This is a genomic window from Photobacterium frigidiphilum, assembly GCF_003025615.1.
Classification (GTDB): domain Bacteria; phylum Pseudomonadota; class Gammaproteobacteria; order Enterobacterales; family Vibrionaceae; genus Photobacterium; species Photobacterium frigidiphilum.
In genome coordinates, this window is record NZ_PYMJ01000014.1 from 57,672 (window position 1) to 115,342 (window position 57,671).

The following is a 57,671-nucleotide window of genomic DNA, read 5'->3' on the forward strand; positions in this document are numbered from 1 at the left end:
ACGAAGATTCCAATATGCTGACTAATAATGTTATCGCTATCGACTTAGCTAAAAATATTCTTCAAGCCTGTCATATCAGCCAATGGCAATGGGTGCTATCCGGGCGTTACACGATGCAGGATTACAGGTACCTCAAGATATTTCAGTATTAGGCTTTGATAATGATCCTGCGGGTGAGTTCACTATTCCGAGTTTAACCACAATCATGCTTCCGGTGGAAGAAATGGCATATACCGCAATCAAGCAGGCATTACAGTTAATCGATAAGCAAGAGATCAGCACTATTGCTCTATTTTCAGGCAACTTGATCGTTCGTGAATCAGTTGATCATTTGTGAAAAGGATTGTGATCAGCGATCTGGTGCCAAAAGAACATTTATGAACACGCATCCCGAAAGCATAAGTTACATATGCTGTATATGGATTTTACACAGGATAAAAAACCACATTAGAGTTATTTAAGTGAAAGATCCAGATATAGCTATATATTGAATCAATTCTCATCTATCGATAATAGTCCACTCTATTTACGAACGTTTTTGCGTTCAATAACAAGATATTAACCAATATTTGGGGTAGCGTACTTCATATTCAAAAATGAAAAAATCGCCCACTGGCGATTTTTAATTAGTATTAAATTCCATTAAAAAAAACTATGGTTTTGTATGGGTAATCATAACCAATTCCTGATCGCTAATATGTTCGAACTGAACATATAGCGCACTGTATTCAGCAAGAGATTGTATATGAGAGCCACCACATGGAATTTCAATCATTTCCTTCTCCCCTAAATCACATTGCCAGTAACGTGAATCGGTTAACTGCATGCCTTCACGACGCATCACTACCGCTGCGCCACTCTGGCGCCAAGTTTCTAGCTGCTGGTTAATCAGCTCAGTTAACGCAACTAAATTAGCTAGCATATCAGCCGTATTTAGCCCGCGTTTACGTAATGTTTTACCTAACCGATAGGTATCTGTACTTTTATCTTCACTTACAATGCTCTGCTGCTGAGCGTAACTGTGAAAATCATAATGACCTAATTCATCTTTACGTGAAGCATCCTTACGCCAATAATCACTATGTAGCACTTTATTGAGCGCTAAAGAAGAAAGGTGTCCTGCGCTATGACCACGGCTTAATGCCTGTTGATAAGCCTTATCAACCGACAAGGTGACTGTATCTCCCTTGCTCCATTGAACGTCTTCAGCAATATAATGCACCACAACAAACGTCCAACCCGATGCATCACGTTTAACGGGAATATCTGTACCGACATAAAGCGTATTCGTCGCTAAATCAACGGCACCAGTAAAACAACCGGCCACATCAAAGCAACTACCTCTCAAGGCAATAGTACCTTTATCTGCAGGGTGATCTGGCCAAATATGACTAACAGGATGAAAACAGGTGCGATCTGTTACCACATATACGCCACGTGAAGTGGCTGGTTTACATAGCTGAATTTCAGCTTCTGTTTGCCATTGTGGCACCGTAAATAATACGTGGGTTGGTGTAACATCAGACATATTTTGAGCCTTTCTTTATTATGGTATTGATCGAGATAATACCAAAATGAACAGATACTGATTTAGGTTGGTATAAGTACCAGATAAAAAAATACCCAACACAAGGCTGGGTATTTCAATCGATTCGCGATTAATAAAACAAGTTACTTACGGCGACCGTGAAGCATACCCGTTAAACGCTTACGCTGACGTTCTTGAGAAACAGTTAATTTCTGCTTCGTTGTTTCAAATGGGTTTTCACTATTCTGGAATTGAATACGAATTGGCGTACCCATCATTTCTAATGAACGACGGTAGTAATTCATTAAGTAGCGCTTGTATGATGATGGCAGATCATTAACCTGATTACCGTGAATAACGATAATTGGTGGGTTGTAGCCACCTGCGTGTGCATACTTTAACTTCACACGACGTCCACGAACCATTGGTGGTTGGTGATCATCTTGAGCCATTTGCATAATACGTGTTAGAAGCGATGTACTAATACGCTTAGTTGCTGACTTATATGCTTCAATAACTGAATCATATAAGTGACCAACACCTGTACCATGCAATGCTGAAATAAAGTGAATACGAGCAAAATCAATGAAACCTAAACGGCGATCTAATTCTGATTTAACGCGCTCTTTCACTTCATTATCAAGCCCATCCCACTTGTTAACAGCAAGTACAAGTGAACGACCTGAATTAAGAACAAAACCTAATAGACTTAAATCTTGGTCCGAAATGTTTTCACGAGCATCAATGATAAGCAAAACAACGTTCGCATCTTCAACTGCTTTTAGGGTCTGAATAACAGAGAACTTTTCAACTACTTGGTTCATGTTCTTACGACGACGAACACCTGCAGTATCAATCAGTACGTATTCTTGCCCATCACGTTCCATTGGAATGTAGATAGAATCTCGCGTCGTACCTGGCATGTCATACACAACAACACGTTCTTCACCAAGAATACGGTTAGTTAGTGTTGATTTACCTACGTTAGGACGACCAATGATCGCTAGCTTAATAGGCTGCTCTTGCAAACGTTTGTAAGCGGCTTCTGCATCTTCTTCCGTCAGATCTGCTTTTTCGATGTCTTCTACTGAAGATAAATCAATCAGACCTTCTTCATCGTCACCTTTCAATGAATCTGCAAATGGGGCTAATGCACGCTCCATCAACGCTGTTACACCACGGTTATGTGCTGCAGCAACTTGATACATCGCATCAACGCCTAGTTTCCAGAATTCAGCACAAGCACTATCAGCATCAATACCATCAATCTTGTTTACAACAAGAAAGGTGGGTTTGTCACGGCTACGAAGGTGCTTTGCAATCGCTTCATCAGACACAGTCAGACCAGCACGACCATCAACAAGAAACAGTACAACATCTGCTTCTTCAATCGCGGCTAATGACTGTTCAGCCATTTTTGTTTCAACACCTTCTTCAGTGCCATCAATACCGCCGGTATCAATAACAATAAATTCGTGCTCTTCTAGCTCTGCTCTGCCGTATTTACGATCCCTTGTTAGGCCAGGAAAATCAGCAACCAGCGCATCCCTTGTGCGGGTAAGACGGTTGAATAACGTCGATTTACCTACGTTAGGGCGCCCAACTAGGGCAACAACAGGAATCATAAGTACCTCTTACTTTTTAGTGTCTTACAGACAATTGTCCCATTCATTCTTGCCTCCAGCTGACATTATAGCGCAGCCTTCATCCGACAATAATATGCGAATAGGTATAACAACAACGGCTCCTGACTGTTCGAAACAGCAGGAGCCGACAAAATTTTCACTGCATTATACCGATTAATTACGGCATTTGCATTTTGTTGATTTTACCATCACGAGTCACAACTAGATAGCCATCATCTAAAGCAATTGGCGGTATAGCAAAACCACTACCATCTGTTGCTTGTTGAGCAACAAACTCACCAGTATATGGGTCTAACCAATGAAGATAACCTTCACTGTCACCTAATACTAAGTAACCAGAAATCAGAGCAGGTGCACTTAGTAAGCGATATTCCAGATCTTTATTTTGCCAAAGTTCTGTGCCACTACGTGTATCTACTGCAACAATGTGATCTTTGTCTGTTACTAAGTATAACTGGCTACCATCAATAGCGAAATCTGTCGCTGATGAGTAAGCTCGCTTCCAAGCAACTTGACCACTACGCAGTTCAATTGAAACTAACGCACCGTTGTAACCTAAAGCATATAAACGCTCACCGGCAATAACGGGGGTTGCATCAACATCAACTAAACGATCTATCTCTGTAGCACCTTTTGGTGAACCAATAGGTTGCTGCCATAGCATTTGACCAGTATTCATCAATGCACCAGCAAGACGACCATTGGCCTGTCCCCAGAAAATACCGCCTGAAATCGCTACTGGTGAACTATCACCACGCAATGTCAGTGTTGGTACTTCACTGCTTAGCTGCCATTTTGCTTCACCAGTTTCAGCATCAAGCGCTTGTAACACACCACGGCTGGTATTAACTACCACCATGCCATTATCAACAAGCGGTTTTGCTAGTACTTCGCCTTCAACTTTTGTGCGCCAAATTTCTTCACCAGTTTCTTCATCCAATGCAATGACATCCGCATTTTCTGTACCAATGAATAATTTACCGTAAGAAAGCGTAATACCACCAGCAAGCTTAGCCGTTACGTCGCCTTGTAAGTCTTGTTGCCAAATCACTTTACCGTTTTCAGGATCAAGTGCTTTAACAAGACCATTTCGATCAGCCGCAAAGATTTTGCCATAACCGATAGCTGGAGATAATCGAGAGAAGTAACCTTCTACGCCATCACCAATAGTCTGACTCCAAACTTGTGTTGATGCGATTGTATTCTCAACAACAGGCAATGGTGCCATCTGATTCGTATCTTCTTCACTAGCACAGCCAGCAAGAATACCAAGCGTTAGCGCAACAATTAAAGCTCGCTTAAACACTTTTTGCATAGTCATCCGCCTTACTGAGCTAGATCATCAAGCTTCATCTGCAATGCAGGCGAGGCACCAAGTTGCTGTGCACTTATGTAAGCTTTACGAGCAGCAATAACATCGCCTTTAAGCAATAAGATATCACCGCGTAGCTCAGCAATTTTTGATTGCCAGCTTGTCGCTGTTACTTTATCAAGCTCAGCAAGCGCTTCATCGAATTTCTGTTGCTCTGCATAAATACGTGCAAGACGCGTCTGTGCAAGAGGCAAGATTGCTTGATCTTTAGTTTGGCTAATAGCCCAAGTTAGCTGCTTAATAGCACCGTCTAAATCACTAAGCTCGACTTGTGTTTTCGCCAGTTGAAGCGCAGCAAGTACTGAGTACTGGCTGCTTTCATTTGCCGAAATAAACGCTTGTACATCAGCAACAGCATTTTCGCTGCCACTATCGAGAGTCGTCATTACCTGTGAATAAGCATCAGATGTAAGTTCTTTTGTTGTTTGAACTTCACCTTGGTAATAACGCCAGCCATAAAGACCACCCAAACCAATCACAGCACCAAGAACAACGGCTTTACCGTTCTCTTTCCACCATGATTTAAGTGCTTCAACCTGTTGTTCTTCGGTCTCGTAGACTTCCACTTCCTGTCCTCTCTTAAATCAATTCAGCCAACTTTGCAGCTACTTCATCCTGTGCCATGGTTGTTTGCTCACCACCACGGAGATCTTTTACTACCACAGTATTATCAGCGATTTCATTCTCACCAAGAACCAGTGCAATAGCTGCGCCTACGTTATCAGCACGTTTAAATTGCTTTTTAAAATTACCACCACCGAAGTGGTTCATAACACGTAAGCCGGGAATATTTTCACGTAGCTTTTCAGCCAGTTTCATTCCAGCCATCATCGTGCCCTCACCAACAGTAACGACATAAGCATCAACTGAGCGACGAACGTCTGCCAGTTCAAGCGTTTCCATCAGTAAAACTAAACGCTCAACACCCATAGCAAAACCAACTGCAGGTGTTGCTTTGCCGCCAAGTTGTTCAACTAAGCCATCATAACGACCACCGCCACAAACAGTACCTTGGGCACCTAGGCTTTCAGTAATCCATTCGAATACGGTACGGTTATAGTAATCTAAACCACGTACAAGGCGTTCATTTACTTGATATTCGATACCAGCAGCGTCTAATAGTTCACATAAACCAGCAAAATGTGCTTTAGAATCGTCATCTAAGTACTCAGAAAGCTTCGGTGCATCAACCAAAATTTCTTGTACAGCTGGATTTTTAGTATCAAGCACGCGTAATGGATTCGTGTGCATACGACGCTTACAATCTTCGTCAAGCACATCTAAATGCTGTTCTAAGAATGCAATCAATGCTTCGCGGTATGTCGCACGAGCTTCTAAAGAACCAATTGAATTCAGCTCTAGGCGAACATGTTGATTGATGCCTAACTCACGCCATAGGCGAGCTGTCATCATGATCAATTCAGCATCAACATCTGGGCCATTCAGACCAAAGACTTCAACACCAACCTGATGAAATTGGCGGTAACGACCTTTCTGAGGACGTTCATAACGGAACATCGGACCGATGTACCATAAACGTTGCTCTTGGTTATACAGCAAACCGTTTTGAATACCCGCACGAACACAACCAGCAGTACCTTCAGGACGAAGGGTTAGGCTGTCACCGTTACGGTCTTCAAAGGTGTACATTTCTTTTTCAACAACATCGGTGACTTCACCGATAGCACGCTTAAACAAATGCGTTGATTCAACGATAGGCATACGAATTTCGTTATAACCATATGCGCTTACTACTTGCTTAATTGTACCTTCCACTTTTTGCCATAGGGCAGATTGTGTAGGTAGGCAGTCGTTCATGCCTCGAATTGCTTGAATTTGTTTCGCCACGTTTTTTCTCGTTTACCGACGGGGAATTGAGTCGAATATAAAGGTTATAAAGGAAATAGTGAACCGCTCCCTGACAATCAGAGGGCGGTTTCGGTTTATTTCTCTACTTCTTGTACGTTAATGCGGTTATTAACGTCCAACATCGCTGCTTTTGCGCGGATTTTTGTTTCTAGCTGATCAATGACATTATCGTTATCAAATCGTTCTTTTTGACGAATGCCATCTTCATAAAATGCGCTTTTACGGCTACTGCCTGCAACACCCAAATGGGAAACTTCCGCTTCACCAGGGCCATTGACGACACAACCGATAATGGAGACATCCATTGGAGTCGTAATGTCTTCTAAGCGTTGTTCTAGCTCGTTAACTGTACCAATAACATCAAACTCTTGACGAGAACATGTTGGGCAAGCAATAAAGTTAATACCACGAGAACGAATACGTAGTGATTTAAGAATATCAAAACCAACTTTGATTTCTTCAACCGGATCGGCGGCTAGTGAAATACGTAACGTATCACCAATACCTTCAGCTAGAAGCATGCCTAAACCAACGGCTGATTTAACGGATCCTGCACGCGCACCACCCGCTTCGGTAATTCCTAAGTGCAAGGGTTGTTTAATCTGCTTTGCTAATCGACGGTATGATTCAACGGCTAAGAAAACATCAGACGCTTTCACGCTCACTTTGAATTGGTCAAAGTTCAAGCGATCTAGAATGTCGACATGACGCATTGCTGATTCAACAAGTGCATCAGGCGTAGGTTCACCGTATTTCAGTTGGATTTCTTTTTCTAACGAACCACCATTAATGCCGATTCGGATAGGAATATCATAATCGCGGGCACATTCAACAACAGAACGTATACGCTCTTCGTTACCAATATTACCTGGGTTAATACGTAAACAATCAACACCGTATTCAGCCACTTTTAGTGCAATGCGGTAATCAAAATGAATATCAGCAACCAGCGGTATATTGACCTGCTGCTTGATAAGCTTAAACGCTTCTGCTGCATCCATTGTGGGAACAGACACGCGCACAATATCTGCACCGACTTTTTCTAATGCTCTTATCTGCGCAACTGTTGCTGCAACATCTGTGGTGAGCGTATTCGTCATCGATTGAACTGCAATCGGTGCACCATCACCAATCGGCACATCGCCGACATAAATGCGAGTGGATTGTCGACGTATAATTGGAGATTCACTATGCATTACATATTCTCTTTACAGCGGAAGCTTAAATCTTGCGACTTTACCAGTAGGATACACGCTAAGATCAACAGGTTCGCCTTTGTAAGTCATTTCGACAACACCCGGCGCACCAAGTACAACTTTAAACGGTGCTGCGCCATTTAAATTCAGCACATCACCCGTTTTCTTAATACCGGTATCAAGACGCTTACCATTCGCGTCACGAACATCAATCCAGCAGTCTCCGGCAAAGCTCAACTTTAAATCCGAAACAATGGCACCATCATCTGTGCTCTCTGCACTTTCTGATATGACATCTGATGCTTGCTCTGCCACAAAACTGTCGTTATCGCTACCCGCATTAATGACTGTTGATGGGTTTGAAATTGAAACTTCATCATCAACAGCAGAAATCAAATCACTATCATTGGTGGCTGATAACACAGTTTCAGGTTCGCTTGCGGTAACAACGGTACCTTCAGCTGCAGCATTAATGTCAGAAGCAGATATACCCGTTATCGTCGGATCAGATAAGTCAGAATTGGCTATAGATTCATCTAACGGTTGAGACAGCTCACTAGAAACCGTTGATAAGTCAGTACCCGACTCTAACTGCTCACTTTGCCACCACCATGCAGCGGTTAGACCGATGATAATCGCCGCAACACCCCAAGTAATACCCATAATTCGACTATCATGTGCTTCACGCTTTGTTCGACGAGAAAAGCTTTGCATTTCTTGTTCTTTAGGCTGCGCATGGCCAAGCAGATCCAACTTAGCCAGTATTTCTTTTTCATTTAAGCCAACATATTTAGCATATGAACACACATAACCACGCGTAAACGTGGCTACTTGAGATTCTTCAAAAATGTTGTCTTCAATATTATTAATAACAGAAAGTTTAAGGCGTAAACGGCTGGCAATATCTTTTTGAGAGTAGCCTAGCTTTTCACGCGCTTGTCGCAGCATATCCCCTGGACGAATCATTTCTTCTGTTGAATTCTCTTCGTTCTCTTTAATATTCATTGGCTAGATATTTCTGATATTGCTGAGAGTCTGGGAACTGCTCTTTAAGCAAAACGGCATACTTATCCACTTCTGTTAATCGTCCAGCCTGATTTTCTAACTGAATGAGTAGCCACAAGCTATCCGCTTTATACCCATATCTCTTGTTAAATTTAAAAAGCATGACGCGTGCATCTTTAAAATTATCAGATTCAATTTCAAGTTGCGCCAGCTGCAAAATAGATTTTGGTCTGTACGGGTCATGAGAGAGCGATTTTTTAAAATAAAATTGTGCTTGTGAACTATCACCTTTTTTAAGGCTACACAAACCTGCATTCTCATAACTGGCAGATATCAAATAATAATACGGTTGTTTAATTGCCTTTTCAAAGGCTTTGATGGCATCGTCGTAACGTTGCTCACTACACAAGAATACACCATAGTTATTTAAAACATCGCCATTTTTTGGTGAATCTCGTAATGCTTTTCTATACATACTTTCAGCAGCGTCATTCTCATCCACAGTCTGAAAGTAATATGCCATTGCATTTTGAGCACGATAATACCTAGGAGCATACTTTAATGCTGTTTCAAGGTTTTCTCTTGCTCGTTGCCATTGACCATCATTTAAATAGCTAAGACCAAGAGCGATCCTGGCCTCAGATGCATCGATACGATTAAATTCTTTCTTATTGCCCGTTTCTTGGACTGTTATACAGCCTACCAATAAACTACACAATAATGGGTACAACGTCCATTTAACCATTTTTATCTCACATCGACATCCTTGTCTATAGGTCTGTTTTTAGACCGTTTTAACCGGGATTTGTTCACCATCATGTTGCTTAACTTGTGTGCGTTTCGTGCGGTCAATCACATCACCAACTAATTGCCCACAAGCTGCATCAATATCATCACCACGCGTTTTACGTACTGTAACTGTAAAGTCATATTCCATAAGCGTTTTCATGAAACGGTCAATACGTGAATTACTCGGTTTACGGTATGGTGACCCAGGGTACGGGTTAAATGGAATAAGATTAATCTTTGCGGGCGTATCTTTTAGCAATACTGCTAACTGACGCGCATGTTCCATGTCATCATTAACATGATCTAACAAAATATATTCAACCGTTACACGACCGCGGTTCGCATTTGATTGCTCAATGTATCGGCCAACAGACTCTAGGAAGGTCGCGATATTGAATCGATCGTTAATTGGCATGATCTGAGAACGCAATTCATCGGTTGGGGCGTGCAAAGAAATAGCCAAAGCAACATCAATCTTACCCGTCATCTGATCAAGACCTGAAACAACACCTGATGTAGAAACAGTGACACGACGTTTAGACAAACCAAAGCCGATATCATCCAGCATAATTTCTAATGCTGGGATCAGGTTTTTCATATTAAGAAGTGGCTCACCCATTCCCATCATTACAACGTTGGTGATAGGACGACGACCCGTATCTTTTTCGATACCAATTTCTTTTGCTGCACGCCATACCTGACCAATAATTTCAGATACACGTAAATTACGGTTGAAGCCCTGTTGACCAGTTGAACAAAAAGTACATGCAAGCGCACAACCTACTTGCGAAGAAACACACAAGGTTGCACGATCACCATCAGGAATATAGACAGTTTCAACATCTTGATCGCCAACACGCATAGCCCATTTAATGGTGCCATCAACTGAGTGTTGTGCTTCCGAAACATGCGGTGCACGGATTTCAGCAACGCGCTTAAGTTTTTCACGAAGCTTCTTATTGATATTCGTCATTTGATCGAAATCATCACAACCGAATTGGTAGATCCACTTCATGATTTGATCAGCACGGAAGGCTTTTTCATTCAGCTCTTCTGCAAAGTATGTACGCAACCCTTTGCGATCTAAATCCAGTAGATTAGTTTTGACTGTTGTCATCGGTTGTTGCCTCATTAAAAAATGACGGATTCTATGCCTTGGCAATCTTAAAAGTATGATTGCGTGTAATAGGACAATTCAAGGCGCGAAATTGTACAGCCTTTGCCTGCCTGTTTCCACTTGTAAGCACTAAGGTTATTTTAGCAATGGCACGTAACTTCAGCGAAAAAACACCTTATGCAAAGCAAAAATGACAACGGGAAGCCGAAGCTTCCCGTTAATAATCTGTTTTGTATGAAATTTAATCAATTGTTAGTCACGAGGACAAATTTCATCTTCTGTAAAGAAATAGGCTATTTCACGTGCCGCTGATTCTGGGCTATCAGAACCATGTACTGAGTTATAACGCATACTTAATGCAAAATCTGAACGAATCGTGCCACACGCCGCATCTTCTGGGTTAGTTTTGCCCATTAATTCACGGTAACTATAAATCGCATTTTCACCTTCGAGTACCTGTACCATCACAGGGCCCGATGTCATGAATTCCACGAGCTCATTAAAAAATGGCTTCTCTTCATGCTCAGCATAAAATCCCTGTGCTTTTGTCGCATCGAGATGAACCATTTTTGATGCCACTATTTTTAAGCCTGCGTTTTCAAAACGCTGATAAATAGCGCCAATCAAATTACGCTTAACAGCATCGGGTTTTACAATTGAAAACGTTTTTTCAATAGTCATTATAATCCTTCCTTTTGAGTCAATTCGTTCTTGGCTAAGCCTATATATCAAACAGTACGTAGTGTTAAATGATACAAAATTCTACAGTGCTGTTTTTTTGGGTTAGACAAGCTATAGCGTTAATAACTTGCCTTCTTTGTGATTACTACAACAATAATGCTGCAATATTAGCAACCCCTAATCCCGTTGCGCCAGCAGCCCAACGACCATCAGCATTGTCACGGAAGCAAGCCGCTAAATCAAAGTGAATCCAACTGCTTGTTTCGTTATCAACAAAACGTGATAAGAAAGCAGCTGCGTTAGATGCACCACCCATTCCACCACCTTTTTGCGTTCGGCTATTCGCTGTATCCGCATAATGAGAAGGGCAATTGCTTTGATGCCATTTTTCAAGCGGTAATGGCCATGCAGGCTCATTCACCAACTCTGACAACTCTTGTGCCTTCATTAGCAGCGGCTTATCTAAACCAAATATGGCATTGTAATCGGTGCCTAACGCCATCAAAGCAGCACCAGTTAAGGTCGCAGCATCGATGATCAGCGGTGTTTTGGTTTCACTTGCAGCAATTAAACCGTCAGCCAGCACCAAGCGCCCCTCAGCATCAGTATTAACAACTTCTACGGTTAACCCGTTTTTATACGTTAACACATCACCCAGTTTATAAGCATTACCTGCAACCATGTTTTCAGCACAGCATAAGATCAGCTTCACACGTTGATTCAAACCTTGCTCAATGGCATAACCTAGTGCCGCTGTTACTGTTGCCGCACCGCCCATGTCACATTTCATTGTTACCATGCCAGCACTTGACTTCAAGCTGTAGCCACCGGAATCAAAGGTAATCCCTTTGCCGACTAAACATGCTGACACAGGTGCATTGTCATCACCCGTAGGATTGTAATCGAGGGTTAGCATGACTGGTGGTCGACTACTTGCACGACCAACACTGTGCGTGCCTATCCAGCCGTTTTCCAATAGTTGATCACCCACTAGCATTTCATAGCGTATTTTATCGCCCGCAACAAATGATAAAAACTCTATCGCATCATTTGCTAGCTTTTCAGGGTACATATCTTCTGGTGTAGCATTGACTACTTGGCGTACCCAATCAGTACTGCGACGACGCGCATTAAGCAGTTCTAGTTCATCTTCATCAATAGATGCCCACTTAATTGCAACAGGAGTCATGGTTGCAGCAAAACCACAATAGAATGCCCACTGACGCTCATAGTTCCAACCTTCGCCATCAAGGCTAACGCTTGTTGCACCTTGCGATTGCAGTTGACGCGCAGCCTGCTGGATACGACGTAATGGGAAATCACCACTAAAGTGAATATCTGCGCCGTCTTCTTTATAACTGAGTAATGCCTGTTCTCCCCAAGCCCCTGAACTGGCTTGCGCTGATAATGTAATCCTTAACATGAAAAGCCTTTAAATTTTAATTATACGTTTTTGGTAATATGAGAGTTTTAATACTCAGCATTGCTGACCACCATGGAGCATCATGATGGTCGATAGATTGCTACACTCGATGTATTTAGCTTTCTGAATTTAAAATGTTTGCCAATGTACGCACACCCATACCCGTTGCGCCAGCACACCACTTGTCGTTGCCACTCTTACGGTAAGTGCCGCTTGCATCAATGTGCATCCAACCTTTCTTATAGTCTGTTACAAAGTACGATAAGAACGCTGCAGCAGTACTTGCACCCGGCAAGAAGTCACCACTTGAAATGTTCGATAAGTCGGCAAAGTTTGATGACAGCATTCCGCGGTGATTTTCCGCTAATGGTAACGGCCATAAACCTTCATGCTCTTCAGCCGCTGATGCTAATGCTTTTTGTGATAATACCTGATCGAAACTGAGTAATGCATGGTAGTCATTACCCAGTGCATTTTTCGCCGAACCCGTTAATGTTGCACAGTCAATAATCACTTCCGGGTTTTGGTTACTTGCGTAAATAAGACCATCAGCAAGCACTAAACGGCCTTCAGCATCGGTATTTAACACCTCAACTGTTTTACCATTTTTATAAGTAATGATGTCGCCGAGTTTAACCGCACGACCCGACACCATGTTCTCTGCACAACATAGGATCAATTTAATGCGCTTGTTATTACCACGGGCAATCGCAAGTGCTAAACCACCCGTCGCCATTGCAGCGCCACCCATATCGGCTTTCATTGCCGTCATGCCTGCTGAAGGCTTCATGCTGTAGCCGCCCGAATCGAAAGTAATACCTTTACCCACGATGCAGGTGTGTACAGGCGCATCAGTATCGCCTGTTGGGTTGTAATCTAGACGTAGCATTGCCGCTGAACGCTCTGAACCGCGACCAACAGTGTGCGTGCCCATCCAACCCTCATCAATCAAGTCATTGCCTTTAATGATTTTGTACGTTACGTGCTCTGGTGCAAGTGACTTAACAAATTCACCCGCACGTGCCGCAAGCTGTGAAGGGCGCACAACGTCTGCCGATTGGTTAATAACTTCACGTACCCAGTTTGTTGTTTTTATGCGCGCCTGCAGTTCAGCTTCATCTTCAGCATTTAAGCCTTCCCAAGTAACCTGGTTACCTGGCTTTGAATTACGGTGTCCTTGAATGAAAGACCAAATTGCTTCTAAGTCCCACTCACTACCCGCGAGTGAAACTTGCTTAATACCTTGTGTATCCAATTTACGGCCAGCACGCTGTAATGTGCTCTGCTGATCACCACAGAGGTGAACCGTTGTACCGTCGGCAGAAAAAGAAAGTAGCGCGTTTGTTCCCCATTGCTCTGCAGCAGCATCATGGGATAAGAAAACAGACATAATAGAAGACATTAGAAATTCCTTGGATTCTTGATGAGGATATCAGCACAATCGAGACAAGATAGAAAAGACCTAATCATTGTCTTTTAATCATCCCCACGCGATAAACAATATGCTTTTTGATAACAAGTAAATGACATTCGCCAAATCACTTTAAGCAGGCTTACAGCAAGTTATGGGGGTAATTGTGCGGTTTTACAAGATATTGACAGGTTTAAATACAACAAAGCGGACCATAAGGTCCGCTTTTATATTTCTTTGACTAACTCTGCTCTGTTATCTAACCATAAACAAGTTGTTTACATCAGGATGTAGAGCGAGATCATATTGTTTTTACTGCCCAATCAAAAGTGGGGCAATTGTTCAGTAACCACAATAAGTAAACGATTAATCTTCTTCTTCCATCCAGCACATTTGCACGGCTTCTAACACCCTTTCACTACAGTGCTTGGGGTCATCATCAAATTCTTCTAGATCCAGAATCCATTGACGAAGATCGGTAAAAAGAATCAGCTTAGGATCCGTATCTGGATACAACTCAGACAGTTCAATCGCTATTTCTCTAGAGTCTATCCATTTTAAACTCATGATATTACCTTCTTAATCGTTTTAACGTCATTGTCACCAACATCGTCGCGCTTACTTACCTTAAGACTAGGGTATCTCGATAAGTAAAAGAACAAAAATTAGTGCTGCTCAGAAGCAAGGTTGATCGTATATTTTGGAATCTCAACAACAAGATCCACATCCGCAACCGTCGCCTGACAACCTAAACGGGATTCAGGTTCAAGACCCCATGCTTTATCTAGCATGTCATCTTCTAACTCATCACTTTCATGGAGTGAATCAAAACCTTCACGAATAACAATGTGACAAGTTGTACATGCACATGATTTTTCACAAGCATGCTCAATACCAATACCATTACGCAGTGCTACATCAAGTACTGTTTCACCCGTTTTAGCTTCTAAAATTGCGCCTTCAGGGCAAAGTTCTTCATGTGGTAATACAACGATTTTAGGCATGCCTAAACCTCATCTATCGATTGACCAGCCAATGCCTGTCGAATAGATTTATCCATTCGACGTGAAGCAAATTCTTGGCTCGCTTTATCAGTTTTCTTAATACCCTGTTCAATTACTCGGTAGTCTGTACCTTTTCGCAATTGAACAAGTTCCATCATTACGCCTTCCAGCGTTTCACGCTCTTCTTTTGATAGTAAAGTATCACCATCGATTGCGAGAGCTGTAATTAGGCCTTCCAATACACGATCAGCTTCAACTTGTTGTTCAGCTAATGTACGTGCATCTTTGTCATCTTGTGCGTGTGTCATTGATTCACGAATCATGGTTGCGACTTCATTATCACTTAAACCATAAGAGGGTTTAACTTGAATCGATGATTGAACGTTACTGCTCTTTTCCATTGCAGTAACAGACAATAGGCCATCGGCATCAACTTGATACGTAACACGAATGTGTGCAGCACCGGCCGTCATAGCTGGGATTCCACGTAGTGTAAATCGCGCTAATGAACGACAATCGCTTACCATTTCACGTTCACCCTGCACCACATGTACCGACATTGCTGTTTGGCCATCTTTGAACGTGGTGAATTCTTGGGCACGTGCAACAGGAATTGTCGTGTTACGAGGAATGATTTTTTCAATCATGCCACCCATTGTCTCTATACCTAAAGACAGAGGAATAACATCAAGTAATAGCATATCTGAATCAGGCTTATTACCGACTAAGATATCAGCTTGAATTGATGCACCAATCGCAACAACTTTGTCAGGATCAATAGATGTTAGTGGCTCTTTACCGAAGTAATTACCCACCATTTCACGTACCAATGGTACACGTGTTGAACCACCAACCATCACGGTTTCAATGATGTCACTAATTTCAATGCCTGAATCTTTGATCGCCCGGCGACAAGACATCAGTGTTTTCTTTACTAACGGCTGAATTAGCGCATTAAACTGTTCACGAGTAACAATACCTTGCCAATTCAGCACATCAATCTGGGCTGTATCTGCATCTGTTAACGCAATTTTAGCGTCAGTGGCCGCATCTTGTACCATACGCATTTGTTGCGCAGTTAAATCACCAATATAGCCCGCTTGCTCTTTAATCCAATCGGCAAGTAAGTGATCGAAATCATCACCACCCAATGCTGAATCACCGCCAGTGGCTAATACTTCAAATACGCCTTTCGATAAACGTAAAACAGAAATATCGAATGTACCGCCACCTAAGTCATAAACAGCAATAACGCCCTCTTGACCAGAATCTAAACCATAAGCAATCGCAGCTGCTGTTGGCTCATTAAGTAAACGTAATACATTTAGGTTCGCTAGCTTTGCAGCATCTTTAGTGCCTGCTCGTTGCGCATCATCAAAATAAGCCGGAACCGTTATAACGACACCTTCAAGATCACCACCTAATGTCGCCACAGCGCGTGCATTAAGCGTTTTAAGGATCTCGGCAGAGACTTGTACTGGGTTAACTTTACCCGTACGTGTCATTAATTGAGGCAAACCATTATCTGATGCTTCAAATTGATACGGTAAATGCGGGTAACGTTGTTGAATATCCGCTAAAGAACGACCCATCATACGTTTTACTGAAAAGATAGTATTACTAGGATCTTGCTGAGCAAGCTCTCTGGCTTTATGACCAACAAGCAGGGATTCCTCACCATAATGAACAATTGAAGGCAAAATAGAACGCCCTTTATCATCCTTTAAGGTTTCTGGTACACCACTGCGCACAGCAGCAACAAGAGAATTTGTGGTACCCAAGTCAATGCCCACCGCCAAACGATGTTGATGTGGTGCCGCACTCTGACCTGGTTCAGCAATCTGTAACAGTGCCATTATCTTTCCTGTGGAGTTAGTGCTCGGGTGAGAAGCAATTAGTCAAAGAAAGTCTCTTCAAGACGTTCAATTTCATAACGCAGCTTATCAATAAATTTTAGCTTACGCACGGCATCTGCCGCTTCTTCCCAATCTTCCTGATTTAATAGTTGCTCAAGAACGTTCAATTGCGATTTAAATAACACTGTTATTTGCTGTTCAAAATCGAATAGCGCACTTTCAGGGTCACTTGCCTCTGAGATATCTTCAAGTTCTTCACGCAGTTCCATTTGCTGCATTAAGAACTCAGGATCTTGTAGCGTTTTTTGTTCGCCACGAATATCCATATCTTGCTCAGAAAGCATATATTCAGCTCGTGAGATTGGATTTTTTAGCGTTTGGAATGCGTCGTTAATTTGCGCTGCTTTTTGGACCGACATTAAGCGATCACGTTCTGAAGCTGTAGCGAAATTATCAGGATGGAAACGACGTTGTAGTTCCCGGAACTGAGTTGACAGAAGACCCCCATCCAATTCAAATTGGAAAGGCAGTCTAAATAATTCGAAATGATTCATATCGCGTCTGGTATCTCTAAATACTAAACCTAACTGGCATATATGAAGATATAGCAGTTAGGCTCAGTGGAAACGACTATAGCGATTAAACGTTGAAGCTTTCACCACAACCACATTCGCTTGATACGTTCGGGTTGTTGAATTGGAAGCCTTCATTTAGCCCTTCTTTGGCAAAATCAAGCTCGGTACCGTCAAGATAAACTAGGCTTTTTGCATCAATTACGATTCTTACACCCTTCTCTTCGAATACCTCGTCCTCTTCATTGATATCATCAACAAATTCGAGAACGTAAGCCATTCCTGAACATCCCGAAGTACGGACACCTAGGCGAAGGCCAAAGCCCTTACCGCGATTCTTAAGGAAAGTAGCTACGCGACTTGCTGCCGCTTCAGTAATAGTAATGGCCATACAACAACCCTCAACGTCTTAGTTTGCTTCGTGTTTTTTCTTATAATCACTAACTGCGGCTTTAATTGCATCTTCTGCAAGAATAGAGCAGTGGATCTTCACTGGTGGTAGTTCAAGTTCTTCAGCAATTGCTGAGTTCTTGATAGCAGCCGCTTCGTCTAAACTCTTACCTTTCACCCATTCAGTGATCAGTGAACTAGAAGCAATAGCAGAACCACAACCGTATGTTTTAAACTTCGCATCTTCAATGATACCTTCATCACTTACTTTGATTTGAAGCTTCATTACGTCGCCACATGCTGGTGCACCCACCATGCCGCTACCAATGTTTTTATCATTTTTATCGAAAGAGCCCACGTTACGCGGATTCTCATAATGCTCGATGACTTTTTCACTATATGCCATGATGATTTCCTCGACATTTGATGATCACAAGTTTATGACCGCTAGCTTAGTGGTGTGCCCACTCAACAGAGTTAAGATCAATACCTTCTTTGTGCATATCCCATAGTGGCGACATGTCACGCAGTTTTTCTACTGCAGTACGGATCTGTATAATTGCGTAATCAATTTCTTCTTCTGTCGAGAAACGACCAAAAGAGAAACGAATTGAGCTATGTGCTAGTTCATCATCTAAACCAAGCGCTCGCAGTACGTATGAAGGCTCAAGGCTTGCTGAAGTACATGCTGAACCAGAAGAAACAGCGAGATCTTTCAGTGCCATTAATAAAGACTCACCTTCAACGAAAGCAAAGCTAATATTCAGGTTACTTGATACACGTTGCTCTAGGTCACCATTAATATGAACTGATTCCATATCTTTTAGACCATCAAGAAGGCGAGTACGTAGTGCTAATGTATGCACACGATCTTGTTCCATCTCTTCTTTAGCAATGCGGAATGCTTCACCCATACCAACAATCTGGTGGGTAGCAAGAGTACCAGAACGCATACCACGCTCATGACCGCCGCCGTGCATTTGTGCTTCTAAACGAATACGTGGCTTACGACGAACGTAAAGCGCACCAATTCCTTTAGGACCGTAAATTTTATGCGATGTTACTGAAATAAGGTCAACTTTCATTGCCTGTACATCGATCGGTAGCTTACCGATAGACTGTGCAGCATCAACGTGGAAAACAATTTTGTTTTCACGGCAAAGTTCGCCAATAGCAGTAATATCTTGAATTACGCCAATTTCGTTATTTACGTGCATGATAGACATTAGAACGGTGTCTTCACGAATCGCATCACGCAATTTTGCCAAATCAATTAAGCCATTTGCTTCTGGCGCAAGATATGTCACTTCGAAGCCTTCACGCTCAAGCTGGCGACAAGGGTCTAATACCGCTTTGTGCTCAGTCTTACAGGTAATGATGTGCTTACCTTTTTTGCTATAAAAACGCGCAGCGCCTTTAATTGCAAGGTTGTCAGATTCTGTTGCACCAGACGTAAACACAATTTCACGTGGGTCAGCATTCATTAGATCAGCAACTTGCTCACGCGCTGTATCAACAGCTTCTTCAGCCTGCCAGCCGAAACGGTGTGAACGAGAAGCAGGGTTACCGAAATTCCCGTCCATTGTCAGGCATTGCATCATCTTTTCAGCAACACGTGGATCTACTGGGCAAGTAGCGGAATAATCAAAATATATTGGCAATTTCATTTTCATCTCCGAAAACACGGATGTCTAGCGACTAAGAGCGGACATCGACACCTATAGTGGTGCTATCGTGTGTTTTTTTATGTCCAAAAGACGTTCTTAGCGAACTATTGCTTAAGACTTGATCTTGACGACCTGAAATCTCTTGAACGTTATTATCTCTCATCAACTCACCAAGAGTGATGTTATTCAAAAAGCCGCTGATACGGGAGCTTAAGTCATGCCATAACGTGTGTGTTAAGCAGCGTACACCACCTTGACAGTCAGCTTTACCATGACATTTTGTAGCATCAACCGATTCATCAACAGCTGCTATAACCATACCGACAGCGATATCATTAGCATCTTCACCTAAGCGATAACCACCACCTGGTCCACGAACACTTGCCACGAGGCCAGCTTTACGTAGGCGTGAGAAAAGTTGTTCTAAATAAGACAGTGAAATACCTTGTCGTTCGGAAATATCCGCTAAAGGTACAGGACCATCTTGAGAATGCAGAGCGACATCAAGCATCGCAGTTACCGCATATCTTCCTTTTGAAGTCAATCTCATAACACACCGCTACCCACTTATGTATATAGCACGAGTGTTACATACCCGACTAAAATGGTCAAGTATTCACCTGACTATTTTAGTCAAGCTTTAGACCTGACGCACAATAGGGTTATTTATCGCGATGTTCTAATGATTTTTCTATAGAAGAAAGAATACCACGCAGAATATTAAGCTCTTGCTGCTCTGGTCGAGCACGAGTAAACATGCGGCGAAGTTTTGTCATCACCATGCCGGGATGCTTCTTATTAATGAACTGAGTTTGAGTTGTCACTTTTTCAAGGTGCTCGTAGAACAATTCTAATTCTTTGGCACGCGGGTATTCATCAATTTTCTTTTCACCCGTGTACTTCTGCGTTTCTAAAAATGCCATACGCACTTCATAACTAACAGTTTGCACTGCCATTGCTAAGTTCAATGAGCTGTATTCAGGGTTCGCCGGAATATAAACATGGCAATGGCACTTTTGTAATTCTTCATTCGTCAAACCAGTACGCTCACGACCGAATAAAATAGCAACGGGGTGCGCTGCTGCTTCTTCAATTGTTTTGATACCTGATTCACGCGGATCAAGTTGTGGCCATTCTAATGTACGAGAACGTGCACTTGAGCCAATCACTAAACCACAATCTGCAATTGCTTCATCTAATGTTTTGACGATTTTTGCATTGGTTACGACATCTGCCGCGCCAGCAGCTAAAGCAAGAGACTTAGCGTCTATCTCACAAGCTGGGTCAACAAGGACTAGATTCGTAAGCCCCATCACCTTCATGGCACGTGCTGCTGAACCAATATTTCCAGGGTGAGATGTTCCGATTAAAACAACGCTTATTTTATCTAACATGGTTTAGCAATTTCCGACTATTTTTAAGAGCGGTTGGATTTTAGCACAGCCTATAAAGAAGTGGGGAAAACATGTAAAACTAAAGCGTGTTTTTCTACTTTTTTTAGTTTTGACCGATGATGTTTAAAAAATAACCACTTCCATTTTGCCCTAGCTCTGTTATACTCGCCGCCGATTTTTAGTTCTTTAACATCCGTTGGGAAGATCCTATGCATCCGATGCTTAATATCGCCATTCGCGCTGCGCGAAAGGCTGGTGACCATGTCATTAAATCGTTAGAAAAACCTCAAGGCATTGAAGTTGCCAATAAAGGCAGTGACGTCGTTACTAATATTGATCATGAAGCTGAAGCTATCATCATCAATTCTATTCTTAAGTCTTACCCTGATCACTGCATTCTTGCAGCAGAGTCTGGTACTAAAGAAGGCCGTGACAAAGAGTGTCAGTGGATCATCGACCCAGTGGATGGCACCAAAAACTTCGTTCGTGGTTTGCCTCATTACGCTATTTCAATTGCACTACGCATGCGTGGTCGTACTGAAGTTTCTGTAGTATACGATCCATCTCGTAACGAACTCTTCACTGCAACACGTGGTTCTGGCGCACAGCTTAACAGCCAACGTCTACGTACATCACAACCTCGTGACCTTAGCGGTACTATTATTGCTACTGGTTTACCATTCGCTGCTAAGCAACACGCAGAAGCGCTTAACAAAGTACAATCAGCAATTTTTGTTGAGTGTGACGATATGCGCCAATCTGGTTGTTCAGCACTAGACCTTTGTTACTTAGCAGCAGGTCGTGTTGATGGCGTAGTTAAACTAGGCCAAAAGCCTTGGGAACTAGCAGCTGGTGAACTAATTGCACGTGAAGCGGGTGCTATCTGTACTGACTTTACTGGTAACACTAACTACCTAACATCTGGCAACATTGTTGCTGGTAACGCACGCGTAGTTAAGCCAATCATCGCTAAAATCCGTGAACACGGTGGCGAAGCATTAGCTAAATAATCGTTTATAACGATTAAAGAATTCTGAAGCCTCGACTATGTCGGGGCTTTTTTTATGCATACTGTAAATCGCGGTTAACCAGTAAGAATAAATCGATATTCGGGTTAGTTGATACCCATCGTGATAAACCAATCTGGATAAACCATAGATACAAAAACGGAGCCTATTGGCTCCGTTTTTATTGATGAAACCGAACACTCACCTATTAAGGCATTGCGTCGAATTCTTCACCTTCTTTTTCTACCTGTGGTGGCATTAGGTGTTCACGAGTGATACCCAATTTCAATGCCAGTGCCGAAGCAACGTAGATTGATGAATAGGTACCTACCGTTATACCGATCAATAATGCCAAGGCAAAACCGTGGATCATTGTTCCACCTTTCATAAAGAGAGCGACAACAACAAACAAGGTTGTACCCGATGTAATCAGCGTACGGCTTAACGTTTGAGTAATAGAGTTGTTTATCACATCAGGCGCTTCACCCTTTCGCATCTTACGGAAGTTCTCACGGATACGGTCAAATACAACAATCGTATCGTTTAGTGAGTAACCAACCACCGTCAGCAAGGCTGCAACAATAGTTAGGTCGACTTCCACCTCTAGAAGAGAAAAGATACCAATCGTAATAATAACATCGTGCGCAAGTGCTAATACCGCACCGGCAGCTAAACGCCATTCGAAACGCATCGAGACATAAAGCAAAATACAAATTAGCGAGATAATAATCGCCAACCCGCCAGCTTCAGCCAGTTCGTCACCCACATTAGGACCAACAAACTCGATACGACGCATTTCAACGCTCTGCCCTGTTCCCACTTTTAATGCATCAATGATCTGGTTACCCAGTACTTCACCTTTTGCATTTTCACGAGGTTGCAGACGTACAAGTACATCACGAGCAGTACCGAAGTTCTGTACGATTGCATCGCCAAAACCCGCCGCTTCTAACGAATCACGAATTTTAAGCAAATCTGCAGGTTGTTCGAAACCCACTTCAATTAACGTACCGCCAGTAAAGTCGAGACCCCAGTTAAGCTTCTTTGTTGCCACAGTGCCAATTGCTACTGCAATCATCATTAGTGAGAAAACAAAAGCAAACTTTGACCAGCGCATAAAGTCGATCGCATTATCCACTTTCAATAGTTGAAACATGTTTGCGCCTCCTATATCGACAGTTTATCTACGCGCTTACCGCCGTAGACAAAGTTAACAACCGCACGTGTACCTATAATCGCCGTGAACATTGAAGTCAGGATACCGATTGATAGTGTTACAGCGAAGCCTTTGATAGCACCAGTACCAACAGCAAACAAAATAATTGCTGTGATAAGTGTCGTAATGTTTGCATCAGCAATCGTACTGAATGCATTAGCGTAACCTTGTTGAATCGCTTGTTGAGGGCTTCGACCTTCACGCAATTCTTCACGGATACGTTCAAATATCAGTACGTTCGCATCGACAGCCATACCGACTGTTAATACGATACCTGCGATACCAGGTAAGGTCATCGTCGCGCCTGGAATCATCGACATAACACCGATAATCAATACCAAGTTCATAACGAGTGCCATGTTGGCAATTAGGCCGAAACCACGGTAATAAATTAAGGTAAATAGCATTACTGCTACCATGCCCCAAATCATCGCCTGAATACCCATATCGATATTCTGCTGACCCATTGACGGACCAATCGTACGCTCTTCAACAATAGAGATAGGTGCAATCAGCGCACCAGCACGAAGTAGAAGCGCTAAGTTATGTGCTTCTGCCTGCGAATCGATTCCGGTAATACGGAAATTACGACCTAACGCAGTTTGAATCGTTGCTTGGTTGATCACTTCTTCATGCTTTTGAAGAATCACTTTACCGTCGGCTTGACGTTTACCGCTATCTTTATACTCGGTAAACACTGTCGCCATCAGCTTGCCCACATTATTACGTGAGAACGCTGTCATCTTGCTACCACCTTCGCTGTCTAGCGAGATGTTAACTTGAGGACGGCCATATTCATCAGCACTTGAGCTCGCATCAGTGATATGAGAACCCGCAAGGATGATACGCTTCTTTAATACCGCCGGACGCTTGTCACGGGTGTACTTCACTTCACTACCTGCTGGTACTCGACCAGCGGCAGCCGCAGCAAGATCTGCCGTGCTATCGACTTCACGGAATTCAAGTGTTGCCGTCGCACCAAGAATTTCTTTTGCGCGAGCAGTATCTTGAACACCAGGAAGCTCAACCACAATACGGTTAGCACCTTGACGCTGTACTAGAGGTTCAGCAACACCCAGCTCATTCACACGATTACGAAGAATCGTGATATTTTGATCAACCGCGTAGTTACGAATTTCTTTCAGACGAACTTCTGTAAATTGTGCAGTAAGAACGAAACGCCCATTGCTATTACTATCGGTAAATAGCATATCAGGGTGTAATTGCGCGAGTGCCGTTTCTGCTGCTTTTAGATCTTCATCATTACGCAGACGAACTTCGACAGAAGAATCTGTTTTGCTTATCGCACGGTAACGCACTTTAGCTTCACGTAATTCGGTACGGAAAGTCTCTTCTTGTTGACCGAGTAACTTTTCCATTGCCGCATCCATATCCACTTCCATTAAGAAGTGAACACCACCACGTAAATCAAGACCCAGCTTCATTGGTGAGGCACCAATAGATTCAAGCCAGTCAGGCGTTAATGCTGCTAGATTAAGCGCAACGACGAAATCGTCGCCTAGCTGTTCATTGATAATATCGCGAGCACTGATCTGAGTATCAGTGTCGTTAAAGCGGACAAGTACAGTACCGTTTTCGAAAGCGACAGATTTATAGGAGATGTTGTTCTTTTTTAAATCTTCGGTGACAGTATCCAGAGTAGACATATCAACCGAGGCGCCACGCGCCCCGGTGATTTGAATCGCTGGATCTTCACCGTAAACATTGGGAAGTGCATAAAGCAAACCGATAAGCAGTGCGAACACCACCATCAGGTTCTTCCACAAGGGATAACGGTTTAACACTGCGATGATCCTTCAAAGCAAAGAATTATAGAGATTTCATTGTGCCTTTAGGCAATACAGCTGTAACGAAATCTTTCTTGATAGTAACTTCATTGTTGTCGTTAAGTGCAATCACGATGTAATCAGTTTCTTCAGAAACTTTTGTGATCTTACCTAACAAACCGCCATTAGTTAGTACTTCGTCGCCTTTGCCCATCGAACTCATAAGTGTTTTATGCTCTTTAGCACGTTTCGCTTGTGGACGATAAATCATAAAGTAAAAAATAACAGCAAAAAGGCCAAGCATGATGAAAAGTTGCATGCTGCCGCCTTGCGGAGCACCTTCAGCTGCGGCATTTGCCTGAGAAATGAAAAGACTCATTTAGTAACGTCCTCGTTTAAAATATTAAGCGTTTTGTAATGGTGGAACTTCTCTGTCACGACGCGCGTAGAATTCTTCTACAAATGCATCGAAACGGTCTTCTTCAATCGCACTACGGATACTCGCCATCAAACGCTGGTAGTAACGTAAATTGTGGATTGTGTTTAGGCGTGAACCTAGGATTTCATTACACTTATCCAAATGGTACAAATACGCCTTTGAATAATTGAGACAAGTGTAACAGTCACAATGCGGATCTAAAGGTGTTGTATCCGTTTTATGTTTCGCATTACGGATCTTGATCACACCACCAGTAACAAATAGGTGTCCATTTCGGGCATTTCGGGTCGGCATTACGCAATCGAACATGTCGATACCGCGTCGAACACCTTCAACTAAGTCTTCAGGTTTACCTACACCCATCAGGTAGCGAGGCTTATCTTCAGGTAGCTGAGGGCATGTATGCTCAAGAATACGGTGCATGTCTTCTTTAGGTTCACCAACAGCCAAACCACCCACTGCATAACCATCAAAGCCGATATTTGTTAGGCCGTCAACAGATACATCACGTAAGTCTTCATACACACCACCCTGAATAATGCCGAATAGTGCATTGGGGTTTTCTTGCTTATCGAAATGATTACGGCTGCGTTGTGCCCAACGAAGTGACATTTCCATCGATTTTTTCGCTTCATCATGCGTTGCCGGGTATGGCGTACACTCATCGAAAATCATGACGATGTCAGAACCTAAATCGTACTGAATTTCCATCGACTTTTCTGCGTCCATGAAAACTTTATCACCGTTAACAGGGTTACGGAAATGCACACCCTCTTCAGTGATTTTACGTGTAGCACCCAGACTAAATACTTGGAAACCGCCTGAATCTGTCAAAATCGGACCATGCCACTGCATGAAGTCATGCAAATCACCGTGAAGCTTCATCACTTCTTGACCTGGGCGTAGCCACAGGTGGAATGTATTGCCAAGCAGAATCTGTGCGCCTGTCTCTTTTACTTCTTCAGGCGTCATACCCTTAACTGTACCGTAGGTACCAACAGGCATAAAAGCAGGGGTTTCAACCGTACCGCGTTCAAACTGTAAGCGACCGCGACGTGCGCGTCCCTGCGTTTTATCTAATTCAAATTTCACAAAGCCTCCAAAAGCCAGAGAAACAATCTGACATAATTCCCAAGTGGGATTCAATGCAAAAGGCCAATTGCCCAATGCACACTTTCATTATCACATAATGCCAATCGTTCGATTGATATCAAATCACCACGCCATAAAGCGTAGCGGAATAAATAAATATCACATCACCATTACTAGGGCGTGCTGTTTTTTTCACATAATTGTTGCTGATATTTGCGGTTCACCCTGACACAACAAAGGCTGCCATTTTAACAAAAGCAGCCTTAAGGCACACTGACTTAATAATAAGAAGTGTTACACGTTGTTCCGACGAGTAATAAACATCGAATCACCATAACTGAAGAATCGATATTGATTATCGACCGCTTGTAGATATGCATTCATGGTATGTTCATAACCAGCAAAAGCACTTACCAGCATAATCAACGTTGATTCAGGTAAGTGGAAGTTAGTCACCAATACATCCACCAGCTGGAATTCATAACCAGGGAAAATAAAGATTTCTGTATCACCAAAAAAGGGCACTAATTCAGTTCCCTTTTTAACGGCATCTTGCGCGGCACTTTCAAGAGAACGTACCGACGTGGTACCAACAGCAATAATACGACCACCATTAGCTTTGGTCGCATTAACGGCATCAACAACATCTTGAGGTACTTCAACATACTCTGAATGCATGTGGTGATCATCAATGTTATCAACACGAACAGGCTGGAAAGTACCCGCACCGACATGCAAGGTGACAAAAGCAAAATTAACCCCTTTTGCTTTTAATGCTGCCATCAGTTCATCATCGAAATGTAAACCTGCTGTAGGTGCAGCGACTGCACCAGGTTTTGCATTATAAACCGTCTGATAACGCTCTTTATCAGCATCTTCATCAGGACGATCGATATAAGGAGGAAGCGGCATGTGCCCCACTTCTTCTAAAATTTCTAAAACAGTTTTATCGCTGTTAAAACGAATTTCAAACAACGTATCATGACGTGCAATCATTTCAGCTTGATAATCGTCATTTTCGCCCAGTAATAATTCATTACCCGGCTTTGGCGATTTTGATGCTCGTACATGCGCAAGAATGCTTTTATCGTCAAGCATGCGCTCAACTAACACTTCTATCTTACCGCCTGACGCTTTACGACCAAAAATACGGGCAGGAATAACACGCGTATTATTGAACACGAATAGATCGCCAGATTCAGCTAAATCTAAGACATCCTTAAAGCCCTTATGCTGGATATTTCCAGTTTCACCAGTTAGTTGCAGTAGACGACTAGCAGTGCGTTCAGGTTGTGGATAACGAGCAATTAGCTCATTAGGTAGATCAAAGTGAAAATCAGAAACTTGCATCTTTTTATGCCCCAAATAACAGCAGGCAGCTAGTATAGGCTGCCCCACTGCAATTTCAAGGAAAGATGGGAATCACAAATTAATTTTCGGTCTAATCTCGAAAGTAATGGATTACATCTTACAGATAATGGCCAGCCAAATTTAAGAACGACGCCAACGGATAAAAACAGCCATTAATAACATACTGAAAAAACCGAAGCTGCCACCACTATCATCCGACGTTACACCCGTTGTTGAAGGTGTAGCAATATCAGCACCTGCGCCAGTATAATCAGAATTGAATGGGTTAACTGTAAATTGTGGCGTTATCATGGTTTCTATGTTCAGTTCACTGCTAAGCAGCCCAGTAATCCAATCATGGTATTGAGCCACTTCGGTATAAACACCGGGCAGCTGCCCCGCACAACCTTCACCAAAACTCACTAATCCAACTAAACGTAAACCAAAATCATTGTCGCTAGCCTTCTGTGCATTTTGCCATACGAGTGGTCCACCAGAATCACCAAAACAACTGTCACGGGCAAGTAAAGGGGAAGGAGAGCCCGCACAAAGGAAAATACTTAAGTCACTTGCGTTAATATTCGATCCCCACACATTATCACAGGTCGAATCAGGCACACCTGATAGCAATGTTTGTCGTAACGTTGTGGAGCCGGAACTATTCTCGGGATCCGTTTGAGTTGCTCCCCACCCTGAGACTAATAAATTCGCAGGTCGCTGACCGTTGGCAACCCATCCATTAACAAATTCATTATCCGCTAATTGTTGCTCTGCCCGAGTCGCAGGTAAAATAGGGATAGATGCAACAGGCAAAGGGGCACCAAGCACCAAAAGCGCAATATCATTGGCAAAGCGACCGGCATTATAAGAAGGGTGAAGAATAACTTTCGTTACAAGAACGGCATTGGATGTACGTGCGCTAAACACACTGGTAATGCCAGCCCACACTTTTACATTTTCAGCCCGAGCCGTTGTTGTCCCATTTTTCATGCAATGCGCAGCGGTTAGAACAACTTGAGAAGCAATGACCACACCACCACATACAAATGTCTCACTGCCGTTGTCAGTGGAATACGTCATATTAAGATAAGCCTGCCACGGTACTTCATTCTGGGATGATTCAATTCCTCCAATAATCTTGGCTGTCGCTGCCACTTTATCGTCGGCCTTAGCCTGAAATACAACTAACGCAAACCAAAATAACAGGCAACTAACAAAGGCTTTAGTCATTAAGTGTTCCTACTGAGTGAACGTTTATTAACTCTAGCTTTCTATTCTTATTTTCGCGGCTCGAAAATAATAATAAGGTTTTAAAATAATTACAATAACTCGCTCATTACCGGACTAATCATTGATTTTAGTCATTAGTCATTACGCTAGGATTAGCTACATTCAATAATGAGAGGTTAAAAAGATCGTCACCTATATTTTGAATATTGCTTTTATTGTCATGTTATTACGCAGACTTATAACAATTACATTCAGCGTGAACTGATGTTTCAATAAAAGGAAGAAACGATGGATACAATATTAGAATAGGTACTGGCGAGTTGTTGAAACCTAATTGCAGTAGGACTGCCGGAGGTTTATATGTTTACAGTTTCCGATATGATGACCCCAAACCCACATACCTTACAGCAACATAATACATTGGCCGATGCAAAAGCCATTATGGAAGATGTTGGCATTCGACACATTCCAGTAACCGATATGGATGAACAACTTATCGGTATTGTAACTCAGCGTGATGTGCTGTCTGCCCAAGAGTCCAGCCTAGAGCACATTACAAAAAACAACTTCCTATCTACTTTAGATATCCCTCTAGAGAAATGCATGCATCGCACACTGATGAGTGTTGATCCTCATGCCAGCCTTAAAGAGGCTGCTGTCTATATGCAAAAACATAAAATTGGATGTTTACCTGTAGTGGAAAAAAAACGATTAGTCGGCATAATTACAGATGCAGACTTTGTTTCTATCGCGATTAACTTACTAGAGATACAAGAGGAAATAGAACCTATTGCAGATGATAACGACGCCATCTAAAGGTATATTATACCTATGAATTTTCTTGCTCATCTGCATTTGGCTGACTGTTGCCAAAGTGATATGGCAGGGAACCTTCTGGCTGATTTCGTTCGGGGCGATCCTTACAAGCAACACGTTAAGCCTGTCGCCGATGGTATAAAACTGCACCGCTTTGTCGATGGTTATATTGATGCAATGCCGGAAGTAAAGGCAAGTCGGTACTTGTTTAGTGACAACACGCGCCGTGTTAGTGGCATTGCATTAGATATTGTTTGGGATCACTTCCTTGCTGTTCACTGGCAAGATTTTCATCCTTATTCCTTAGAGCACTTTGTACAACACGCAGAGAACATCGTTCGACAATACCAATCAAACTTGCCTGAACGCTATGTCTTGATGAGTGCTCATATGTGGCAGCAACAATGGTTAATCCAATATAGAGAAAAGCCAAGCATTGAACGGGTTTTAATGCGTATGGCAGCAAGACGCCCTAAGTTACATCAACTCGCGCTGTGTTCTGAACAAATAGATGATAATTATGATGAATTAGAACGTGTCTTTCACATCGTTTACCCCCAAGTAATAACTGCAACCAAACAGCATCGCCTTACTCAACGCTAGTATCTGCTCAAGAGAAAAAATATATAAAAAAAGGAGCAACAAGTGCTCCTCGACGATAACGTAATTATGCTTAGATTAGTTAAAACTGATCTTCTTCCGTAGAGCCTGTTAATGCCGTTACTGAAGATTGACCACCTTGAATCGTATTGGTCATCTTATCGAAGTAACCCGTACCGACCTCTTGTTGGTGAGCAACGAACGTATATCCACGTTCTGCCGCTTCAAACTCAGGGCGCTGTACCTTCTCAACATAATGACGCATACCTTCACCTTGAGCATAAGCATGGGCTAATTCAAACATGTTGTACCACATGTTATGAATGCCAGCTAACGTGATGAATTGGTATTTATAGCCCATATCTGCCAACTCTTGCTGGAACTTAGCAATTGTTTCGTCATCCAGGTTTTTCTCCCAGTTAAACGATGGTGAACAGTTATATGCCAATAATTGATCGGGGTACTGTGCATGAATAGCTTCAGCAAACTTACGTGCTTCTTCTAAACATGGCTTCGCAGTTTCACACCAAATAAGATCAGCATAAGGTGCATACGCTAAACCACGCGAGATAGCTTGGTCGATACCTGCACGTACGCGGTAGAAACCTTCCGCTGTACGGTCACCGAGAATAAAGTCGTTATCGTATGAATCACAATCTGACGTTAACAAATCTGCCGCGTTAGCATCGGTACGCGCTATAACCAAAGTGGTTGTACCCGCGACGTCTGCCGCTAAACGTGCCGCCACTAATTTTTGTACCGCTTCTTGGGTTGGTACCAAGACTTTACCGCCCATGTGACCGCATTTTTTCACTGACGCTAACTGATCTTCAAAGTGAACACCTGCGGCACCGGCATCAATCATATTGCGCATAAGTTCATACGCATTAAGTACACCACCAAAACCCGCTTCTGCATCGGCGACAATCGGTAAGAAGTAATCAATCCCTTCTTCTGGGTTACTGCCACTAGACCACTGAATTTGGTCTGCACGACGGAATGAATTATTAATACGAGTAACCACTGATGGTACTGAATCTACAGGGTATAACGACTGATCAGGGTACATCATCGATGCCGTATTATTATCGGCGGCAACCTGCCAACCCGATAAGTAGATTGCTTCAATACCGGCTTTTGCTTGTTGAACTGCTTGGCCACCCGTCAATGCACCTAGACAGTTAACATATCCTTTTTTCGAAGAACCATTGACCAAGTCCCACAGCTTATCAGCACCGCGCTGGGCAATCGTATTTGCAGGGGCAAATGAACCACGTAGATTTACTACTTCTTCCGCGGTGTAAGTACGTTTAACGTGCTTCCAACGTGGATTTTCAGCCCAGTCTTTTTCAATAGCTTCTATTTGCTGCTGGCGAGTCAATGTCATAATGATGTCCCTCGTTTCATTTGGCGATAAGTCGCTTAACGTAATCGTTAATGCATTCTTTTCTTCGACTTTTACTTTTCTAATTTTTCATCTATTTTCAATCTATTTAAGTTATCAACTAGCTAAGCTAGATATTCGTAACCTGAAACTGTTAAGAAGTTCACAAGCTCGTCGCTGGTTGTTAATCGCGACATAAGCACTGCAGCTTCTTCATACTGGCCTTGTTGGAATCGTTCGCTTCCTAGCTCTTGTTCCAATACCACCATTTCTTGATCTAGCATGTCTTCAAATAACGCGTTGGTGACCACATCACCATTGCTCAGTGATTTACCATGTTTAATCCACTGCCAAATTGAAGCGCGTGATATTTCAGCGGTTGCTGCATCTTCCATCAGTCCATAAATAGGCACACATCCATTACCCGTAATCCATGCTTCTATGTACTGAACAGCGACACGAATGTTGTGGCGCATCCCCTCTTCCGTACGTTCACCGTCACATGGAGCGAGCAACTCTGCCGCAGTAATAGGGGCGTCATCTTCACGGCTTATATCTAATTGGTTATTGCGTGTACCCAATGCTTCATCAAACACGGCACGAGCAGTATCGGCTAACCCAGGATGCGCAACCCATGTGCCATCGTGGCCATTATTCGCTTCTAATGATTTATCGGTTTGAATCTTATTAAGTACCCATGCATTACGTTCTGGCTCTTTTGATGGAATAAACGCAGCCATTCCTCCCATCGCAAATGCACCTCGATGGTGACAAGTACGCACCAATAAGCGGGAATAAGCATTTAGAAATGGCTTCTCCATCGTAACAACTTGTCTGTCAGGCAAGATTCGATCTGGGTGGTTTCGTAGCGTTTTGATATAGCTAAAAATATAATCCCAACGGCCACAATTAAGACCAACAATATGCTCTTTCAAGCTATAAAGGATTTCATCCATCTCAAAAACGGCTGGCAAGGTTTCAATCAATACCGTTGCTTTGATTGTGCCGCGTTGCAGACCAAACTCATCTTCCGTAAAGCTAAAGACATCACTCCACCATGCCGCTTCTTGATATGCTTGTAATTTGGGCAGGTAGAAATAAGGGCCGCTACCCTTTTCTAGTAACTGTTTGTAGTTAAGAAAGAAGTACAACGCAAAATCAAACAGTGACCCAGGAATAGGCTCCCCTTGCCACAACAAATGCTTTTCCGGTAAATGAAGACCACGAACACGGCAAATCAATACCGCCGGATCATCATTTAACGTATATTCTTTTCCGTTATCTGGGTTGGTGTAGCTAATGTTGTTATTCACCGCATCACGCAGATTACGCTGTCCATCAAGCACTTCATTCCAAGCTGGAGCAAATGAATCTTCGAAATCAGCCATGAATACTTTTACATTGGCATTCAGAGCGTTAATCACCATTTTACGATCAACGGGACCGGTAATTTCAACGCGTCGGTCTTGTAGGTCGGTCGGTATATTTTGAATACGCCAATTACCGTTGCGTATATTCATCGTATCTGGCAGAAAATCAGGTAGATCTCCAGCATCTATTTTTTGTTGGCGCTCTTCTCGTGCAGAAAGTAATTGAGGAACTCGGGAAGCAAAGCGCTGAACTAAACGCTCAACGAACTGCAAGGCTTCACTACTTAATATTTCTTGTTGTTCTGCTGTCAGTATTGTCTGCAATGACAGTTTAACTTCATAATCCGCGTTGCCTTGATGTTCCGTCATTTCCACCCTCCACTCATCTGTAACTTAATCACTACTTTTATCAATAATTGAAAAACCTTAAAGTCTACAACCACCTGCGTTAACGCCCTATTTACGTTGCCGTAACAAATCAACAATTGCAAATTATTTTTTTACTACACGCTTGTAGCATAAGAGAAGTAATCAATTTAAAACAACACGTTAAATACTAGTAGAGTTAAAGCTCAAAACGCAAAATTAAAACAAAAAACAGTAAAAAACTCGGTTGATATAAATAGTAAGAATTACAGCGAAAAATGTAACAAGTTACGTAATTAAATTACTATAAATAGGCGTTAAGGATTTTTCATAAAAAACGTTTAAAACAAAATATAACTATTACATTCGCTATAAAGTTTTTAATAACAGTATATTAGAGATGCATTATGGCTATATTTTATACAGGAATTATAGACAAGAATACTCACTCAGTTTCATTTATTTGCAGAACGAAACATAATAAACCTACAAAAAAGGGGTATTCGCTAAGAAGATAATAAGATGATATATCTTGATTTTTGGTGGAATGTCAGAAGATCGTGCTGGAATATTGTCTTTTCTACCAGCACGACTTCAAAAGGACTATAAAAGTCCTTCTACTATATCGGCAAGGCCGTTAAAGGTCTTGATTCGGCTAGACGTCGGGCGCCACACTAAACCAATTTCACGGTAAGCAGCCTGCCCCGGAGGCTCAATAACAACTAAGTTTTGATTATCTAATAAGCCATGATCGATAGCCATTTGAGGAATAAAGGTTGTGCCTAACCCATTCGCTACCATCTGCACTAACGTGTGTAAGCTTGTGGCAGTAAAGGGGTTTATTTTTTCTTTGGTGGTCAGCTTGCACGCAGAAACAGCATGATCCGTTAAGCAATGTTCTTTCTCTAATAAGAAAACCGATTCATCTGGTAAATCAGCGTATCGAAGGGGAACATTCACTTGTTCAGCCTGATTTTTGCTGATCACCATTTTAAAGGCATCTCGCCCTACTATCTTGCTGTGCATGTTATTGATATCAACAGGCAAAGCTAAGATCAGTACATCCATTTCCCCATTACGTAACGCCGCTAACAGGTTCGTGGTGGTGTCTTCGCGCAGCAGAAGATTCAAGTTAGGGTGCATACGATTCACCTCTTGCACCAAATCACACAGCAAGAATGGTGCAATAGTCGGTATACAGCCCACCCGAAGCTGGCCTTCCATGCCATCGCCTGCGCCACTTGATAATTCCATTAGATCTTGGCTACGTGCCAGTAATTCACGGGAACGTATCACGACCTCTTCCCCTGTAGAGGTAAAGACTAACGATTTGTTATCACGCTCTATTAATTGGCAGTTCAATAATTCTTCAAGATTTTGAATGCCTGAACTCAGGGTTGATTGGCTAACAAAACACTTTATTGCTGCTTTGCCAAAATGACGAGTTTCAAACAAAGTAACAAGGTAATGAAGCTGTTTTAGTGAGGGAAATTTACTCATCGTTTTTTTCGATTACTCCAATCTATTTATTCCGCTTTTTTCAATCTAACAGTTTAGGTATAGTTTGTCTCGTCCAAACAAGGAGCCTACCGAAAAGGTCGGCGACAAACAGAATATTTGAGGAGCACCAAAATGGTACTAGTAGGTCGTCAAGCACCAGATTTTACTGCTGCAGCTGTTCTCGGTAACGGCGAAATTGTTGATAGCTTCAACTTCGCAGAGTTTACTAAAGGTAAAAAAGCAGTAGTTTTCTTTTACCCACTAGATTTCACTTTTGTTTGCCCATCAGAGCTAATCGCTTTTGACAAGCGTTTTGAAGATTTCCAAGCGAAAGGCGTTGAAGTAATCGGTGTTTCAATCGATTCTCAGTTCTCTCACAACGCATGGCGTAACACTGCTATCGAAGATGGCGGTATCGGTCAAGTTAAGTACCCACTAATCGCTGACATTAAACACGAAATCTGTAAAGCGTACGATGTAGAGCACCCAGAAGCTGGCGTTGCTTTCCGTGGTTCTTTCCTTATCGACGAAGACGGTCTTGTACGTCATCAAGTAGTTAACGACCTTCCACTAGGCCGTAACATCGACGAAATGCTACGCATGGTTGATGCACTAAACTTCCACCAGAAAAACGGTGAAGTTTGTCCAGCACAGTGGGAAGAAGGCAAAGCAGGTATGGACGCATCTCCAAAAGGTGTTGCTGACTACCTATCTGAGCACACTGCAGACCTATAATTCTTCTTATTGAAGGGTTAACAACACCATGCTCACGGTGTTGAGGCAACGAACGCAAAAGCGTAAAGCCTAAGTCAGCCAAAGGCAAAAAGAACAATGAGGCCCGGATTGCACCGGGCCCTTTTTTGTCTGGACAAAACTGCCCTTTCAAATTCAATCTTAATCATACCGTCTCTAAGCCCTCTCAAAATTTATTTGCATTTATCGCCAGCACTTATCAGACTGCCAATACCTACCCTCGCGTTTGAATAATAATGACAATCCAACTTGAAGTTTGTATCGACAACCTAGAATCACTTCACTATGCACAGCAAGGTGGTGCTTCCCGCATTGAATTATGTTCTTCATTAGCCCTTGGTGGTTTAACACCCAGTGCGGGTTTTATGCAATTAGCAGCCAAACACGCCTCCATTCCTGTTTATGCCATGATTCGCCCACGCCAAGGTGACTTTTTATTTTCAAGTGATGATGTCGAAATCATGCTGGCAGATATTCACGCAGCGAAACAAGCGCAGCTTCAAGGTGTCGTTATTGGGGTATTAACGCAAGAGGGTCATATCGATCACGATATTCTTAACAGCCTAATGAAAGAAGCAAATGGCTTAGGGGTAACGTTTCATCGCGCTATCGACCAATGTATTGAGCCAATGGCGGCATTAGATAATATTATGGCTGCTGGCTGTGAACGGATACTAACATCAGGCTTACAAGCTAATGCGCTTGATGGCGTAGATATGATTGCAGATATGGTTACATATTGTGGCGATCGTTTGAGTATAATGGCGGGTGCCGGAGTAACTGCTACTAACGCAAAACACATTATCACTCGTACTGGTATTAGTGAAATTCACTTATCAGGGAAAAGCACACGCCCGAGTCATATGGTGCAATTCGCTAACCAAGCACATATGGGTAGCGCCGATATTGATGACTTCAGCATTCCTGTTACATCGGTTGAAAAAATTGCAGCGGTAGTAAGCGCAATCCGTTAGATTTCATGCTATTTAAACGATAAAGCCAGCACTATGGCTGGCTTTATTTTCCTGTCGATTATATACCTTAAAAACCACGAACTCTTTTCGCCGGATGGATATCGTCTTCAGACGCTATACCGCTAGAATACGTTGCCGATTTCGATTGAGTAGAGCCATCACAGGTAATATTAGGAACCGGTATTTCTGGATTTAATAAATATTGCGTCGTTGGGTTATCGATACACGTGTTGCCATCAAAGCTAAAACCGTGGTCAACATAGTTATTCACAGTAATCAGAGAAGCCAAGTTACCAAATTGCTGATGCATCGATTCTGTCCAAGCGTATGGTGTCGCGGGATCATACTGTCCGCCGATAATCAAAATACGTTGACCAGCTAACTTTTGCTCCATATTCTCGATATTCGCGACTGAATCTCGATAGTTTGGCCAGTCTGCACATAACGATGCATTTTGTTTATATTGGTAATGACCAAATAACTTCGATTCTTTCATAAAACGAGGTTCAGATATTATTGCTTCATTCATATTTATCGGACTAAGTTCATCGGTACAAATCACGGCACGAAATAGAGCATCACTTCGCGAGTAATAAGATGACAACTTTTCACTCATTCTTGAAATCGGTTGAGACAAAGCTACTCGTAAATCAGTGGCATCATCATCCTTCAGAAATTTGAACAACCCATCTGAAATTGGAGCCCATTCGTTATAAGATTGTCGGCTAACAAGACGATTCAATGTGCTGTCAGATTCATATTTAGAAAACCTATTAGCTTTTTTATCAAAATAACCGTTAGGGGTGTTAACACTGTCGATCACTGTTTCAAATTGATTCATTCTTGATGCTTCAACTAAACGGTAATTCGCCACTGTATCAAAGCCTTTCGTATTACCTAAACGCAATTGTAGGTAGTTTTCTGTATTTGGTGACATCGAAGAATCAAGCACAATAGCGCGCACATGTTCGGGAAACTGTTGCGCGTATAACGAACCTAAACGCGTACCATAGGAATACCCGATAAAATTCAGCTTATCATCCCCAAATTTCTGACGTAATTGGTCAAGATCCTTTACCACACTATTACTGCCTACGTACTGCGAAAATGTTGCATATTCATTATCGCAATTACGGTTTTCAGCACACTTGGTAAGTTCTTCAGCATATTGACTACGACCAGACCCCCTTGGATCCATACCAACAATATCAAATCGGTTCAAAATATCATTGGGTAAACGGTTTACAGCCATAGAATTAGCGCCATTTACTGCACTAGCACCAGGCCCTCCAAAGTTGAAAACTAAAATACCAAGGCGCTGAGACGGAATATTTGCTCGGTGAACACCATAATAGACATCAATATTGCCATCATTCAAATTACTGTAATCTTTCGGCACCGACAAAAAGCCACATTCCATGGTTGGTGGGCAAGTACGTTGTGCGTCAGTGGTCGTTTTAGAAAAATCACTCCCTCCATCACCACCACCACAACCTGCAAGTAATAAACTAACCGCCAATCCAGATATTAATCGGTACATCAAAAAACCTTATTCAGTGAAGTTGAAATAACAAACCTACAATTGATAAAAATTATCATTACAATGACAACACATATAAAAATAAAATGATACAGCATTCAATTGCATTCTAAACAAATACTTAGCTGTGAATATCCCTTTTTTGTTACATCAATACCTAAAACTTTCTGAACAACTATTCTTAAGCTTACAATTAAATAATATTTCCTCTTAAATACACTTTATCTGGAGTGAACAATGTCCAATAATTCAGTAAAGCAATTAAAGAAAACAGACTATGAATCTGAGCTAGTCAACCTGCAAATAGAACTCGTTAAACTTCAAGAGTGGATCAAACACTCTGGCATGAAGGTGGTCGTTATTTTTGAAGGGCGGGATGCAGCAGGTAAAGGTGGGGTAATAAAACGTATCACAGAAAAACTCAATCCTCGTGTTTGCCGTGTTGTAGCATTGCCTCAGCCGACAGAAAAAGAGAAAACACAGTGGTACTTTCAACGTTATGTTTCTCACCTTCCTGCCGCTGGTGAAATGATATTACTTGATCGTAGTTGGTACAACCGCGCCGGTGTCGAGAAAGTCATGGGCTTTTGTTCAGATGAAGAATACAACGAGTTTCTTCGTTCATGCCCTGAATTTGAACGCATGCTTAAACGCTCAGGCATTATCTTGGTTAAGTACTGGTTTTCAGTCTCTGATGACGAACAAGAAAAACGCTTTTTAGAACGTATTAATACCCCAATGAAGCGTTGGAAGTTTAGCCCTATGGATTTAGAATCCCGAAATCGTTGGGCTGAATACTCAGCAGCAAAAGATGCAATGTTTGCCTATACAGACACAAAGCAATGCCCTTGGTGGGTTGTCGATGCAGACAATAAAAAGAAAGCACGTATCAACTGTATTTCACACCTATTAACTCAGATTCCCTATAAAGAAATTGATTACCCGACTATCTCGTTACCTAAGGTGAATAAAGAAGGCTACATACGTTCACCAATAGACAATCAAACTTTTATACCTGACCTGTTCAGCCCAAAATAAGTTTTGATCGCGCATAATGCTTTGTTCAAACAAAAAAGCACTTTGTTATTATCAGTTTTCTGGTAGCTTGATATCAACATGGATGGTTTAAGAGGTAACCAGTATGGCGAAAGATTTATATTTAAAGCTCGATCTCAATCTATTACGAACATTTGTGATCCTTTCGCAAGAACTCAATATGCGAAAAGCCTCTGAACGACTGTTCGTCAGTCAACCTGCGATCAGCCAAGCCTTACTCAAACTCCGCAATCATTTTGACGACGAGCTTTTTGTGAAAACGCGACATGGTTTAAAACCAACGGCTTTCGGTGAGGAGCTAATGGATAACATTAGTCCAATAATGGATGAACTCTCTTCTACCTTAAACTGCAGCCAAGACTTTGATCCCGCCGATCTTGAGGGATCAATCCGTATCGCACTAGCGCCACATATCCTTACTTACCTTTCTAGTAAGTTATTCCATGCTATTCGTAATGCAGCACCCAATGTCGATGTACATCTTCTTAACTGGTCACCGACGACGCTTGAAGATTTGAATAAAGGTAAAATAGCCATCGGGGTTAACTTTGATATTCACCATGCACCTAAAGAGCTTATTCGCAAAAAAGTTGGGGATGACACCTTCATTATATATGTCCGAAAAGATCACCCAATTGATAAAGAAGTGATTTCCCCAAAAGATGTCAAAGACTATGAAATGGCTAACTTGATCATTCCAGATTGGAACTCAAATACCTCTCAGGCAGAGCGAGTAATGAAGAGTCATGGATTGAGTGTCAGAATTGGATTTCGCTCTGAATTACCAATGGCAGTGCTCGATGTAGTAAGACACACCGATATGGTCTATCCATCAACCACTTTTGTCCCTGAGCGAGAATTGAGAGAATTACGCGGAATGAAAGTCACTATTGAGGGTAACGATATCACTTTCCCTGTTATCGCTTATTATCATCAAAAGAATAAACGAAACCCAACAACACTTTGGCTGCATAAACTCATCAATCAGTTACTGCAAAAAGAAACTGTAAAATAACGCGATATTGCCTGATAAACCTTCTTTCTTATTATTAGGCAATTCTACTTTCTACTAACCTTCCTCCTTATAAGCACTCCTTATCGGCTACTTAAGCTAGTCAGATTAATTAGCAGGCCTTATCAGTTAGATAATAACTGGTGATTAGATAAAAAACACCGCTCAATTTAATATTCTCTCATCGACTAGGAAGGTCAATAAATAGCCATAATAAAACGGCACTGCAGAGCAATGGAAGCTCGTAATATCTAACTAATTTTTATTGAGAGAATCAAATGAAAAAGAAATTACTGGCTTCACTCATTGCCGTGTCTGTTTTGGCTGGCTGTTCATCTTCTTCCGGTTCAAAAAATGAGGACGTAGATCCAGGTTATGGCTTTACCCCTAAACTTGAAAATCCTATAGAACTGGATCCAGAATATGGCAATCCAGAATTAGATCCTGGCTTTGATACAACAACACCAACATACGGTGATATTTCAGAAACTCATAATGGCTTTGCTATTACTGGTGATAATGGAACTGTCATCACCGTTGATACAAAAACCCATGACTCAACCGTCATCTACACAGATTCAGGTGTATTTACAATTAATGACAATAATGAGATCACGAATTACAGTACAGGTGAAGTAGTAGGTCACGTCCAGATCACTGATGATACTGTCACTCTCCGCACCGATAATGGTACCGAAGTTGTCTTTAGAAACGAAGATGGACGACTCTTCGCAGCCGTTATTTCTCGACCTGAAAACCAAAACCCAATAGAGATGGAGCCTACACTCCCTATTCTTGGTGATATTTTGCCAGTTAACTACTCTATTATTGCTGTTGGGGATAGCACTTACAAAGCACTTGATTCTGAAGGGAATTATATTGCGTTAATTACCTATGATGACTCGGCTAATACCGCCAGAATCACGATGGGTGGTCAGTCTTATAACTTTGAAAACGTATTTGTATACAAAAATGATAATAATCAGGTCGTTGGCATTATCCATGATGATAAATATTGGACAGCTAACGGTGGTATTAAAGATATTGCGGAAATGAAATCAAATCTTGGTAACCTTTCTAACGAGCAAAAAACTCAGCTGCGCACTAAAGCGAAAGATCTACGTGAAAACATCAAGGCACAGATCAACCGTTCTTAACCATACGGGTTAAACGATTGATTTCAACCTAAAAAAGAGCCGCCATTCAGCGGCTCTTTTGATAATAAGCCTTGGTGAACATATGAAAGTTATTAATAAGGTACTTGCCATTGCTGCACTTTTGGCAAGTTCTTTCCAGCCTGCCGCTGCTGAACCACAAATAGGTTTCCAAGTATCTAAAACCGGTGATGACTGGATAGGTACAATAATCGGATCAATTCAAGCAACCGAAGAAATCAATGTAAGCGCCGAAATTGATTCTACTGGCTACCTAGAAATAGGAGCTGGTTATGGGTTGATGTTTGGTCAATTTTATACTGAAGCATTTGCGAGTTATGGCCGTGCAGATAGCATAGATATTTATGACATTGGTATCTTCACTGGTACTGCATTAACCGAAAACCTCATGGCATTTGCAAGTACCTCTCATGAATGGCGTGACACAAAAGCCTTGATAGATATTGATTGGCTAGATCAACGAGAGTGGAAATCATCAGTTGGACTTAGTTATAGCCCTTTAACGTGGCTTAATACCAGCTATAACTTTAATCATGACCGACTACTTTCAGGCAACCGCTGGTCGCAAGATGTCGTAAATGACAACATCAACAGCCATGATATTACCATTACATTTAAACCCAAATGGATTGAACCCTACATAAAGTATACCTATGGTGAATACCGAGTACGCCCAGGCGAACGCGTAACGTCAGAGAGCTCATATGAAATGGGCGTCAATTTTAAGTTTTAACTCTTTAAATAATATTTAGATGATGAGTTCTCATTCTTAGCCTAGAAAAAGTAATGTCAATATACCCATTCAACCATTTGGTTACTCTCGCCCCTACGACTCATATATTTATTCTAGGGGCCTTTTTGATTATCTAAAATAAGACACTCATAAAAACTGACTGTAAAGCACCCAGTATACAGCAGGGTCCCTACGGCTGTTATTAATCACTTCAATACATTGCCTATTTCATCAGGATTGGTATGGCGAACATCTTTGCCTTTAACGAAATAGATAATGTATTCACAAATGTTTTGGCAGCGGTCACCAACACGTTCAATAGAACGCGCCGACCACATTACTTGTAATACATTGGGTATTGAGCGCGGATCTTCCATCATATATGTCATCAGTTGACGAATTATCGCTTCATATTCGCGATCTATACGATCATCTTCTTGATATACTTCGACAGCTGCTTTTACATCCATTCGCGCAAATGCATCAAGCACGTCATGTAACATTTTTACTGCATGTTGACCAAGTGCTTCTAACGATACCAATAAGTTATATTGTTTATTCGTGAAGTTTTCTAATGCCACTTTCGCAATACTTTCTGCAACATCACCGATACGTTCTAGATCAGTAATGGTTTTAATTATGGCGATAACTAACCGTAAGTCACTCGCAGTTGGCTGACGTTTCGCGATAATACGCGTACACGCTTCATCAATCGCCACTTCCATCGCATTAACTTTATGATCGTCCTTAATCACACGTTTGGCTAATTCTGCATCTTGCTGGTGCATCGCTTTTAATGAATCAGCAAGTTGCTGTTCAACTAACCCGCCCATCGCTAATACATGCGTACGGATACTTTCTAATTCGGCATTAAACTGACCAGATATATGACGGCCAAGGCTTAAATTATCTAACATATTGCGACTCCTTAACCGTATCGGCCAGTAATGTAATCTTCAGTGCGTTTCTCTTTTGGGGTGGTGAAAATATCATTGGTACTAGAGTATTCCACCAGCTCACCCATGTGCATAAATGCGGTTTGATCCGACACTCGGGCAGCCTGTTGCATGTTATGGGTTACGATAATGACCGTGTATTTCGTTTTTAGATCATTGATCAATTCTTCAATCGTCAGCGTCGAAATAGGATCCAACGCTGACGTCGGCTCATCCAATAACAAAACTTCAGGCTCAATCGCAATAGCCCGAGCAATCACCAAACGCTGCTGTTGACCACCTGATAAACCAAAGGCATTTTCATGTAAACGATCTTTTACCTCATCCCACAACGCCGCACCACGTAATGATTTTTCAACCGCGTCATCAAGAGCTCGACGCTCTTTCAACCCTTGCAAACGCAGTCCATAAACCACGTTTTCATAAATCGATTTAGGAAATGGATTCGGGCGCTGAAATACCATGCCCACTCGGCGACGTAATGATGCTACATCCACTTTACTGTCATAGATGTTTTGACCATGAAGCATGATCTTGCCATCGACACGGCAACCTTCAACTAATTCATTCATTCGATTAATACAGCGTAATAACGTCGATTTACCGCAACCTGACGGACCAATGAATGAGGTAACCTGCCCTTTCGCAATGCGCATATTAATATCAAACAACGCCTGCGTATTACCGTAATGAAGATCGAGCCCTTCAATTGACATCGCCGTTTTGTCATCGGGTAACGAGGCTAAATCTAATGGCTCAAATAAGCCCATTGATGGATTAATTGAAAGCATGTATTTCTCGCTATTATATCAACGCGTTACTGCTCTAAAGAGCGGAATTTCTCACGTAGATGATTTCGAATACCAATGGCTGTTAAATTCAAGCCGACGATAACGGTCACTAGTAAAAATGAGGTGGCATACACTAATGGTCGAGCCGCTTCTACATTGGGGCTCTGAAAGCCAACATCGTAAATATGATATCCAAGGTGCATAAACTTACGGTCTAAGTGTACATAAGGAAAATGACCATCAACAGGCAACGTGGGTGCCATTTTTACAACCCCCACCAGCATAAGAGGGGCAACTTCACCTGCTGCACGTGCAACCGCTAAAATTAAACCTGTCATTATTGCAGGGCTTGCCATTGGCAATACGATTCGCCATAAGGTTTCAGACTGCGTGGCACCTAATGCCAATGAGCCATGACGCACCGAGCTAGGAATACGCGCCAAACCTTCTTCTGTTGATACAATCACAACAGGCAAGGTTAAAATGGCTAATGTCAGTGCCGACCATAAAATACCTGGTGTACCGAAAGTAGGCGTTGGCAGTTGTGACGAAAAGAACACATCATCGATGGTTCCCCCAACCATGTATACGAAAAAGCCTAAACCAAACACACCGTATACAATGGAAGGCACACCCGCTAAGTTAATCACAGCCACACGAATAAGCTTAGTAAAGCCATTTTTACCTGCATATTCATGTAGGTAAATAGCAGCCATTACGCCTAGAGGTGTCACTATAATACTCATTAGTAACACCATGAAAACAGTACCAAAAATAGCAGGAAAAACGCCGCCTTCAGTATTGGCTTCGCGGGGATCTTCGGTTAAAAATTTAACCACTTGATGCCCCCAATGCGTTAGCTTACCCAAGAATGATAAATTGTTCGGATACCACATATCCAGCACTTGTATCATCGGCAACATCACTTCATTGCCATGCATATCAACAACAACTAATGCATTATTTTGCAATTTTTCTTGCAACACAAATAGCCGTTGTTCTACCTCTGAATAAGCATCTTGTAACCGTTTTATTTCTGTATCAATCGATTGTTGTGCCGATTCATCTAATGAGATCTGTGCAGGATCGTTTGATGATTCATTCAAGGCTAACTTGCGTTGCTTTAACCGCTGCTGATTTAATTGCCAATTAATATCAGCAATTTCAGTATTTTTTAGGCTGTCTAATTGGGTACGCACAAGGTTGGCTTGTAATAATCCTCCCTCAATATCTTCGATACCGCGACGCTGACCGCCATCAATAAAACCGATAGGATAACCGTAGAACTTACCGTTCTTATCACGATCGATAACCGCAATATTATCTGCCAATACTTGGCGTGCGATTTGCGTTTTCAGTAACGTTATAAAATCAAGCGCGACACGCTCTCGGTTACCCGTTTTAATTAAGTAACGCGGTACGCTATTACCTTCAATGTTAGAAACATCGATTCCTGCATCAGCTAGCTGTTCAACCAGTATACTTTTTTGTTCGTATATTTCGCCAATAATGATTTGGTTGCTACCATTGATCGACACATCAAATTGATAAACAGGCGCCGGCCAAAAAAAGCTGAGCCCTTTCCAGCCAATCAATAGCAATAAACCCAATACAGCAACCAGACTTAAACTTACCGCACCCGCAGTAAGCCATATCCAAGGCGAGCCTGATTTAAACCACTTAATCATTAATCAACATATTCCATATCCCTATAACGACAGAATAAACTCTGTTTGAATCAATACACGAATACACATTGCCCATCCGTGGTATCACGCACATGGTTATTACAATGAACTGTATTTTTCGCGCAAGCGCTGGCGAACCAATTCACCGATAGTATTAAAAATAAAGGTGAATATAAACAAGACAAATGCAGCAAGAAATAAGACGCGATAATGTGAGCTACCTACTTCAGATTCTGGCATTTCAATCGCAATCGTTGCTGCTAATGTACGCATCCCTTGCAGAATATTCCAATCCATAATAGGAGTATTACCCGTAGCCATCAGCACAATCATTGTTTCACCGACAGCTCGACCTAACCCCATCATTACTGCAGAAAAAATACCCGGACTTGCCGTTAACAGCACCACTTTTGTCAGAGTTTGCCAATGCGTTGCACCCAATGCTAATGAACCACTGGTTAAATGACCCGGCACAGAAAAGATGGCATCTTCAGCAATAGAGAAAATGGTAGGAATAACCGCAAACCCCATCGCAATACCAACAACGAGTGCATTACGCTGATCGTAGCCAATACCTAATTCATTGGTGAGAAAGCCGCGCACATCACCGCCAAATAACCATTGATCGATATACGGACTCGCCGCTATGCACCCATAACCCAGTAGCACAATCACAGGCATAAGAATCGCAATGTGAAAACCATTAGGAATACGGTGTCGCCATTTACCAGGCAATACTGACCATCCCCAACCAACCAATAAAATAGTCACTGGAAATAAAATCAAACTCATCACAATGCCCGACAGGTACATTTCTACAATCGGGGCTAGCCACAATCCCGCCAAGAAACCGAGAATAACCGTTGGTAGCGCTTCCATTATTTCTACGGTTGGCTTTACCACATTACGCATTCTAGATGACATAAAGTATGCAGTATAAATCGCGCCAGCCAATGCTAATGGTATGGCAAAAAACATGGCATACAATGCTGCTTTTAGCGTACCAAACACGATAGGCACCAAGCTCAACTTAGGTTCAAACTCATCACTGGCCGACGTTGATTGCCATACGTAATCAGGCTCTTGATACCCTTCGTACCATACTTGTTGCCACAAAGAAGCAAAGCCAATCTCAGGGTGAGCGTTTTTAACGGTATAGGTTTGCCATTGCTCCCCTGAAATGGCTAACAAGCGATTGGCACGTGGAGAGATAATCAGTTTATCCGGTGCTTGCTCAAATAAGTGTTCTTTGTATAACACGTTACGATCTGATGTGTAGTATGCCGACAACACGCCATCTTGCTGTACAGCAAAAAAACCTTTGCGATAGTATTCAGAAACCAATTCTTTTATAGGGCTAATTGAAAATTCGAAATCACGGGCCTTCACTAACGATCGCTTACCATCACGAACCACTTCAAACCATTGCGAGACAGAATGATCAGAAGCTGTAAGCAGCAATGAATTTGCACCTGACAGCAACTCTATCTTTTCAATGTTGCCATTTTTATCACTCACATTCACAACATCACGTACTTTGGCACCAGATTGGTTTACCTGTACCACGTAAATATAATTACCACTGCGTAAATAGACGGTGCGCCCATCTGGCGTAACAACAATATCATTAATGTTTTGTGGCACATCTGTAATTTCGAATGAATGAGATTGCCAGATAGAGGCCGCATTTAATGAGCCGCTATTTAATGCATCGTCTTGACCTTTAAATGCCATGGCAACAATGCGGTTATCGGCCGTTTTACCAACAATAATTGCGTCACTATCTCGAGATGAAATCGCAAGATCTACAATGGCTTGCCCTTGCGGATCAAGTAAGAAATGTGATTGCCCCAAAGGGTAAGAAACACTGGCTGTGCTTGTACGTTTATTATCAGGAAAGCTGATCTGAAATATGGGTTTTACAACGTTAACGTAACCATCACTTTGCCCATAAGCAAAAATAGCATCGCGAGGAAGACTTTGTGCAAAGCTAACCGGACTATTGGCAATAGAGTGCTGGCTGATAATAGGATCGAGTGAGTCTTCAGGTTTCAAGCTGACAAATGCCAGTTCACCTTGCTTGGAGAAGCGAAAAGCGAGATCATTATTTTCTCCAATACCGACGGCGGCAACTGTATCAGGGAAAGATGCAATAGTGATATTACGAGGCTTTACGGTGACTGACGAGAAGATCGGCAGCGTGACATAAAGCAAATAAAAGAAGATCAAAACCAAAGTAATAAGTACAGAAATACCACCAGCTGTTACACCAAACCGCACCAATCGGTCTCTTAAACGCCGACCACGGTTTTCTCCCAACAAAAATGCGCTGGCACTTGCCATTATTACCTCTAGCTTTTTATACGTTTACTAATAATATGTCTTTTAGATGACAATTTTGTGACAACAGGATCCACAAAGATCATTGTAACCTCTTTATTGAAATCCCGACTTATTAAAATGACATAACATTGCAATAAAATGTCAGTACTCTTAATGAATTATGATCCTATTCAGATTTCAACTCATGGTTCTCGTTCGAATGTGGACAGAACCCTTCTATGCTTCAATAATTAATATACCCAAGCTATCTCAATATGCAGGATTCAGAGTGATCTCAGCGTGTTTAATTCAAGGCAAATGTGTGTAGGAATGGCACTCCCTTTCAAACACATTTGACACAGAAGTAGATACGCTGAATCACTCCCGAAGGGCGAGTTTTGTTGGGCTCTATGCAGTGTTACTTATTTTCAACGTAGAACGACTAGGTCTATAAATAAGCGCCTTGCCTAGAGCACAACAAATTCTCGCTGAAACGAGCACCTTGAGATAACTTGGGTATAGTACTAATGTAAAAGTTTCACTCTACTTTTACTCATTACTCGCTATCGCGAAAAGGAAATTCGTTATGAAACATCTTATCATCACTATTATCGGTAAGGATCGCTCTGGACTTGTAGAGCTATTATCTGACACGATTTTTCAGAATAATGGAAACTGGTTAAGTAGTAGCCTGAGTAAACTGGCAGGTCAGTTTGCCGGTATTCTGCAAGTGGAAGTTGCCCCTGAAGACATGCCGCAATTAAGTGCAGCGTTAGCCAAAATAGATGAATTACAAATCCACATCGTGGAAGAAGCAAAAAAAACAGCGCCTTTACCAGAATTACATCAACTAACAGTAACGGGTAATGATCGCCCAGGCATCGTAAAAGAAGTCACCACGCTATTGAGCCAGTTGAACATCAATATCAACAAATTGAAGACAGAAACTCAAAGTGCACCTAACTGGGGATACCCCATTTTTATCGCGACTTTTCAATTAGAAACCCCAGCCAATATTGATCTGGATATTATTCAAGATGAACTCGAAAAGTTAGCCGATGATCTGACTGTGGATATCGAAGATTACGTGCCTGCGTAAGTTGTACATACTTCAATAGGGAATGAAGAGTCATTCCCTACTTTTTATCAAATCATATAGCTAAGCCTATTTACCTCCAGTAAACATCGGTTCACGACAGATCTATAAAATCATACAACAGGAAAACAATGAGCACGGAATCTCTCTATATTGAAAAAGAGCTTAGCTGGTTATCATTCAATGAGCGTGTACTGCAAGAAGCAGCCGATAAATCTGTTCCTTTGATTGAACGCGTTCGTTTTTTGGGCATTTTCTCGAGCAATACCGATGAGTTCTATAAAGTAAGATTTGCCGACATTAAGCGTCGAATTCTGATCAATCAGGTCCAAGGTGGCGATGATGGCGCAAAGCACCTTTTAAGCAAAATTCAAAGTCGCGTACTTAAAATGAATCAAGACTTTGATACTTTATACAATGAGATATTACTTGAAATGGCACGTCGTCATATTTTTCTTGTGAATGATCTTCAGCTGGATGTAAATCAACAAAATTGGCTGCGCCGATATTTCCATGATTCCATTTTGCCCCATATTACGCCGATCCTACTGACGGACGATATTGAGCTACTCCAGTTTCTAAAAGACGAATATTCATATCTTGCCATTGAAATGCAGCAAGGTGAAAAAAAGCGTCATGCGCTTATTGAGATCCCAACCGATCAACTTCCCCGTTTCATCGAATTGCCAGAACCTAAAGGTAAACGCAAAAAAACCCTCATTTTGCTCGATAACATTATCCGCTTTTGCTTAGATGATATTTTCAATGGTTTCTTCGAGTATGATAGCCTAGCTGCATACTCAATGAAAATGACCCGAGACGCTGAATACGATCTCAGCCAAGAAGTGGAACATAGCTTACTGGAACAAATGTCTGAAGGGCTAAATCAACGCATCACAGCAATGCCAGTACGCTTTGTTTACCAACGTGATATGCCGGGTAATATGATCGATGTGCTGTGTGGATTACTTAAAGTGTCCCGTTACGACAGTATTATTCCCGGTGGTCGTTACCATAACTTCAAAGATTTTATCGGCTTCCCAAATGTCGGCCGTAAATACCTTGAAAATGCCTCATTATCACCAATTCAAAGCTACCACTTCACCCAAGCTCGTAACGCATTTGATGCCATTAAAGCACAAGATATACTGCTGTATTATCCTTATCACACCTTTAACCATGTAACGGAGTTTATTCGCCAAGCGTCATACGACCCCAAGGTACGTTCGATAAAAATTAATATCTACCGAGTAGCCAAACACTCACGGGTTATTGATTCAATGATCGACGCAGCCAATAACGGTAAACGTGTCACCGTGGTGGTTGAACTACAAGCGCGTTTTGATGAAGAGGCCAATATTGAATGGGCAAGGCGATTAACAGAAGCGGGCGTGCATGTTGTGTTTGGTGTGCCAGGGTTAAAAATTCACTCCAAACTATGCCTTATCACCCGACAAGAAAACGATAAACTGGTTCGCTATGCGCACATTGGCACCGGGAATTTTAACGAGAAAACAGCGCGTATTTATACTGACTTCTCTTTAATGACCTGTAACACAGATATTGCAGACGAAGTCAGGCAAGTCTTTAGTTACATCCAAAATCCCTACCGCCCGGTTGATTTTACCCACCTTATTGTTTCACCTCGTAACTCACGAAGCCGACTCTACGATTTAATTGATCGTGAAATTGCACATGCTAAGCAAAATTTACCTTCTGGTATTACAATTAAGGTTAATAATCTTGTCGATAAAGGCTTGATTAACATGCTGTATCAGGCAAGTAATAACGGCGTCAATATCAAGCTGATTGTTCGCGGTATGTGTGCGCTTATTCCAGGACTTAAAGGGATAAGTGAAAACATTACCGCAATCAGTATTGTAGACCGTTTTCTTGAACATCCTAGAGTGGCAGTATTCAACAATAATAATGATCCAGATGTCATGATCTCTTCTGCCGACTGGATGACACGTAACATCGACAACCGCATTGAAGTGGGTTGTCTGATCAATGATCCAGCATTAAAGAAAAAAATCATCGACATCTTAAACATTCAGCTTACAGATACAGTGAAGGCACGAATTCTCGATAAAGCAATGAGCAATCAATATGTGCCTCGTGGCAATCGTCGTAAAATTCGCTCACAAATCGCCATTTACGATTACCTAAAACACAGTGAAAAGCAGCTGAAGAAACGAGCAGAAAAGGCGATAACAAACAATGACACTGATTAATAACGAACGTCCTCGTGAAATTGCAGCAATTGATATGGGCTCAAACAGCTTCCATATGGTTGTAGCTCGCGTTGTAGGGCAAAGCTTGCAAATTATCAGCCGCCACAAACAGCGGGTACACCTTGCTTCAGGGTTAGATTCCCAACAGAACTTAGATCAAGCTGCGATTCAACGTGGTTTAAATTGCTTAACAATGTTTGCAGAACGATTACAAGGCTTCGAACCAGAAAATGTGCGTATTGCAGCCACCTATACCCTACGCCAAGCTCAGAATGCCCACGTTTTTTTAAAGCGTGCAGAAAGCATAATGCCCTATCCCATAGAGATAATTCCGGGCACAGAAGAAGCGCGTTTAATCTATTTAGGCGTCGCGCACACTCAACCCGATACAGGTCGTAAACTGATTGTCGATATCGGCGGCGGCAGTACTGAGCTAGTGATAGGTGAAGAATTCGATACACATGTGCTTTATAGCAAGCATATGGGCTGTGTAAGCTACAACAAAAACCACTTTCAAAATGCTAAGTTAAACAGTAAAAACTTTGCTGAGGCGCAACTTGCCGCACAACAAAAAATGGAAAGCATTACCAGTAAGTACCGTAAATTCGGTTGGGATAAAGCAGTAGGATCCTCAGGTACGATAAAAGCCATTCGAGAAGTCTTAATCGCTGATGGTTATTCAGATGGTGTGATCACCAGTAAGCGCTTGAACCAACTTATCGAACAAGTGTTGTCATTCAAAACAACTGAAGACCTTGACCTACCCGGTTTAACCGATGACCGTAAACCCGTTTTCGCTGCTGGTCTTGCGATTTTAAGTGCGGTGTTTAGCGCTTTGAATATAGATGAAATGGTTTACTCAGATGGTGCACTACGTGAAGGTTTATTGTATGAAATGGAAGATCGTTTCCGTCATAGCGATATTCGTACACGCACGGCAAACGCCATGGCAAAGCAATATAATATCGATATTGACCAAGCAAACCGTGTGAAGCATGCTGCTGAATATTTCTATGATCAAATAGACACGCATCCTGGGTTAGCAAAATCAGAGCTCTCAATATTATTGAACTGGGGAGCATTGCTTCACGAAGTGGGATTAAGTATTAGCTACCCAGGGTTTCACCGTCATTCTGCTTATTTACTTCGCCACAGTACGATGCCAGGTTTCAATCTTGAACAACAAACGGTATTAGCCACTCTGGTGCGATTTCAACGTAAAGCATTGAAACTTGAAGAAATGCCAGAACTTAGCATCTACAAGCGTAAACATTTATACCCTTTGATTCGCACGCTACGTATTGCTACCGCTCTAAACGGGCAACGTATTGATGAACCTTTACCGACCATCAAAATTAAGGCTGAGAAAGAGCACTGGCAGCTGACTTTACCCCTCGGTTGGCTGAGTAATAATAAGCTATTAGCGGCTGATTTAATCAAAGAACAAGAATATTGGCAAAAGGCTGGGTGGCAATTATCGATTGAAGAAGAGTAATGAACATAAACAACTGAGATAACTAAAAAGCTCTAGTTATCTCGGTTAATTAAATTCAATAAACCTTAACTCAGTGGCTTTTAATTGAATAATTTAAGCAAAGCCAAATCGGCTTCGACCACACTTTTTGGCAGTGGAATATATCCATCTTTTTCAACGATGTTTTGCCCATTGTGCGATAAAACAAATTTAAAAAATTCCGCTAAAATCGGGTCTAATGGTTTATTCGGATGCTTATTAACATATACGTAGAGGTAACGAGCTAGTGGATAGCTGCCATTTATCGAATTCTCAATCGTTGCATCCACATAGTTATCTCCCTCTCTCGCCACTGGAATCGCACGAATACCCGTCGTTTTATAACCAATACCCGAATAACCAATCGCGTTCAATGATGTTGATACCGACTGTACAACAGATGCAGAGCCGGGCTGCTCATTAACATTATTAAGAAAGTCACCTTTGCACAGCGCTCGTAGCTTAAAATAACCATACGTACCTGATACCGAATTTCGCCCAAAGCGTTGAATATCTCGGTCAGCCCACCGCCCAGTTAAACCTAATTGCCCCCAACGTGTAATAGGCTGCGTTGCACCACAACGATACGTTCGAGAATATACGGCATCAAGCTGCTCAAAATTAATGCCCTTTAACGGGTTATCCTCATGAACAAACACTGCTAAAGCATCAATGGCAACACGAATGGCTGTTGGCTTATAACCGTATTCATGTTCAAACGCTTCAATTTCTTTGGCCTTCATTTTACGGCTCATAGGGCCAAGTTGAGCCGTTGCTTCTGTTAATGCAGTTGGGGCTGTAGATGAACCTGCGGTTTGAATCTGAATATTTACATTCGGGTATTTACGTTTGAATTCCTCGCCCCAATAGGTCATCAGGTTCGCGAGCGTGTCTGAACCGACAGACGATAAATTACCAGAGACACCACTGATCTTTTGGTATTTGGCTAGATCGGCTTCTAATGCCCAAGCATTGTGCATACTGAATGCGAGTATCATGGGAAGAATACGGCGTATTACACTCATATTAGGTGTTTGTCCTTATACATTCAGCCAAAAATAAAACGGCAAAAGCGACCGTCTATGGTCGCTATTAATTAAGCTTTGTTAGCGTCGTGATTATGCTGCTTGTGCCACTAACCGTTGAGGCAAGGTGAAAGAAAAGGTACTGCCTTTATCTAATTCACTTTCAATCTCAAGTAGTGAATCGTGGTGGCTCAGCGCATGCTTCACAATAGCAAGACCTAGCCCACTGCCACCCGTTTCACGTGAACGCGCTTTATCAACTCGATAGAAACGCTCAGTTAAACGGTGAATATGTTGCGGTCCAATACCTTCACCACTATCAGTTACTTCTAATCTTGGGCCACCAGCTGAAAGATACCAACGTACTGTAATATTGGCATCGCTAGGGGTATGTTTAACGGCATTATATACCAAGTTAGACACGGCACTGCGTAACTGGTCTTCGTCACCAAAGACATTTAATGATGCGTCAACATCAAACGTGAAGTGTTGATTTTTATCACCACTTAACGAGATGGCCTCTTTCTCAAGAATGTCGAGCATGGCCGGTATATTAACGGTTTCTTCCAACTCAATCGTCGGTGCCGCTTCAATCTTAGAGAGCGTCAGTAACTGCTCGACTAAAGAATTCATACGAACAAGTTGCTCGGTCATTACACCGTGTGCTTTACCCCACATTGGCCCCGCCAGCATTTCTGGGTCTTTCGACATTTCCAGATAACCTTGCAGTACTGTCATGGGGGTGCGTAATTCATGAGAAACGTTAGCAAAGAAATTACGACGCATACCTTCTAACTGCTTCAATTGAGAAACATCACGCACAACCATCAGGTATTCGCCTTCGGTATAACGCATGATACGCAGCTCTAATGTACGATCATAATTGAGTGGTGAAGTGATTTCTAACGGATACTCAAATTCTTGTTTGGCGATGTAGCGAACAAAATCAGGGCTGCGTAATAAATTACTAATCGGCTGACCCGCATCATCCGGCCAACGTAAACCCAATAAGTGCTGTGCCAGTTTATTACACCAAACAATGTTACCTTCGCTTCTAAAAACAACAACGGCATCAGGTAGGGATTCTGCACCATTTCGGAAACGGCGAATTAGCGTGGCAAGTTCTCGACGGCGGCGGCGATTACGCTGCTGCAAACGATACATACCGTTAAAAAGCGGTTCCCAGCTACCAGAACCAGAAGGGGGAGTTAGGCTACGCTCTTTCCATAGCCAGTCAGACATTTTCAATTGATTATGAAAATGCCAGATTAACTGAATCCAGGTTGCAACCAATAAGAACCACGGTAAATAGCCAAACACTAAACCGAGAATTACCCAAGGAAAGTAAAAAAGAGCCAGTTCCAAAACCAGCTTTTTCCACGACAACCGCTCAACCATTAAAACTCCATATCAATGAAGATTAGCTCTCGCCCCTTCATCGCTTTTCAATATACATCTGTTCTCTAATCTACCTTGTGGCAATAGAGATCATACTTTGCTGTTGATAGGCACTGTTTAAGCTAAACAGTGCCTTGTATTAAACAATAGCGGTACTAAACAATCATGGTACACAACCATTGTGTTAAACAACCATGCTATTACATGCGTGTCGAGAATCGGTAACCTGCACCACGTACTGTTTGTACCATTTTATCGTGCCCGCCCGCTTCAAGCGCTTTACGTAAACGACGAATGTGTACATCAACCGTGCGATCTTCAACATACACGTTAGTACCCCACACATTGTTCAATAGCTGCTCACGACTATACACACGCTCTTGGTGTGTCATAAAGAAATGCAGCATTTTAAACTCTGTTGGACCCATGTCTAATGGTTCATCGCCCGTTGTTACGCGGTGCGACACAGGATCTAACTTTAAACCTTGTACATCAATAACATCATCCAATGACGTAGGTGATACACGGCGCATTACCGCTTTAAGACGTGCCATTAGCTCTTTAGGTGAAAATGGTTTGGTGATGTAATCATCAGCACCCACTTCAAGGCCACGCACTTTATCTTCTTCTTCACCACGTGCAGTTAACATCACTACAGGGATCTGACGCGTTAGCTCATCACGCTTTAGGTGCTTAATCAGGTTAATGCCTGAGCCACCCGGTAACATCCAATCCATTAGAATCAATTCAGGATAAGGTTCGCAAATTTTTTCTAATGCATCATCATAATCTTCGGCTTCAATTGGTTGATAGCCTTTTTGTTCTAGAACAAAACACAACATCTCGCGGATTGGTGCTTCGTCTTCTACAACAAGAATCCTTCTTACCATAGTGATACTTACCTAGTAGTTGCTGTATTTGAGCGTCATTATGTGTGTTAAGTATGACACTTTTGTGACTATTGGCGATAAAAACGTAACCAAGTGTTTATCTAAGTGAAATGCATCTAGTGTCTTATTGTATTAATGACACCTCAAATGGATTCAATTAGTTACGTTTAACCCTTAATCGATACTTGGCTGCGACCACCACCGACGGCCTCGACGGCAACTTGTACACCAATACGTTCGACCAATGTGCCCACGTGTGAAATCACCCCAATCTGACGCCCATCGGCCTGCAATGCATCAAGACAAGCTAATGCCATTTCTAAACTCTCAGGGTCTAATGTGCCAAAGCCTTCATCGATAAACAAAGAGCCTAGCTGACGCGTATCCGCAGCCAATGAAGCAAGCGCTAACGCCAAAGAAAGAGACACTAAGAAACTTTCACCACCCGATAGTGATTCAACACTGCGTACTTCATCCCCCATATCATGGTCGATCACTTGCAGTGCTAACGGGCTGCCCGGTACGGGCTGTAAAGCATAACGTGGTGCTAAATCTTGTAGATGCTCATTGGCTAAAATCACCAATTGTTGCAATGTTAAACCCTGCGCCAAAGTACGGAACTTATTACCGGTAGCCGAACCAATCAACTCATTCATTTGTAGCCACAATTCGGTTTGCGTTTGCTGTTTTATTCGCTGTTGAGTCAATTCACCCGATTGTAACTCAGCTTGTTTCGCTAACTCTAATTGCTGACGATGTTGGAAAACTTGCTCATCCAATACATTTTTTTGATTATTCCAATCAGCAACTAACTCTGCTTGCTGCTCACTGTCTTCTGCCAGCTCATGCTGTACTAACCACTGATGTGATAAGGCAGCCACTGCATGATGTTCAATGACCGCTTGTTCGCGTTCCACTAACACCGTTAACGCGGAAGATAGCGTTTGTTCAATCAACTTTAGCGCTTCACGCTCTTGAGTTAACCACGCATCGTCTTTGCTCAGTAGTGCCGTAAGCTGCTGCTCGGTTAACGTTAGCTTTTGCTGCCATTCATTCCAACGTGTTACTGCCTTTTTTTGCTCTTCTTGCGTCTCGACCTGTTGCTGTTGGCTGCTTTTCAGTGCTGCATTTGCTGCTGCTTGCGCTTCGCCTGATTGACGTTGCACCGCTTGTATTTGGGTTAGTGATTCTTGTTGCGTTTTTAACGTTTGTTTATGTTGCTGCTCTACTTGCTGTAGATTACTTTCGCCAATAATCTCGACGCGTTGGAGCCAAATTTGTTGAATGTCTTTTTTCAACAGCGTGACTTTCTCACCCGTGGTTGAACATTGCTTTTGCGTATTTTGCAGTAACGTTTCAGCCTCTGCGATTTTAGGTGCGAGCTCTGCCAGCAACTTTTCACTTTCGAGCAAGTCACGTTGATTCGTCATAAAGCATT

The 57,671-nt window shown here is 42.2% G+C and carries 52 protein-coding genes (1 of these 52 only partly in view); 13 read left to right on the forward strand and 39 right to left on the reverse strand.

The window, feature by feature from the left end; all coding sequences use genetic code 11:
- Nucleotides 1–88: 88 nt before the first annotated feature.
- On the forward strand, nucleotides 89–337 hold the full coding sequence (locus C9J12_RS14805) for a substrate-binding domain-containing protein (protein ID WP_227876371.1): 249 nt from the start codon (nucleotides 89–91) through the stop codon (nucleotides 335–337).
- 315 nt (nucleotides 338–652) lie between these two features.
- Here the strand turns inward: C9J12_RS14805 and C9J12_RS14810 are convergent, their stop codons facing one another.
- The 21 genes from C9J12_RS14810 to trmJ form a co-directional block, all read right to left on the reverse strand.
- Nucleotides 653–1,528, reverse strand: a complete 876-nt coding sequence (locus C9J12_RS14810; protein WP_107243423.1) for an alanyl-tRNA editing protein — start codon at nucleotides 1,526–1,528, stop codon at nucleotides 653–655.
- Between the two features lie 143 nt (nucleotides 1,529–1,671).
- The gene (der, locus tag C9J12_RS14815; RefSeq protein ID WP_107243424.1) at nucleotides 1,672–3,153 is read right to left on the reverse strand and encodes a ribosome biogenesis GTPase Der; all 1,482 of its coding nucleotides are present in this window, start codon (nucleotides 3,151–3,153) and stop codon (nucleotides 1,672–1,674) included.
- A gap of 178 nt (nucleotides 3,154–3,331) precedes the next feature.
- The gene (bamB, locus tag C9J12_RS14820) at nucleotides 3,332–4,489 is read right to left on the reverse strand and encodes an outer membrane protein assembly factor BamB (protein ID WP_107243425.1); all 1,158 of its coding nucleotides are present in this window, start codon (nucleotides 4,487–4,489) and stop codon (nucleotides 3,332–3,334) included.
- 11 nt (nucleotides 4,490–4,500) lie between these two features.
- Entirely contained in the window at nucleotides 4,501–5,112 is a 612-nt protein-coding gene (locus C9J12_RS14825) for a YfgM family protein (RefSeq protein WP_011217520.1), read from the reverse strand.
- A 13-nt stretch (nucleotides 5,113–5,125) separates the two neighbouring features.
- Nucleotides 5,126–6,394, reverse strand: coding sequence for a histidine--tRNA ligase (gene hisS / locus C9J12_RS14830; protein WP_107243426.1), 1,269 nt, complete (start codon nucleotides 6,392–6,394; stop codon nucleotides 5,126–5,128).
- A gap of 95 nt (nucleotides 6,395–6,489) precedes the next feature.
- Nucleotides 6,490–7,611 carry a flavodoxin-dependent (E)-4-hydroxy-3-methylbut-2-enyl-diphosphate synthase gene (gene ispG / locus C9J12_RS14835; RefSeq protein ID WP_006230816.1) on the reverse strand — a complete coding sequence of 374 codons (1,122 nt, stop codon included), beginning with the start codon at nucleotides 7,609–7,611 and terminating at the stop codon, nucleotides 6,490–6,492.
- 12 nt (nucleotides 7,612–7,623) lie between these two features.
- On the reverse strand, nucleotides 7,624–8,616 hold the full coding sequence (gene rodZ, locus C9J12_RS14840) for a cytoskeleton protein RodZ (RefSeq protein WP_107243427.1): 993 nt from the start codon (nucleotides 8,614–8,616) through the stop codon (nucleotides 7,624–7,626).
- Nucleotides 8,606–9,361: a type IV pilus biogenesis/stability protein PilW gene (gene pilW, locus C9J12_RS14845; protein ID WP_107243428.1), complete on the reverse strand. Its 756-nt coding sequence runs from the start codon at nucleotides 9,359–9,361 to the stop codon at nucleotides 8,606–8,608. The genes rodZ and pilW overlap by 11 nt, the downstream gene beginning before the upstream one ends.
- 39 nt (nucleotides 9,362–9,400) lie before the next feature.
- Nucleotides 9,401–10,522: a bifunctional tRNA (adenosine(37)-C2)-methyltransferase TrmG/ribosomal RNA large subunit methyltransferase RlmN gene (locus tag C9J12_RS14850; RefSeq protein WP_107243429.1), complete on the reverse strand. Its 1,122-nt coding sequence runs from the start codon at nucleotides 10,520–10,522 to the stop codon at nucleotides 9,401–9,403.
- Between the two features lie 252 nt (nucleotides 10,523–10,774).
- On the reverse strand, nucleotides 10,775–11,203 hold the full coding sequence (gene ndk, locus C9J12_RS14855; protein ID WP_107243430.1) for a nucleoside-diphosphate kinase: 429 nt from the start codon (nucleotides 11,201–11,203) through the stop codon (nucleotides 10,775–10,777).
- Nucleotides 11,204–11,348: 145 nt separating this feature from the next.
- Nucleotides 11,349–12,626 (reverse strand): aminopeptidase PepB, encoded by a 1,278-nt coding sequence (gene pepB / locus C9J12_RS14860; protein ID WP_107243431.1) that lies wholly within the window; start codon nucleotides 12,624–12,626, stop codon nucleotides 11,349–11,351.
- Nucleotides 12,627–12,741: 115 nt separating this feature from the next.
- Nucleotides 12,742–14,028 (reverse strand): aminopeptidase PepB, encoded by a 1,287-nt coding sequence (pepB, locus tag C9J12_RS14865; RefSeq protein WP_107243432.1) that lies wholly within the window; start codon nucleotides 14,026–14,028, stop codon nucleotides 12,742–12,744.
- A 375-nt stretch (nucleotides 14,029–14,403) separates the two neighbouring features.
- Nucleotides 14,404–14,604, reverse strand: coding sequence for a Fe-S cluster assembly protein IscX (gene iscX / locus C9J12_RS14870; protein WP_107243433.1), 201 nt, complete (start codon nucleotides 14,602–14,604; stop codon nucleotides 14,404–14,406).
- A gap of 98 nt (nucleotides 14,605–14,702) precedes the next feature.
- Nucleotides 14,703–15,041 (reverse strand): ISC system 2Fe-2S type ferredoxin, encoded by a 339-nt coding sequence (fdx, locus tag C9J12_RS14875; RefSeq protein WP_107243434.1) that lies wholly within the window; start codon nucleotides 15,039–15,041, stop codon nucleotides 14,703–14,705.
- A 2-nt stretch (nucleotides 15,042–15,043) separates the two neighbouring features.
- Entirely contained in the window at nucleotides 15,044–16,897 is a 1,854-nt protein-coding gene (gene hscA, locus C9J12_RS14880; protein WP_107243435.1) for a Fe-S protein assembly chaperone HscA, read from the reverse strand.
- A 38-nt stretch (nucleotides 16,898–16,935) separates the two neighbouring features.
- A complete protein-coding gene (gene hscB, locus C9J12_RS14885; protein ID WP_107243436.1) occupies nucleotides 16,936–17,451 on the reverse strand; it encodes a co-chaperone HscB in 516 nt (171 codons plus the stop codon).
- Between the two features lie 85 nt (nucleotides 17,452–17,536).
- On the reverse strand, nucleotides 17,537–17,860 hold the full coding sequence (gene iscA, locus C9J12_RS14890) for an iron-sulfur cluster assembly protein IscA (RefSeq protein WP_011217507.1): 324 nt from the start codon (nucleotides 17,858–17,860) through the stop codon (nucleotides 17,537–17,539).
- Nucleotides 17,861–17,878: 18 nt separating this feature from the next.
- The gene (gene iscU / locus C9J12_RS14895; RefSeq protein WP_006230804.1) at nucleotides 17,879–18,265 is read right to left on the reverse strand and encodes a Fe-S cluster assembly scaffold IscU; all 387 of its coding nucleotides are present in this window, start codon (nucleotides 18,263–18,265) and stop codon (nucleotides 17,879–17,881) included.
- Between the two features lie 46 nt (nucleotides 18,266–18,311).
- The gene (locus tag C9J12_RS14900) at nucleotides 18,312–19,526 is read right to left on the reverse strand and encodes an IscS subfamily cysteine desulfurase (protein WP_107243437.1); all 1,215 of its coding nucleotides are present in this window, start codon (nucleotides 19,524–19,526) and stop codon (nucleotides 18,312–18,314) included.
- Between the two features lie 31 nt (nucleotides 19,527–19,557).
- On the reverse strand, nucleotides 19,558–20,076 hold the full coding sequence (gene iscR, locus C9J12_RS14905; protein WP_011217505.1) for a Fe-S cluster assembly transcriptional regulator IscR: 519 nt from the start codon (nucleotides 20,074–20,076) through the stop codon (nucleotides 19,558–19,560).
- 112 nt (nucleotides 20,077–20,188) lie between these two features.
- Entirely contained in the window at nucleotides 20,189–20,920 is a 732-nt protein-coding gene (trmJ, locus tag C9J12_RS14910; RefSeq protein ID WP_107243438.1) for a tRNA (cytosine(32)/uridine(32)-2'-O)-methyltransferase TrmJ, read from the reverse strand.
- 209 nt (nucleotides 20,921–21,129) lie between these two features.
- On the opposite strand from trmJ, the gene suhB reads away from it, so the two are divergent.
- Nucleotides 21,130–21,930: an inositol-1-monophosphatase gene (gene suhB / locus C9J12_RS14915; RefSeq protein WP_011217503.1), complete on the forward strand. Its 801-nt coding sequence runs from the start codon at nucleotides 21,130–21,132 to the stop codon at nucleotides 21,928–21,930.
- A 205-nt stretch (nucleotides 21,931–22,135) separates the two neighbouring features.
- Here the strand turns inward: suhB and secF are convergent, their stop codons facing one another.
- The 6 genes from secF to C9J12_RS14945 all read right to left on the reverse strand — a co-directional run bounded on the left by secF (nucleotide 22,136) and on the right by C9J12_RS14945 (nucleotide 29,041).
- The gene (gene secF, locus C9J12_RS14920) at nucleotides 22,136–23,083 is read right to left on the reverse strand and encodes a protein translocase subunit SecF (protein ID WP_107243439.1); all 948 of its coding nucleotides are present in this window, start codon (nucleotides 23,081–23,083) and stop codon (nucleotides 22,136–22,138) included.
- A gap of 11 nt (nucleotides 23,084–23,094) precedes the next feature.
- On the reverse strand, nucleotides 23,095–24,948 hold the full coding sequence (secD, locus tag C9J12_RS14925) for a protein translocase subunit SecD (RefSeq protein ID WP_107243440.1): 1,854 nt from the start codon (nucleotides 24,946–24,948) through the stop codon (nucleotides 23,095–23,097).
- A 25-nt stretch (nucleotides 24,949–24,973) separates the two neighbouring features.
- Nucleotides 24,974–25,309 (reverse strand): preprotein translocase subunit YajC, encoded by a 336-nt coding sequence (gene yajC, locus C9J12_RS14930; protein WP_006230796.1) that lies wholly within the window; start codon nucleotides 25,307–25,309, stop codon nucleotides 24,974–24,976.
- A 24-nt stretch (nucleotides 25,310–25,333) separates the two neighbouring features.
- A complete protein-coding gene (tgt, locus tag C9J12_RS14935) occupies nucleotides 25,334–26,461 on the reverse strand; it encodes a tRNA guanosine(34) transglycosylase Tgt (protein ID WP_107243470.1) in 1,128 nt (375 codons plus the stop codon).
- A 294-nt stretch (nucleotides 26,462–26,755) separates the two neighbouring features.
- Nucleotides 26,756–27,811 (reverse strand): tRNA preQ1(34) S-adenosylmethionine ribosyltransferase-isomerase QueA, encoded by a 1,056-nt coding sequence (queA, locus tag C9J12_RS14940; RefSeq protein ID WP_107243441.1) that lies wholly within the window; start codon nucleotides 27,809–27,811, stop codon nucleotides 26,756–26,758.
- Between the two features lie 141 nt (nucleotides 27,812–27,952).
- Nucleotides 27,953–29,041 carry a trypsin-like serine protease gene (locus C9J12_RS14945; RefSeq protein ID WP_107243442.1) on the reverse strand — a complete coding sequence of 363 codons (1,089 nt, stop codon included), beginning with the start codon at nucleotides 29,039–29,041 and terminating at the stop codon, nucleotides 27,953–27,955.
- A gap of 360 nt (nucleotides 29,042–29,401) precedes the next feature.
- Here C9J12_RS14945 and C9J12_RS14950 point away from each other — a divergent pair, with 360 nt between their 5' ends.
- Entirely contained in the window at nucleotides 29,402–29,857 is a 456-nt protein-coding gene (locus C9J12_RS14950) for a CBS domain-containing protein (protein WP_107243443.1), read from the forward strand.
- Between the two features lie 15 nt (nucleotides 29,858–29,872).
- Nucleotides 29,873–30,460, forward strand: coding sequence for an acyl carrier protein phosphodiesterase (locus tag C9J12_RS14955; RefSeq protein WP_107243444.1), 588 nt, complete (start codon nucleotides 29,873–29,875; stop codon nucleotides 30,458–30,460).
- Nucleotides 30,461–30,539: 79 nt separating this feature from the next.
- Here C9J12_RS14955 and aceA read toward each other — a convergent pair whose 3' ends face one another.
- From aceA to C9J12_RS14970, 3 genes are all read right to left on the reverse strand, one after another.
- Complete coding sequence (gene aceA, locus C9J12_RS14960; protein WP_107243445.1) at nucleotides 30,540–31,844, reverse strand: isocitrate lyase; 1,305 nt, start codon at nucleotides 31,842–31,844, stop codon at nucleotides 30,540–30,542.
- Between the two features lie 122 nt (nucleotides 31,845–31,966).
- Entirely contained in the window at nucleotides 31,967–33,580 is a 1,614-nt protein-coding gene (gene aceB / locus C9J12_RS14965) for a malate synthase A (protein ID WP_107243446.1), read from the reverse strand.
- Nucleotides 33,581–34,180: 600 nt separating this feature from the next.
- On the reverse strand, nucleotides 34,181–35,077 hold the full coding sequence (locus C9J12_RS14970) for a hydrogen peroxide-inducible genes activator (protein WP_107243447.1): 897 nt from the start codon (nucleotides 35,075–35,077) through the stop codon (nucleotides 34,181–34,183).
- A 132-nt stretch (nucleotides 35,078–35,209) separates the two neighbouring features.
- Here C9J12_RS14970 and C9J12_RS14975 point away from each other — a divergent pair, with 132 nt between their 5' ends.
- Entirely contained in the window at nucleotides 35,210–35,812 is a 603-nt protein-coding gene (locus C9J12_RS14975) for a peroxiredoxin C (RefSeq protein WP_041393911.1), read from the forward strand.
- A gap of 254 nt (nucleotides 35,813–36,066) precedes the next feature.
- Nucleotides 36,067–36,804 (forward strand): copper homeostasis protein CutC, encoded by a 738-nt coding sequence (locus C9J12_RS14980; RefSeq protein WP_107243448.1) that lies wholly within the window; start codon nucleotides 36,067–36,069, stop codon nucleotides 36,802–36,804.
- Nucleotides 36,805–36,871: 67 nt separating this feature from the next.
- Here the strand turns inward: C9J12_RS14980 and C9J12_RS14985 are convergent, their stop codons facing one another.
- The gene (locus C9J12_RS14985; protein ID WP_107243449.1) at nucleotides 36,872–38,344 is read right to left on the reverse strand and encodes an alpha/beta hydrolase; all 1,473 of its coding nucleotides are present in this window, start codon (nucleotides 38,342–38,344) and stop codon (nucleotides 36,872–36,874) included.
- A 237-nt stretch (nucleotides 38,345–38,581) separates the two neighbouring features.
- Here C9J12_RS14985 and ppk2 point away from each other — a divergent pair, with 237 nt between their 5' ends.
- The 4 genes from ppk2 (at nucleotide 38,582) to C9J12_RS15005 (ending at nucleotide 42,320) form a co-directional block, all read left to right on the forward strand.
- Nucleotides 38,582–39,382 carry a polyphosphate kinase 2 gene (ppk2, locus tag C9J12_RS14990; RefSeq protein WP_107243450.1) on the forward strand — a complete coding sequence of 267 codons (801 nt, stop codon included), beginning with the start codon at nucleotides 38,582–38,584 and terminating at the stop codon, nucleotides 39,380–39,382.
- Between the two features lie 103 nt (nucleotides 39,383–39,485).
- Nucleotides 39,486–40,415 carry a LysR family transcriptional regulator gene (locus C9J12_RS14995; protein ID WP_107243451.1) on the forward strand — a complete coding sequence of 310 codons (930 nt, stop codon included), beginning with the start codon at nucleotides 39,486–39,488 and terminating at the stop codon, nucleotides 40,413–40,415.
- Nucleotides 40,416–40,690: 275 nt separating this feature from the next.
- Entirely contained in the window at nucleotides 40,691–41,569 is an 879-nt protein-coding gene (locus C9J12_RS15000) for a PQQ-binding-like beta-propeller repeat protein (RefSeq protein ID WP_107243452.1), read from the forward strand.
- A gap of 91 nt (nucleotides 41,570–41,660) precedes the next feature.
- Complete coding sequence (locus C9J12_RS15005) at nucleotides 41,661–42,320, forward strand: hypothetical protein (RefSeq protein ID WP_407675683.1); 660 nt, start codon at nucleotides 41,661–41,663, stop codon at nucleotides 42,318–42,320.
- Nucleotides 42,321–42,526: 206 nt separating this feature from the next.
- On the opposite strand, the gene phoU is transcribed toward C9J12_RS15005, so the two are convergent.
- From phoU to C9J12_RS15025, 4 genes are all read right to left on the reverse strand, one after another.
- Nucleotides 42,527–43,237, reverse strand: coding sequence for a phosphate signaling complex protein PhoU (gene phoU, locus C9J12_RS15010; RefSeq protein ID WP_006230780.1), 711 nt, complete (start codon nucleotides 43,235–43,237; stop codon nucleotides 42,527–42,529).
- An 11-nt stretch (nucleotides 43,238–43,248) separates the two neighbouring features.
- Nucleotides 43,249–44,067, reverse strand: a complete 819-nt coding sequence (pstB, locus tag C9J12_RS15015) for a phosphate ABC transporter ATP-binding protein PstB (protein ID WP_107243454.1) — start codon at nucleotides 44,065–44,067, stop codon at nucleotides 43,249–43,251.
- A gap of 26 nt (nucleotides 44,068–44,093) precedes the next feature.
- The gene (pstA, locus tag C9J12_RS15020; protein ID WP_107243455.1) at nucleotides 44,094–45,755 is read right to left on the reverse strand and encodes a phosphate ABC transporter permease PstA; all 1,662 of its coding nucleotides are present in this window, start codon (nucleotides 45,753–45,755) and stop codon (nucleotides 44,094–44,096) included.
- 99 nt (nucleotides 45,756–45,854) lie between these two features.
- Nucleotides 45,855–48,098, reverse strand: coding sequence for an ABC transporter permease subunit (locus tag C9J12_RS15025; protein WP_107243456.1), 2,244 nt, complete (start codon nucleotides 48,096–48,098; stop codon nucleotides 45,855–45,857).
- Between the two features lie 565 nt (nucleotides 48,099–48,663).
- On the opposite strand from C9J12_RS15025, the gene C9J12_RS15030 reads away from it, so the two are divergent.
- From C9J12_RS15030 to ppx, 3 genes are all read left to right on the forward strand, one after another.
- Nucleotides 48,664–49,176, forward strand: coding sequence for a glycine cleavage system protein R (locus C9J12_RS15030; RefSeq protein ID WP_107243457.1), 513 nt, complete (start codon nucleotides 48,664–48,666; stop codon nucleotides 49,174–49,176).
- A gap of 128 nt (nucleotides 49,177–49,304) precedes the next feature.
- Nucleotides 49,305–51,407, forward strand: a complete 2,103-nt coding sequence (gene ppk1, locus C9J12_RS15035) for a polyphosphate kinase 1 (RefSeq protein WP_107243458.1) — start codon at nucleotides 49,305–49,307, stop codon at nucleotides 51,405–51,407.
- Complete coding sequence (gene ppx, locus C9J12_RS15040) at nucleotides 51,394–52,902, forward strand: exopolyphosphatase (RefSeq protein WP_107243459.1); 1,509 nt, start codon at nucleotides 51,394–51,396, stop codon at nucleotides 52,900–52,902. The genes ppk1 and ppx overlap by 14 nt, the downstream gene beginning before the upstream one ends.
- Nucleotides 52,903–52,982: 80 nt before the next feature.
- On the opposite strand, the gene C9J12_RS15045 is transcribed toward ppx, so the two are convergent.
- The 4 genes from C9J12_RS15045 to C9J12_RS15060 all read right to left on the reverse strand — a co-directional run.
- The gene (locus C9J12_RS15045; RefSeq protein ID WP_107243460.1) at nucleotides 52,983–53,945 is read right to left on the reverse strand and encodes a PstS family phosphate ABC transporter substrate-binding protein; all 963 of its coding nucleotides are present in this window, start codon (nucleotides 53,943–53,945) and stop codon (nucleotides 52,983–52,985) included.
- A gap of 93 nt (nucleotides 53,946–54,038) precedes the next feature.
- The gene (phoR, locus tag C9J12_RS15050) at nucleotides 54,039–55,343 is read right to left on the reverse strand and encodes a phosphate regulon sensor histidine kinase PhoR (protein WP_107243461.1); all 1,305 of its coding nucleotides are present in this window, start codon (nucleotides 55,341–55,343) and stop codon (nucleotides 54,039–54,041) included.
- A gap of 200 nt (nucleotides 55,344–55,543) precedes the next feature.
- A complete protein-coding gene (gene phoB, locus C9J12_RS15055) occupies nucleotides 55,544–56,233 on the reverse strand; it encodes a phosphate regulon transcriptional regulator PhoB (protein WP_107243462.1) in 690 nt (229 codons plus the stop codon).
- A gap of 167 nt (nucleotides 56,234–56,400) precedes the next feature.
- Nucleotides 56,401–57,671 carry the end of an AAA family ATPase gene (locus tag C9J12_RS15060; RefSeq protein ID WP_107243463.1) on the reverse strand. The gene runs 2,500 nt beyond the window's last position, so 1,271 of the gene's 3,771 nt are visible here — the last part of the coding sequence; its start codon lies off the right edge, out of view; it ends in the stop codon at nucleotides 56,401–56,403.

Excerpts from the sequence above, each read along its gene's own strand:
- C9J12_RS14805 (WP_227876371.1), top strand. The coding sequence starts at position 89 with ATGGGTGCTATCCGGGCGTTACACGATGCAGGATTACAGGTACCTCAA.
- C9J12_RS14810 (WP_107243423.1), bottom strand. The coding sequence starts at position 1,528 with ATGTCTGATGTTACACCAACCCACGTATTATTTACGGTGCCACAATGG.
- der (WP_107243424.1), bottom strand. The coding sequence starts at position 3,153 with ATGATTCCTGTTGTTGCCCTAGTTGGGCGCCCTAACGTAGGTAAATCG.
- bamB (WP_107243425.1), bottom strand. The coding sequence starts at position 4,489 with ATGCAAAAAGTGTTTAAGCGAGCTTTAATTGTTGCGCTAACGCTTGGT.
- ispG (WP_006230816.1), bottom strand. The coding sequence starts at position 7,611 with ATGCATAGTGAATCTCCAATTATACGTCGACAATCCACTCGCATTTAT.
- rodZ (WP_107243427.1), bottom strand. The coding sequence starts at position 8,616 with ATGAATATTAAAGAGAACGAAGAGAATTCAACAGAAGAAATGATTCGT.
- pilW (WP_107243428.1), bottom strand. The coding sequence starts at position 9,361 with ATGGTTAAATGGACGTTGTACCCATTATTGTGTAGTTTATTGGTAGGC.
- C9J12_RS14850 (WP_107243429.1), bottom strand. The coding sequence starts at position 10,522 with ATGACAACAGTCAAAACTAATCTACTGGATTTAGATCGCAAAGGGTTG.
- ndk (WP_107243430.1), bottom strand. The coding sequence starts at position 11,203 with ATGACTATTGAAAAAACGTTTTCAATTGTAAAACCCGATGCTGTTAAG.
- pepB (WP_107243431.1), bottom strand. The coding sequence starts at position 12,626 with ATGTTAAGGATTACATTATCAGCGCAAGCCAGTTCAGGGGCTTGGGGA.
- pepB (WP_107243432.1), bottom strand. The coding sequence starts at position 14,028 with ATGTCTTCTATTATGTCTGTTTTCTTATCCCATGATGCTGCTGCAGAG.
- iscX (WP_107243433.1), bottom strand. The coding sequence starts at position 14,604 with ATGAGTTTAAAATGGATAGACTCTAGAGAAATAGCGATTGAACTGTCT.
- fdx (WP_107243434.1), bottom strand. The coding sequence starts at position 15,041 with ATGCCTAAAATCGTTGTATTACCACATGAAGAACTTTGCCCTGAAGGC.
- hscA (WP_107243435.1), bottom strand. The coding sequence starts at position 16,897 with ATGGCACTGTTACAGATTGCTGAACCAGGTCAGAGTGCGGCACCACAT.
- hscB (WP_107243436.1), bottom strand. The coding sequence starts at position 17,451 with ATGAATCATTTCGAATTATTTAGACTGCCTTTCCAATTTGAATTGGAT.
- iscA (WP_011217507.1), bottom strand. The coding sequence starts at position 17,860 with ATGGCCATTACTATTACTGAAGCGGCAGCAAGTCGCGTAGCTACTTTC.
- iscU (WP_006230804.1), bottom strand. The coding sequence starts at position 18,265 with ATGGCATATAGTGAAAAAGTCATCGAGCATTATGAGAATCCGCGTAAC.
- C9J12_RS14900 (WP_107243437.1), bottom strand. The coding sequence starts at position 19,526 with ATGAAATTGCCAATATATTTTGATTATTCCGCTACTTGCCCAGTAGAT.
- iscR (WP_011217505.1), bottom strand. The coding sequence starts at position 20,076 with ATGAGATTGACTTCAAAAGGAAGATATGCGGTAACTGCGATGCTTGAT.
- trmJ (WP_107243438.1), bottom strand. The coding sequence starts at position 20,920 with ATGTTAGATAAAATAAGCGTTGTTTTAATCGGAACATCTCACCCTGGA.
- suhB (WP_011217503.1), top strand. The coding sequence starts at position 21,130 with ATGCATCCGATGCTTAATATCGCCATTCGCGCTGCGCGAAAGGCTGGT.
- secF (WP_107243439.1), bottom strand. The coding sequence starts at position 23,083 with ATGTTTCAACTATTGAAAGTGGATAATGCGATCGACTTTATGCGCTGG.
- yajC (WP_006230796.1), bottom strand. The coding sequence starts at position 25,309 with ATGAGTCTTTTCATTTCTCAGGCAAATGCCGCAGCTGAAGGTGCTCCG.
- queA (WP_107243441.1), bottom strand. The coding sequence starts at position 27,811 with ATGCAAGTTTCTGATTTTCACTTTGATCTACCTAATGAGCTAATTGCT.
- C9J12_RS14945 (WP_107243442.1), bottom strand. The coding sequence starts at position 29,041 with ATGACTAAAGCCTTTGTTAGTTGCCTGTTATTTTGGTTTGCGTTAGTT.
- C9J12_RS14950 (WP_107243443.1), top strand. The coding sequence starts at position 29,402 with ATGTTTACAGTTTCCGATATGATGACCCCAAACCCACATACCTTACAG.
- C9J12_RS14955 (WP_107243444.1), top strand. The coding sequence starts at position 29,873 with ATGAATTTTCTTGCTCATCTGCATTTGGCTGACTGTTGCCAAAGTGAT.
- aceA (WP_107243445.1), bottom strand. The coding sequence starts at position 31,844 with ATGACATTGACTCGCCAGCAGCAAATAGAAGCTATTGAAAAAGACTGG.
- aceB (WP_107243446.1), bottom strand. The coding sequence starts at position 33,580 with ATGACGGAACATCAAGGCAACGCGGATTATGAAGTTAAACTGTCATTG.
- C9J12_RS14970 (WP_107243447.1), bottom strand. The coding sequence starts at position 35,077 with ATGAGTAAATTTCCCTCACTAAAACAGCTTCATTACCTTGTTACTTTG.
- C9J12_RS14975 (WP_041393911.1), top strand. The coding sequence starts at position 35,210 with ATGGTACTAGTAGGTCGTCAAGCACCAGATTTTACTGCTGCAGCTGTT.
- C9J12_RS14980 (WP_107243448.1), top strand. The coding sequence starts at position 36,067 with ATGACAATCCAACTTGAAGTTTGTATCGACAACCTAGAATCACTTCAC.
- C9J12_RS14985 (WP_107243449.1), bottom strand. The coding sequence starts at position 38,344 with ATGTACCGATTAATATCTGGATTGGCGGTTAGTTTATTACTTGCAGGT.
- ppk2 (WP_107243450.1), top strand. The coding sequence starts at position 38,582 with ATGTCCAATAATTCAGTAAAGCAATTAAAGAAAACAGACTATGAATCT.
- C9J12_RS14995 (WP_107243451.1), top strand. The coding sequence starts at position 39,486 with ATGGCGAAAGATTTATATTTAAAGCTCGATCTCAATCTATTACGAACA.
- C9J12_RS15000 (WP_107243452.1), top strand. The coding sequence starts at position 40,691 with ATGAAAAAGAAATTACTGGCTTCACTCATTGCCGTGTCTGTTTTGGCT.
- phoU (WP_006230780.1), bottom strand. The coding sequence starts at position 43,237 with ATGTTAGATAATTTAAGCCTTGGCCGTCATATATCTGGTCAGTTTAAT.
- pstB (WP_107243454.1), bottom strand. The coding sequence starts at position 44,067 with ATGCTTTCAATTAATCCATCAATGGGCTTATTTGAGCCATTAGATTTA.
- pstA (WP_107243455.1), bottom strand. The coding sequence starts at position 45,755 with ATGATTAAGTGGTTTAAATCAGGCTCGCCTTGGATATGGCTTACTGCG.
- C9J12_RS15025 (WP_107243456.1), bottom strand. The coding sequence starts at position 48,098 with ATGGCAAGTGCCAGCGCATTTTTGTTGGGAGAAAACCGTGGTCGGCGT.
- C9J12_RS15030 (WP_107243457.1), top strand. The coding sequence starts at position 48,664 with ATGAAACATCTTATCATCACTATTATCGGTAAGGATCGCTCTGGACTT.
- ppk1 (WP_107243458.1), top strand. The coding sequence starts at position 49,305 with ATGAGCACGGAATCTCTCTATATTGAAAAAGAGCTTAGCTGGTTATCA.
- ppx (WP_107243459.1), top strand. The coding sequence starts at position 51,394 with ATGACACTGATTAATAACGAACGTCCTCGTGAAATTGCAGCAATTGAT.
- C9J12_RS15045 (WP_107243460.1), bottom strand. The coding sequence starts at position 53,945 with ATGAGTGTAATACGCCGTATTCTTCCCATGATACTCGCATTCAGTATG.
- phoR (WP_107243461.1), bottom strand. The coding sequence starts at position 55,343 with ATGGTTGAGCGGTTGTCGTGGAAAAAGCTGGTTTTGGAACTGGCTCTT.
- phoB (WP_107243462.1), bottom strand. The coding sequence starts at position 56,233 with ATGGTAAGAAGGATTCTTGTTGTAGAAGACGAAGCACCAATCCGCGAG.